Below are 55,055 nucleotides of genomic sequence, written 5' to 3' on the forward strand. Positions count from 1 at the left end.
GCACCCAACCGACGACTTCGGACAGTGATGAACGGAAACGACGCGACGGGAACGTTCGTCCCATACCGTTCAATTCGCGGCGTTGAGACCAACACGTACTATTATGAACGATAGGGCAGAACGCAGAGACATGGCAGGGTACGACCAGACGTTGAAGCCGTTCTTGTGGCGTGCGGAGAGACTGTATCCCGACCGAGAGGTCGTCTCGCGAACGCACGAGGGAATCGAACGCCGTACCTACAGCGAGTACGCCGACCGAACCCGCCAGTTAGCTAACGCGCTCGAGGAGGTCGGAATCGACAGCGACAACGGCGAGCGCGTCGGCACCTTCTGCTGGAACCACAGCAGGCACGCCGAACTCTACTTCGGCGCACCCAATATCGGGGGACAACTCCACACCATCAATCCCCTGTTGCCGCCCGAACACATTCAGCACATCGTCGAAAACGCCGAAGACGAAATCCTGTTCGTCGATCCGTCGCTGCTCGAACCGCTCGAGAAAGCTTACGACGAAACGGCCTTCTCGAGCGTCGAGCAGTACGTCGTCATCGGCTCCGAGGTTCCCGAAACGAGTCTCGAGCCGGTTACCGACTACGAGTCGTTCATTGGGAGCCACTCGACCGAGTACGACTGGCCCGAACTGGACGAAGAAACGCCAGCGGGGATGTGTTACACCTCCGGAACGACGGGCAAACCGAAGGGCGTGGAGTACACCCAGCGGATGCTCTGGTCGCACACGATGGCGACGCTCACCCCGCAGGGATTGGGCGTTCGCGACGAAGACGTGGTGATGCCCGTTGTCCCGATGTTCCACGTTAACGCCTGGGGACTGCCGTTTACGACCACCGCAGCCGGCGCGAAACACGTCTATCCGGGGCCCGCACCCGATTCCGCCGATCTCGTCTCGCTCATCGAAGACGAAGGCGTCACGCTCTCGGCCGGCGTTCCCACGGTGTGGCTCGGCATCCTCGAGTATCTCGAGGAGAACGAGGCCGATCTCTCCTCGCTCGAGCGGATCGTCATCGGCGGCAGCGCAGCTCCGAAGAGCCTGATCGAGCAGTACGACGACCTCGGCGTCGACGTCGTCCACGCCTGGGGGATGACCGAGATGTCCCCGATCGGAACCGTGGCTCACCTCAAGGAGGGACTCGGCAGACTTACCGACGACGAACAGTACGACAAACGCGGCAAACAAGGGCTGGTCGTTCCCGGTCTCGAGTTCAAGGTAGTCGATGACGACGGCGAGGAGATCCCGTGGAACGGAGACGATTTCGGCGAGCTCTACGTCCGTGGGCCGTGGGTAACGGATTCGTACTTCGAACGCCCCGACGCGAACGACGCCGACTTCGAGGGTTCGTGGCTCAAGACCGGCGATATCGTCACCGTCGACGAGGAGGGCTACATTCAGATCGTCGACCGCGCCAAGGACGTGATCAAGAGCGGCGGCGAGTGGATCTCCTCGGTCGAACTCGAGAACGCCATCATGGCCCACGACGCGGTCAGCGAGGCGACCGTCATCGGCGTTCCCCACGAACGCTGGCAGGAACGACCGGCCGCGTTCGTAGTCCCGGCCGACGGTGCCGACCTCGAGGAGGAAGAGTTCGAAACCGAACTCGAGGAATTCGTCGGCGCGGAGTACCCCGACTGGTGGACGCCCGACGCCGTCGTCTTCATCGACGAGGTGCCAAAGACTGCGACCGGAAAGTTCGACAAGAAGGTGTTGCGGGAGGAGTACGCGACCGAAACGTTGCTTACTGAGGAGTGAGGCTCCGGGTTCGCTGTTTTGCTGACTCGGCGGACGGTCGCAACGTGATTTATATCGCCAACTCCCCCCAGCACTCGATGAACGAATCTCGGAAGCGACGATCGAATCGCCGACGACCTCACGGCGAACCTCACCGTCAGTGTCGCACTGTTGGGATCGCTCTCGTCGCACTTCTCCTCGTACTGCTCGGAGAAAGTCGACTCGGCGGTGTGAGCGGGCTCGGGTGTCTCCTCTATTCGTTGCTGATCGACGCCGAGTAACCGCCGGTCTCAGGAGCTAGTTTTGGCAGCTGAGCGATTAGAGAAGCATCGAAAGGATCGCCAGTACCAGAAAAATGAGCACGAGCCACTTCGCGATCGTCATCGTGATACCAGCGATTCCCGACAAGCCGAGAACGGCGGCGATAATCGCGATGACGAAGAACATGAGTGCGAGTTCTAGCATGGTTCAAACAGTGCGATATACGTCAAAGTCAGTTGTGCCTGACTGTGCCTGCACGTCGGTAGCCAAACGGCGGTCGGAACACGGTCTCGAGTGATAGAACAAGTCCTGTAGTAGTCTAGAGGTCCTTTTACCCGTTAATTGGTGAGCAATAGGGCCAGCGTCTCGCTCATAGTACGGTGTTAGTCCAGATGGTTCCCTCCAGCACACATATGTGTTTCACCTATACAGTTATTTATTCTATAACCTAACTGATTAGTGTAAAGATTTATTATTGTACTACCAACATATAGAGTATGGTTGATAAAGATCATAGCCAGAACGAGAATCACACGATGAGTCGTCGTCGAATTCTACAGGCATCCACAGTGCTTGTGTCGTCGGGTGGAATACTCGGGCAGGTGTCTGCAGAAACTGATGACGCGTACATTGAAACACTGCCTGGATCTGAATTGAGTCCACTCTCGCCCGAAGAAATTGAAGATGCCCGCCGGTCCCAATTTAACGAGTTTGTTGAAGACGGAGGTTCACTCAAAAACTATCAGTTGAGAAATCTGGATAATCTCGAAGAGAACGCAAATATAACGGGATATAATCTCGTTGTTGACGCGGACGGAAATGTTTCGGAAGACTTCGTGGAAACCATCGAGACGGAAGAGACGGAAGATACTGAAATCACCACTCAGTCTACGGCCTCTTCAAGTCCGGAAGAAAAGATACAGGAAATGTTGGAAGAGAGCCTCTCTCGGTTGGAACAACGAAAAGAACGTCAACAGATCGTCACACCCCACTCGGGAGGAGATATCGACTGGAGCGAACTGTCGGGGGTTAATGACAGCGATGGAGACGTATCGGTCTGGTCCGAACAACCGCCGTACGGAAACGTAAAGCGGATCCACGAACTTCGGAGAGTTCCCGGTGAAGTTAACGTATACGCCGTGAAGGCAAAGGCTCGAATGAATTCGGCCAGGAACCTGTGCAATAGCGGACAGTCAGATTACTGTCAATCAGCCTATAACGACCGTCGAAATAAGCGATGCGAGATCGTTACAGACTGGGGCAGTGGCAGCAATGTCAGTTCCGAGGATATTGCGCCGAAAAACGATATCGATGACGGAACACGGGTGACTTTCGGCGGTGGTATCACCAACGATACAATCGGTGTTGATTATTCAATTAGCCAATCCGCTAATACCCTCGCAGACACGTCTGACACCTCAAGCGGCCGCGTCTCTCACCAGATCGAACTTAGACCTTCGACAACGGCCTCACGCACGACCATCGAGTACGAATCCTATAGTGTTGGCGAGTCTGTTGGATTCTGTGATACAATGGACGGAAAACACGTCGTTGACGTCACCGTGAATCCAGCGTGGGATCGACACTCAAGCCCATCACAATATTTCCCATACTGGGCACCAGCAGTATCCAGTGAAGGTGAAGAGGTCGTTGACTCACTCGGGTATTACTGTGGGCGTCCACAATAGACTATATTTCGTCATCCCTTGGGAGTCAAATAAGAGTGAAATAATATTTCAATCTGTATCCGAAACATATATTCATCAGTTATTGGTTGTTTAGTATATGATTGGGTTGAAACTCGTCCTACTCGGCATCAATTTCACACTACTATCGATTATGGTTGGGGATGGTGCGTGGGGGGCGGCGTACTTCGGTATCTTCCTCTCGATAGTCGGCGTCTTCGTCGGCTCCGTTGATACGTCGATCGCGTCGGAATAGGACACTCGTATCCAGTACGAAGGCCATCTGCGCCCGTCCACGCTGTGGAGCGTGCGAAATCTCGGTTGAGGAAAGTAGCGAAGCGAGGCCTCGAGTCGCCGAAACGCCGATCGTCTAAAACAGGTCCTGGGTCAGTTCTAAGGTCTCCTCGCGGTCGTCCCAGTCGACGATCAGCGCAACGCTGGTCGCGCTCGTGATGATGTCCTGGAGGTTGATTCGGGCTTCCGAAAGCGGATTGACGATGTCGCTGATGATCCCCGGCTGGTTGGGGAGTTCGCCGCCGGTGACGCGAACGACGGCCATCGGCGAGTCGACGGTCACGCTCGAGAACTCCTCGCGGGCGATGACCTCGCGGTGGAGGATGTTCTCGGCTCGCTCGGCCTCTTCTTCGTCGATGTAGAACGTCACCGTGTCCACGCCGCTGGCGACCGCTTCGATGTTGACGTCGCTCTCGCCGAGCGCCTCGGAGAGGTGCTGGAAGACGCCGGATTGGTTCCGAATCGCGCGACCGGCGACGGTCAGGCAAGCGATGGGGCGCTCTCGCAGGTCGACGAGGTTCTGGAACTCGCCTTCGATGCTCGTCCCGCCGCTCAGGAGGTGGCCGTGCTGGTAGTGGACGACGCGAACGTCGAGGGTGTTGTCCTTGTAAGAGAGCGCAGAGGGTGCGACGACCTCCGCGCCGCGGAACGAAAGGTTTCGAAGCTCGTCGACGGAAATCTCGCCGACGTTTCTGGCTCCTTCGACGACGCGCGGGTCGCCGGTCATGACGCCTTCGACGTCGGTTACGATAACGACCTCGTCCGCGTCCATGTACTTGCCGAGCATGACGGCCGTCGTATCGCTTCCGCCCCGACCGAGGGTGGTGATCGAGCCGTCCGTGCCCTCCGCGAGGAATCCCGTGATGACCGGAACCTCGTTCTCGAGCGACCCCGCGACTTCGGAGGCGCGACGCTGTGTTTCTTCGACGTCGACCTCGCCGTGTTCGTCGGTGATGATCGGCCAGCCCTCACTACCCGGCTCGAGGAATCTGGATTCGATCCCGCGAGCCGAAAGCGCTGCCTTGAGCATCCGAACGGACGTCCGTTCACCCATGCTGACGATCTGGGCTCTGTCTTCGTCGCCCGTTTCGAACGTAATATCATCCAGCAAATCGTCGGTCGTCGATCCCATCGCGCTGGCGACGACGGCGATTTCGTGGCCGTCTTCGACAGCTGCGGCGACCGAATCGGCGGCGCGATTGATTCGATCTCCCGAACCGAGACTCGTTCCCCCGAATTTGGTTACAACGCGCATAGAGACACCCCACAATCGATGTGAGTGGCCGTGATTCTGCTCATATGCGAGTCCATTACCAGAGCGGGCAAATAACTGTGTCCCATCGAGCGTATTTTTACCTCCGCTCTCGAGCGTGGCTGGCTTTCACGATAGGACTGTCTCCGAAAAAGAACGTCCCGATCACCGACTCGAGAGCGGCAGAAAACGGACGAAATTTATGTTACTGCGTATCATTACCACATACCAATGAACATACGCGACGCACTCGAGGCCGATGCCGACGCGCTTGCGTCCATCGCGGACTCACCGACTGACGTGATGCGAAACCTCGTACACGATCGGACGGTACGCGTCGCCGAAGACAGCGCCCACGATCCGAACGCCGACATCACGACCGACGACACGCAGTACAACGAATCAAATCCGGAAGACCTCTTGGGGTTCGTGAGTTTCGATGCGAAAGACGACACCGTTCACGTCACCCAGATTGGGGGAACGGACGACGCCTGCGTCGAACTGCTGGCCGAGCCGGTTCGGTTCGCCGAGTGTGAATCGATGACCGTCGAACTCTTAATCTCACCCGACGCCGATGGCGTAAAAGACGCCGCGGACGAACTCGGGTTTCGAAACTGCGGGTCAGGCCCTCGTTTCGAAAACGCTCGCACCCAGAAGTTTCGACTCGAGCCGTGAGTCGTGATGCATACCGCTCTGGGGACCTCCGGGATTCCGCGTTCCGAAACACGCCAGGTTAACTGAATTTCTGGACGGTCACGTCGAGCGTATCGAGATCGACGATCGGCGCGTATCCGGCGTCAGGATCGATATTGACGCTCTTTTGGAAATCCGTCTGGGACTGCCAGCAACCGGAGTTGATCGCGAGCACGTTGTGATACTTGCCGAAGCCGAGTTTGTGGACGTGGCCGGTGTGGAAAATGTCCGGCACGTCTTCGATGATCAGATAGTCCTCCTTTTCGGGAGCGAGTCTCGTGTGGCCGCCGAACTGCGGCGCGACGTGGCGTTTTTTGAGGAGCTGGTACATCGCTTTGTGGGGATTATCGTAATTGGCCTTCTCCTCGGGAAGTTCGGCGATCACTTCGTCGAGGCTGACGCCGTGATACATCAGGACCGAAACGCCCTCGAGGGTGACCGTCGAGGGGTTGCTGACGATTCGCGGGTCGTGAGCCGACATGATGCTCCGCAGGTTCTCGTCGAAACCTGGCTGTGGTTCCGCGAGTCGAACCGCGTCGTGATTCCCCGGAATCATGACGATATCAAGATCGCCGGGAACCTGTTTGAGGCATTCGTTGAAGGCTTCGTACTGGTCGTAGATATCGACGACGTCGAGTTCCTCGTCCTGATCGGGATAGACGCCGACACCCTCGACCATGTCGCCTGCAATCAAGAGGTATTCGACGTGTTGGGCTTCTTCCGTGTGAAGCCAGTCGGTGAATCGATTCCACGCGTCGTGCATGAACTCCTGGCTCCCCACGTGAACGTCGCTGATGAGCGCCGCCTGAACGTGACGATCCGCGGTGGATGGCTCGTACATACGCGGAACGTCTGGAAACGACATCGAATCGACGAACGCGATCCCCGAATCGTCAGCTAAGGTCCCCTCCATCGCTAACACCTCGTCGCAGAGTAACTCCTCGACGAGTTCGGCGTACTCCCTGTCTTTCATCACCAGCCACGGAAACGTCCCCGTGGCGTCCTCGAGTTCGACCAACCAGTGGCCGCTCGCGGTCGAACGAATGTCATTGACGAGTCCGACCATCGCCGCCTCGCTTCCGCCAGGCATGCTCTGGATAGCCGAGGCGGGCCGATGATTGAACCGGCCCCGAAGTTTCGATCCCAGTCGCTCGAGTCGATCTCGAAAAACGGCGACGAAGTCCTTGTACTCGCCCGTTCCCGTACTATCGCCGGTCATGTCGTTTGCGATCTCGAGCGAACGCTCCGAGAGATCGCCCGACCGTTCTATCCGGTCGGGAGACCCCCCTGTTTCGACTGGAGTTTCCTCGCCTCGGGGACGAGCATCCGGATCGGTGTCTCCAGTTGAAACGGAGGGGTCTTGCTGGCCGGATAGATTCGTGTCGGCGGTATCGGACGTAACGGGTTCCGACGTGGAATCGTTCGATACAGTTCCTGATGGTAAATCGGTCGAGGCGGAATCCGGTCTCGAACCGCTCGAAGAAGAGTGCGCGTCCTCGAGAACTCTCCGGACGTGATCCGAACGGACGACCAGCGTTCCCTCGGGGAGCGCGTCGACGACGCGCTCGAGGGTCGGCTGTGGGTGCTCCGTGGCCGCAATGAGCGTTACGGCTTCTCGCTCCGCGTTGTACCCGCGGGTAGTCAACTCGCTGACGATCCGAGCTGGTCCCTCGAGTGGCACACAATTCGCATTCGTGACTGGTGAGAAAAGGATGACGAATCGATCGTTCTTTGTCGAGTGATGTGGAGGGGAAAGTTGATGCACGGTCCTCGCAAAATGAAATTCAATGGGCGATGGTGACGGCAGCGATGCGTACGACGACCGAGACCGAACCGGTTCGTCGTCCGAGTCGGACGAGACTGATCAGCACCCGGACGAGGGTGGTGAACCGGGACCTACCGAAGACACTCGAGAAAATCCCGAGGACGATTCCGCGTCCGAGCGTGGAACGGCCGCCTCGGATGACGACACAGGGAGCCCTGACAAGCAAGAAGAATCCGCTCCCTCGTTTGAACCCCACGAGTCAGAGCGGCCTGAGCGATATCCAGATCGCGATTCGGCGCTGAGCTCGAACACCTCGTCGAATTCGGGCGGCCAATCCAGGGACGAGACGAGCGATGAACAGGTGACGATCGAGGACGATGGAATCGTCCGGTGGTTTCTCAAAACGGACGACGGAACCGTCCTGATCGTCAGGGACATTCTAACGAGTGTCGCGATCGTCGCCGTCATCGGACTCATTTTGTTCGGTATCAGCGGTATCTGGCCGCCCCTGGTCGCCGTCGAGAGCGGGAGCATGGATCCGAACATGAAGGAAGGAGATCTGGTCTTCGTCGTCGACGACGATCGGTTCGTGGGTGACGATCCGGTCGATGGAACCGGTGTCGTTACGCTCGAGAACGGTCAAGAGAGTGGCCACGACAAATTCGGAATGCACGGCGATGTCGTCGTGTTCCAACCGGGCGGAAGCACAACCGAAACACCGGTGATACACAGAGCTCACTTCTGGGTCGACGAGGGCGACGACTGGGTTGCACAGGCGGATCCGGAGATTATCGGCGAGGACGTGACCTGCGACGACGTACAGACGTGTCCGGCAGAACACGAGGGGTTCATCACGAAAGGTGACAACAACGCCGGTTACGACCAGCAAGCAAACGCCGGAACGAATGACGATAGCATCGTCCACCCCGAGTGGGTTACCGGAAAAGCCTCCTTCCGGATCCCGTGGCTCGGCAACGTCCGCTTGTTCTTCGACGACTACCTGCTCGGAATTGCAGGTGTCTCGTCGCCGATCACGCCGGAAGCGATCGGCGCAGTTTCGATCGGAGCAAGCGGTCTCGCAGGGACTGCCGCGGTCGCCGGGAAGCGGCGGTTCGGCCGGTAGTAAGCCGTTCATTTCGTGTGGAAGCATTCCCGGCTAGCGGAATCACTCTCGAGTCAAAATTTGGGTAGCCTTTTGGACTCGAGTTCAGTCGGCCTGCGACCGTAGTCTCGAGTCGAAGTCCTGTAATAGTAGGTCGAAGTCCGGTAATCGCGGAGACAAACCTTGAGCTAGCAGACCTCGAGCTAGATGTGTAAAGTCGTCCGACACACCAGTATGAGAGAGACTGCTCGACTTAGTTCTCGAACCTGGCCTGTACGAACGGTTGGATATCGTCGATATCACTCAGTCTCGAGTCCGAGAGCAGGACGGCCTCCGTCTCCTCGAGAGGGACGGAGAGGCTGATCTCTTTCGTCCGGCCGTATCGGCCCTTCGAGACGACGACGGCGTTGACGATACCGAGCATGTCTAACTCGCTGATGAGGTCGGTCACTCGGCGCTGCGTGAGGACATCGGCGTCGATCTCCTCACAGAGGCGCTTGTAGATATTAAAGACCTCTCCCGTATTGATGCTCTTGACGCCGTTTTTCTCGAGGGAAATGATCGAGAAGAGGACGAGTTTGCTCTGCGTTGGAAGGGTGCGAACGACTTCGACCACGCGATCGAGTTCGATCTTGTCCTGTGCCTGTCGAACGTGTTCCTCGACGATGGTCTCCGATTGCGATCGCTCGGCGAGCTCGCCCGCCGTTCGAAGGAGATCGAGTGCGCGACGAGCGTCCCCGTGTTCCTGTGCGGCGAAGGCCGCACAGAGCGGGATAACATCACCCGATAGCGCACCGCCCTTGAACGCGACCTCCGACCGGTGCTGGAGGATGTCGCGCAACTGATTCGCGTCGTATGGTGGAAACACGATCTCTTCTTCGCCCAAACTCGACTTCACGCGCGGGTCCAGAAAGTCGGTGAACTTCAGGTCGTTCGAGATTCCGATGATCGATACCCGCGAATTCTCGAGTTCGGAATTCATTCGCGAAAGATTATAGAGCGTGTCGTCGCCGCTTTTCTCCACGAGTTTGTCGATCTCGTCGAGCATAATCACGACGACCCGTTCGGAGTAATCGACCGCGTCGAAGAAGACGCTGTACACGCGGTCGGTCGGCCAGCCGGTCATCGGCACTTCCTCGAATGACTCTTTGTCCTCTTCGAGTTCTTCAATCCGATCCTCGATAGCCTCAATCGAGTCGAACGGCGTCGACTCAAGCGGGTGAGAAGACGGTTCGACTGCAGACGACGCTGCCCCCTCGCCCTCCGGTGACCCCTTCGTTTCGACTGGAGAACCGCCCGACGTAAGGTCAATGTCCGAATTAGTAGTGTCCGAACCCGAAGCCTCAGACGTAGCAGAACCGGATTCAGTCGTGGAATGCGGATCAGTTGCGTCGGGGTGGGAATCAGGGGAATTCGGGGCTGTGTCTCGCGCGCGTGTCCCCGTCTCGTCTGGTGGAGAGCCCTCGTCTGGTGAAGAGCCATCGGAATCCGAATCGGAACGGTCCACGGGAGTTATACTCGTCTGGTCGACAGCGGTGTCGGCTTCAGGGTTTTTCGAAGAGCTATTTTCTGGTGAGTCTCGACTCGCCGGTGACGACGATTCTGCCGTCGGCCCGTTGTCGTCGTTCGACTGACCCTCCGTGAGTTGCTTCCAGTCCGAGGACGCTGCGAAATCCTGCTCGCTATCGGAACTCGAGGAGCGCTCGTTCGTCGCGTCGAACTCCTCGACCGATTCCACGAGCGATCGAAGTTCCTCGAGTCGGCTGTCGATTCGACGTTCGTTCTCTTCGATGAACTTGTTCGCTAACTGTGCGAGTACGCGGTACTGCGTATCGGTTACTTCGCAGTTAATGTACTCGACATCACAGGGAACGCTGTATTTCGTCGACGTGCTCTCGAGTTCCTTACTAACGAACTTGGCACTCGCAGTTTTCCCCGTACCGGTTTTCCCGTAAATGAGAATATTCGAGGGCGTTTCACCGCGAAGCGCGGCGACGAGAATCGTCGCCATTTTGTTGATCTGATCGCTCCGATGGGGAAGTTCGTGGGGAGTGTACGACGGTCGAAGAACCTCCTTGTTTTCAAAGATGGGTTCACCGCTCAACAGGTCGTCGAACAGCCCTTGATTCTGCTCTTCGTCGCCGAGACCGGAGCCTTTCAGTTCCGTGGAGAACCCGTCTGGGCCGCCCAGTTCGACGTCACGATTCGAATCCGTCATATCCAATTCATCGTCAGACATTCGTCGTTCGTACACCCCCTCATTTCGAGTGGAAAGTAACCCGGGCGCGATCTATTATGCCTCGTACGGCCCTGAAAGAACTTATTCAAGCGTACGAGTTCGCGATCGGAGTCCAGTTGATGCAAACGAACCAGAGGAACACCTAGATATTAAATTCTTCCCTTCGGATTCCCATAACCATTATTATTGTTACCATTTCGGACATGAACGGAAGAGCCTCGGTGAGATCAGTGTGGTGGACTACGTTCCCAGAATCGGAGAGAGATGAGGAGAAATTATTTGCGAATGGTGGTTAGGGAAAGGGTAGTTGAGGAAAGGGTGGTTAAGGAAAGGTTGTTGGGGAAAGTGGTAGGAGAAGGGGTAATTGGAGACGAGTACTTGTCAAGTCGGCCGTATCAAGTCGGTTGTCTAAATAGGACTTCGACCACTTCAATTGAGGTCAATTGAGGGAATAATGAGTCGATTGATGACCATAATTGAGTGCGATCGCATCCACTGTAGTGATACCCGGAGATGATAACCAGAAAGGAGAGCAGAAAATGTGAAGAGAAAGAATGTGTATATATGAGTGAGTATGTGCTAGAGTACCAAAGCCCGCTTCTAACCCCCACCCCTTTGTTTCGACTGGAGAACGTTCCGAGAGGGGGTGGGGAGGGGGAGGTTTCTATTATGGGAAGATTTATATCAATAGTCGAGAAACAGTATCCGCAGAACTAGCAAAACCATTGTTTTACTAGAGTTAGATTAAGTAACCCTAGTCATTACTAGAATACCTGCTCTATAGCCGTTCACTTACTAGAATCCCTCAACTACTCCGTATACCCTCGAGACACCTTCTACCACTCTTTTAATCATATTTCTCGTCTTTGCTCTCCCAAAATCCCTCCAAATCGAAACTCACCACCCTCCTCTTTTCGCCATCTCCAGTCGAAACAAAGGGGTGGGGGAATGGACGCTTATACTAGTATGGTTCTAGTACACATAATCTATACCGACCCTCGAGATACTATGACTGCGCTCGGTTCACTCTCTATCCTGTGTTTTCGAGGTATCGTAAATGAACGTCATCGGAACCTTCCGTTTGATCGCGATCGACCTCGATCTCAATTACCCCTCTTTCGAGTGGGTACTCGTTGCCACCGTATCGTCTGCACATTGACTCCCAATTCACCATCTGTTTTGCTGCCATTCCACCCTGATTCAACTTTCCGTGCTGAGTAAGCACAAAGTCTCGCCGTTCACAGCGTTCACGAGAGCAAGCTCTCGTGCAGCCCATCAGAAGGTTTCTGAGGACGGGGATACGCGCCGTGGGAATCCTCGCGCTTCAGCGCGGGGAGGATGTCAATCCACTCCACACTATCCGATCCTTCTGCTTCCACCGCAATCATGCCACTCTCCCACTCTCTCATTCACACTATTGACCGTCTTTCTTGTTGAATAGTGAATACGTCTGACGTAGGCTTAAGTGAGTACAGTTCCGTAGTACGCGCAGATGCACCCATATGGTGCTGGAGGCCCCTAGGATGGGACTGTTAAAAGGACTTAAAGATAGTATCTCTCGCGCTACGGATCGGCTATTTTCCGAACAGGAGCCAAAGCGGATTGGAATCTACGGGCCGCCGAACGCCGGGAAAACGACGTTAGCGAATCGAATCGCTCGAGACTGGACAGGCGACGCGATCGGAACGGAAAGTCACATTCCACACGAAACGCGGCGCGCGCGTAGAAAAGAAGGCGTGGAAATCGAGCGCAATGGAAAGTCAGTCACTATCGATATCGTCGACACTCCTGGTGTCACGACCAAGGTGGACTACGAAGAGTTTACCGGCGAAATGGAAGAGGACGACGCGATCCGCCGCTCTCGAGAAGCGACGGAGGGTGTCGCCGAAGCCATGCACTGGCTTCGCGAGGACGTTGACGGCGTCATCTACGTGCTCGACAGCGCCGAAGACCCGATCACGCAGGTCAACACGATGTTGATCGGGATCATCGAATCGCGCGATCTCCCAGTCCTCATCTTCGCGAACAAGATCGATCTCGACGACGCGAGTGTCAAACGTATCGAGGATGCGTTCCCACAGCACAAGACCGTCCCGTTGTCGGCGAAAGAAGGCGACAACATGGACGAAGTGTACGAAAACATCGCGGAGTACTTCGGGTGACCTGAGATGCCGAAAGCAACGAACGCAGACGACGGAGATGGACCGGAGAGCCCCGACGGTGTACAGATCGATCTCATCAGCGGCGAACGAATGGAGGGGATGGCGAGCATGGAGAAGATCCGGATGATCCTCGACGGCGTCCACGACGGCAATATCGTGATCCTCGAGGAAGGCCTCTCGCCGGACGAGGAGAGTCGCCTCATCGAGGTGACGATGGCCGAAATCAGCCCCGACGAGTTCAACGGTATCGAGATCGAGACCTATCCCAAGTCGAGTACGGGTAATTCGTCGATCCTCGGTCGAATCATGGGTAACAACGAGTCGACGAAGAAACTCACCGTTATCGGCCCGGCGAACCAGATCGAGACACTTCACAAGGACGAAACGCTCATCAGCGCGCTCGTCAGCCGTAACTAATGCCACATCAGTGTACGAACTGCGGCCGCACGTTTCCCGACGGCTCGAAGGAGATGCTCTCTGGCTGTCCCGACTGTGGCGGCAACAAGTTCCAGTTTGCCCCGTCGTCAGCAACTCAAGCAGGCACAACGGCGCAAGCAGACGCACCCGGCGTCGAGTCGGGCGACTCGAGTACACCCCCCGATCCACCGTCGAACGGGTCAACCGATAGCGTCGCCGCTCGAGCGGCCGAAACGGTTCGGGATTTCGTGTCTACTGAGTCAGATTCCGTTGACACTGAGACAGGTTCCATTGACACTGAGACTGACTCTGTTGATAGATCTAACAGTACTGGCAAGGTCTCGAGTCAGTCGGAGACCGGTCCAGAGACGACGACTTCCACACGCAGTAGCGAGGAGCAACCTACACACAGCATCGACACACAGCAAACTACAGACGCTTCGCAATCGTCTACGCCTAACGCTGACTCGTCTACGCCTCACGCTGAAAACTCCCAGTCGTCTAATCCTCACGTTGAAAACTCGTCTGCAACGCGCGACGAAACCGACCGCGAGACCGACTCAGAAAAGCCAGTTCAGAATACGGTTTCTGAATGGACGACTGCGAGCGATAGCGAGGAGATTCCGTCCTCGAGCGGTGAATTTCCGGAGTGGCCGGACTCCGCACGACCGCCCGAAGACCGATCAACTGCAGACTCTGATCTCGAGGAGTCCTCCGATTCAGCGAGTACTACAGATCCGCAAGCGGGCCAACGGTCGGAACCGTCCGATATCCCATCCGAAGGATCGCCGTCCGCATCCGGAGCCACGAGTACTGATCGGAAAACCGATGGGACGGCTTCCGAGCGAACTGATCCCCGATCGGCCGATTCCGAACCGGTTGATTCCCAACGAACTGAACCCGAAGAAACAGGTACCGCCCGGGTCGAAACCGATCCTATCGAAAGTGAGGATACCGCACAGGCGAGTGCCAGAAGCGATGTCGTTCAATCGGACGAGCTTCCGGATTCGACAGCACCGATCGAAGACGCCACCGCACCGGACCACGGACGTGTCGTGAGCGAACCGACGGGAGAACAGCCATCGCTCGAGGATCTCCGAGCGGAACTCAACGAACAGTTCGAGAGTATCAAAATCCTCAAACCGGGCCAGTACGAGCTGAATTTGATGGAACTGTACAACCGTGAGGAGTACATCATCTCCCTTCAGGAGGACGGCCGATACGTCATCGATGTCCCGGATTCGTGGCGAGACGGAAGCGAAGAGTAGGATCCATTTCGACTGCCACTCCTGCTGTTTCGACTCTCACTCCAGCTGAAACGATGGGGGTTTGTTCGACTAGATCTTTCTCAAATCACCGCTCGATAAGCCTGTCCCTCTGATTACTTCCAGAAGGCACAATTTCAACTCGAGAGGTGGTGCGCTCTTGTCTCCAGTATTGGTTTGACTCGAGCGACCGTTGGCCTCGGCTCGAACGACCGTTGGCCTCGGCTCGAACGACCGTTGGCCCCGTCCAATTCGCTGGAGAAAGATGGATTTAAGCAACGTGACCGAGACGACTCCTGTATGAGTACTGCAACCAAGATCGTTCTCACCACGGTCACCGCGTCGGCCCTGCTGTCGATCCTGCTCGTCTTTCAGACCGTCTTCGTCTGATGTTCGAGGATCGTCCGCTCTCGAGGCCGGTCGAAGACGTTCGAGATGAATATGCACCAAACACCCTCGTTTTCGACTGCAACCAAGATTTCGAAACGCTTCCGCCAGCGCAAGCTGAGGATCTCGGACTCGTCGTCGATTCGCTCGAGCCGACGACGTATCCCGCATCGTGGCTTCCTGACGATGCACCCGAACTGTTGAATCGGTATGCGGGGAGTGATTTCACTATCGGAATGCCGGGTGACGGGAGCGTCGCCTGGACTCGACAGACCGATCCGCCGGTCGTCATCGTAAAGCCTCGAGTGGCGGGCTCTCCGGACGCGTTCATCGATTTCCTGCTCGCAGAGGCGCTCGTCGAACTCTCTCTGGAGATTCCAGAGCACTTTTTGGGATTCTTCGAGGACCAATATCCGGAACTATCAGCCGCGACGCCGCTCGATCCCAACTCGACGTACCAGATCGCAGCGGCACTCTTCGACGGTTGGACGGGTCTACAGACCCGCGACGAGTTCGCCGACTGGCACGACGATCACCCAGAACTCGCCGATGCCTGGCAGGATGCGGGCTCGAGTCTCGAGGAACGAGTAGGCAAACTCCCGCGGGCGGTTGCGCGCGGGGAAACCGATTTCGCCGATGCGACGGAGCTCGCGTGTGCCTCGATCAAACACGCGATCGAACTCCCGGCGCCGTTCGGCGCGCTCGAAACGGAGGCCTATCGAGACCACGGTCCCGAGTACGGGATTCAGTGGGTCAAAAAGACGTTCGACGCGCTCGAGGACGAACCCTAACAAACCCTCGAGGACGAACCCTAACAATGCGCTCGGGGACGAACCGCAGTTGACGCGATCGGTTTTGAGTATCCGAACCGATTCGGTACGCTCGAGTCAGAACTCCACGGCGACGGTACCGTCCTCGTCGAGGTCGATCACGCCGTCAAAGAGGTCGCGAAACGCGTCGACGATGTCGTCGTCGTGAACTTCTTCGGAGAGGTGAAAGAGTCCGATCGCATCGTGTTCCTCGAGCAGTCCGAGAATCTGTTCGACGGCCTCGAGGGCGGCTTCGTCGTCGGCGTAGTAGGCGAGTTCCGTGACGGAATCGAAGCTGATCCGAAGTTTTCCGTCGTGTGCGTCGAGAAAGCCGTCGATGTGCTCGAGGATACCGTCGATGTTGTCCGGTGCACTCACGTAATGGACGGTATCGCTCGAGCGCCGCGAGTAGCCCCGTTCGATGCTCAGCGTGTCGAGTATCTCGGCGGATTCCTCGTCGACGTCGTAGTACTCGAGTTTCTGTCTCGCTTCCCGGGCAGTGGTTCGAGTGGAGACGACGAGGAAGTGATCGGTATCCGTTTTGAAAAATTCCGTATCGATGCGGTCGGTTTCGCCTGTGCTCGGATGAAGTAGAAGGATGCCAGTCCCACCTGGAATTGTCTCCGGTGTCTCGTCGATTTCGAGCGAGTAATCCATATTGAGGATATCAACTTTCGGGATCGACTTAAGCGTGCGGATGTCTCGAGATACAGACCCTACGATGGACGGAGTGCTGGCATTTCCAGCACTGTTATTTCCAGTACCGCTTTCAGCACTGTTATTTTCAGTACTGCCATTTTCTGTACTGTGTGGCTTCCATTAGCCTTGACTGGACTCGTGACATCGTGCGACAAGTCTACAACCACGCGCTCCACGAATTCAACAAGATCCCAGAAGACGAAGGAACGCTTCGACAACGCGTCTGGCAAGTCCGTGACGACCTACCCAATCTCAAACAACAGTGGACTGATCTCAAACAGGTTTACTCCACTGTGTTGCAGAAAGCTGTCGAACGCATTCGAACCAACATCAACAACCTCGGCAAGCTGAAAGACAAGGGATATGATGTTGGTTCGTTGCACTGGAAGTCGCCGCGGGAGTATCGGAGTTTTACGTATCGACAATCGGGCTTCGAACTCGACAAGAAGAGTGGCCCGAGAGACCGAGCGATACTCCGACTCAAAAAAGTCCACGGCGAAACGCTGGAGATTCCAATCCGACTCCATCGTGACTTGCCCGAACACGACGCTATCAAAGAGGTCACGGTGAAGAAAGAACCTACAGGAGCGTGGTATGCCTCATTCTGTATCAGTACAGAAGAGCCCGATAAACCCGATGTAAAAGACATCGATGCTGAAGACACCGTGGGGCTCGACCTCGGCGTCCTCAACTTCGTTCACGACTCGGACGGACGTTCAATCGGGCGACTTGACTTGTCCGACGAGCGAGAGCGACTCGAACGCGAGCAACGCTCGCTCTCCCGCAAACAACACGAATCTCGAAACTGGGAGAAACAGCGTCGCCGCGTTGCTGAGGTTCACACTCGGATGTCGAACAAGAAGCGCGATTACAAGCACAAGCTCGCTCATTTCTACGCGATGGAGTACGACGCCGTGTTCGTCGAGAACCTCAATGTGAAGTCGATGCTGGAATCAGATGGCAACGCTCGGAACAAGGTTGAGGTTGGCTGGCGTGACTTCATCACGATTCTCAAACACCACGGTCGGAAAAACGGCTGTTACGTGGTTGAAGTCGAACCTCGTGGGACGACGAAAGAGTGTGCGTCGTGTGGTGTGGAGACCGAGAAGACGTTGTGGGTGCGCGAGCACTCGTGTCCGTCGTGTGAGTTCGAACTGGATAGAGACTGGAATGCGGCGTTGAACGTCAAGTCACGTGGCTTGTCGGAACTAGGAGTGGTTCACTCCGAAGAAACGCCTGTGGAGACTGCGACCGCTGTAGACTCGATTTCCGTGTCTGCAAGTCGCGTCGTCGAAGCAGGAAGCCCCTGCCTCAAGGAACGAGCCGCGTTAGCGGCGAGTGAGTAGGCAGGGGTAGTTCACTATTGTCTGTGAGAGCAACCGGTACGTTGTCTCGGTATCTTGTCGAGTCTCTACGGGACGGCGTTGTTTCTCGAGGGCGATGCGAGTTCTACGCCAGTATGATTTCAACTGATGTCTCCGCCTTCCTGCCGGAGCAAGATCACCATGGAGAGCCCCGAAATGAGGATCAAAAGCAGAGCTGGAACGGCCGCGTACCGATAGGCCAGCGCGTCCTGTGCGTCCCAGACGATAGAGACGAGCGTATCCATTCCGACGGGTTGGAGCATCAACGTTACCGGAAGCTCCTTCATCGTCGTTAGGAACACGAGGATGCCACCGGCGATCACACCCGGCATAATAAACGGCAACGTAACGCGTCGAAACGTCTCGAGTGGACCGGCGTTGAGCGTCCGAGCGGCCTCGATGGTTTTTTCGTCGACCTGCAGTACTGACGAGCGAACGGTCCCGACCGCTTGGGGCAGGAAACGGACGACGTACGCGAACACGAGTAACCAAACTCCTTGCCGATATATCGAAGGCAATGTTCTGGTTCCCAAAAACACCAGCGCGAGTCCGATAACGACACCTGGTACGGCAAATCCAATGTAGGTTGCTCGCTCGAGGATCCGCGAAACGAGTGAGTTAGTTCGCCCGGAGTAGTAGGCCACGGGAAGTGCGAACAGACACGCGACCAGCGCGGCCAACAGGGCGAGATAGACCGAGTTGACGGCGTATCCCCACTCGAACTCGAGTGACGGGATCGGATCGCCCTGACTGCGAATGAGCCAGTTCGTGAAAATGGCGACGGGGACGACGAGGGTGACGATTCCGATCGTCGAAACGAAGCCCATCGCCGGCCACTTCCAGTGGCCGAGTCGCATCTTACTACCCTGCCCCGGACCCCCGGCGGCGTCTTCGTCTTGTCCGATGCCAGCCTCAATGACCAGAACGATGGCAACGATCGCGACCAGTTGCAACGCGAGCAACGCGGCGTATTCGACGGCAAAATTACTGAACTCCCAGTAGATCGAACTCGTGAAGACGTTCGCTTGCATGAACGCCGGCGTCCCGAAGTCGGATATCGCGTAGAGACCGGCGAGCAATGCGCCGGCGGCGATTCCTGGTCGTATCTGGGGTAACGTAACGCGGCGGAACGCTTCGAACGGTCCGGCGTTGAGCGTCCGAGCGGCGTCGACGATCGAGCTATCCATCGACAATAGCGCGGCTCGAGTCGTCAGGAAAACGTAGGGGTACGTATACAGCGTGATGATAAATACCGCACCGGAAAGTCCGTCAACGGGTGGAAGCGTCATTCCGAACACCGAGTCGACTTCCCCGCCGGAGCCGAACATGCCGGTAAACGCGATTGCGCCGATATAGCTCGGAATAACGAGTGGCAGTGCGGCGACGATGGTCCAAAAGTGTGGGTACGGAAGGTCAGTCCGAGTCGTCAGAACGGCGAGCGGAACGCCGAGTAGAATCGAAAACAGGGTAACCAAGGCCATCAGCCCGACGCTGTTTGCCGTCACCCACGCCGTCTGTGAGGAGACGATGAGTCCATAGGCTCGTGAGGGCTCGACCGTCGTCGCCTGCCAGACCAGCCAGAACATCGGTGAAACGACGAGGAACGCAACGATGGCGCTCGCTGTTCCCAACGCGGCCATCGATCGGTCGGTTTCACCGAGACGCTCGAGAATCGACTCGAGTCGCCGTGAAGCATCCAGATAGTTCGTGAGTGATTTCATTATGGTCGTCTAACCTGTTTGCTGGACTCGCGAGTTTCACAGGTTCGTTTGGGCTAGGTTCACCTAAATCCCCCGAAGCCGCTCGAAGAGAAGTCGGGCAAGTGTTTCCAGAAGCGGCTCCGTTGTGTGTCGGAAAAAGCGACCACTGAGGGAACGAAAGAGCACTGAGAGAAAAGCCGTGAACAAAACGGAATAGAGAGGGGATGGAGAAAACGTCCCACTACTGACGATGAGCGGTGACTGCTGGAGCTGGGATTAGACCGTCATTCCCTCTTCCTCAAGAAGGTCTCCTGCTTCCTGGAGATCCATATCGAACTCGCTGAGGTCGAACTCCGGCGGGTTGATCTCCTCGAGATCGGGAAGGTCGCCGACGTAGTCGACACCTTCGACGACGGGATATTCGCCGTTTGCTTCCATCATGAATTCCTGACCCTCCGCGGCGATGAGGTGACGGATGAACTCTGCGACGAGTTCGGGGTCGCCGACGTTGTTCGTCGCGGCGACGCCCGCGACGCTGAACAGACAGCCGGCGTCTTCTTCGGTAAACGTCGCTCTGATCGGCGCGTCGGGATCTTCGTTGAGAATGCGTGCGGCGTAGTAGCTGTTTCCGAGGCCGACGATCGGATCGTCGTCACCGCCGGTGTTGACAGCCTCGGCTTGATCGGAGCCGCCCGAGAAGAGCTGGATGTCCTGGTCTTCGACCATTGCCCGAACCCACTCGCGGGTTTCGTCTTCGCCTTTGCGTTCGACCATCGCCTGGATGAACCCGCGGAAGGTCCCGGAGTTCGGTCGCGTCGAGATGATCCCTTCGAACCGGTCGTCGGTCGCAAACTCCGTGATGTCGGTCGGGAAGTCGTCTTCGTCGCCGTCCCAGCGTTCGCTGTTGTACTGAATCGAGCGCACGCGACCGGTCACGCCGGTCCAGTACCCGCTCGGGTCGCGGTAGCTTTCGGGAACGGCCTCGACGATATCCTCCGGAAGCTCTTGTACGGCACCTTCTCGTTCGAGTTCTCCGAGCGCGCCGGGGTCTTGGGAATACATCAGATCCGCCCCCGCGGCTTCACCTTCCTGGATGAGTTGGTTCACGTGCACGTCGTTATCGTCGTAATCGACGCTGACGGTGAGATCGTCGTACTCGTCCTCGAGAGCTTCGAAGACCGGATGAATCTGGTCGCGAGTCCGCCCGGAGTAGATGGTGATTTCGCCCTCGAGATCGCCGAGGTCGTCCCACTCGACGGCGGTCGAATCGACGGATTCCGATAGCGGTTCGGATTCCGCGATCGGCGCACCGTTGTCATCGTCTCCGAGACATCCTGCAAGCCCTGCGATGCCAGCCGCGGAGATACCCGTAACGGCGAGGAATCGTCGTCGTCCGGTCGTCGTTCGGTTCGGTAGGTTGCTGTCGCGTTGTTGCATATGTATTTTAGGCTAACCTAAAACACTAATACCTTCCGATTGCTTTTCGGAGAAATGGACGAGAGGTGGGACAGCTACCACTACTAGGCGGTCTCAACCCGATGCCCAGGGGTTTCGGCCAGCCTAAACCTCTCTGTCTCCATCTTTTTAGGCCACCCTAAAGAGTGTATCGGTCGTCTACTCGATCCGATCGATGTGTACGAGATCGATCAGCTTCGAACGCATGTGGTTCGGCCGATACGAACGTACCCAGTCGGGCGATGCGAACGCGTTTTGTCTCCTGCGACGCAATACGTCCCATATGAGTGTTCGCGAGGAATTCGACGAGTGGGCGACGGACGGTCGCGATAAAGGGATGGAGGACCGACATTGGCACACCGCGAAACACGCGCTCGCCAGAATGCCGGTTGAAGCCGGCGACACCGTTCTCGATCTCGGGTGTGGAAGCGGGTACGCGGGTCGTGCGATCCGAGACACCAACGACGCGGGCCGCGTTTACGGACTCGACGGGTCGCCGGAGATGGCACACAACGCCGCAGACTACACGGACGATTCACGGGTCAACTACGTCGTCGGTGATTTCGACTCGCTTCCGTTCGAGACCAACTCGATCAATCACGTCTGGTCGATGGAATCTTTTTACTACGCGGCGGACCCCCACGAGACCCTCGAGGAGATCGCTCGAGTCCTCACACCCGGCGGGACTTTCTACTGCGCCGTGAACTATTACGAGGAAAACGTCCACTCTCACGAGTGGCAGGAGTTCATCGCCGTCGAAATGACGCGATGGAACCGCGAACAGTACCGAAGCGCCTTCCGAAACGCGGGCCTTCACGTCGCCGAGCAGGACAACATTCCCGATCGCGAGACGACGATCCCACATGAAGCCGAGTTCCCGACGGACAATTGGGACACGCGCGAGGAGATGGTCGAACGCTATCGGGAGTACGGAACCTTACTTACCATCGGCGTCGCACCCTGATCGTCCCCGTCTGTCTCGGCGTCGCACCCTGATCGTCCCCGTCCGCCGTTCTCAGCTAGCGGCCAGCGAGAATGGTGGCCACTCTCGAACCCCCCAATTTCCACTCGAGACCCCTTTCAAACGCGTACACCCTCCAGTATCGGACTGTAACTCTCCTCGCGCACAAATCCGTCTCGAGTCGAAACGGTCCTCTCCTTGCGATAACCCTGCACGCCGCTCCCAAAACTTCTCCGTTCGAGCGCGTTACTTCTCGAATCGCTCGCCCGCAGGAACCGTCACCTCGAGCCAGTTCTCCTTGGGAGGGAGGGGACAATCGAACGTCTCGCTGTAGGCACAAAACGGCGTGTACGCGAGATTCAGATCCAGAACGATTTCGTCGCCGTCCTCGAGATCTCGATCGGGAGATAATTCCATGTATCGGCCACCTTGGTAGGTCTGCTGTCCCGTCGTCTTGTCTCGGAACGGGATAAACAGCGGCTCCTCTTCGGGCCGTTCCATCTGATACGCCGCCAGTTCGTACGTTCCGTCCGCCAGGTCCGGATCGTCGCGCTCGAGGTCGAACGAGAGCGTCACGACTCGGAGATATCTAACCTCTCGACCCGTCGTCGTATCCATCGTAACGGGTTCGGGATCGTCGTGAACGGCGGCACTCGCGTGCACGCGGTAGTCGGAATCCGGCTCGAAGTACTCGAGACCTGAGAACTCCTCGCGCTCTTCGGGCGGGATCGGGGACTGGGGGTGCTCGTCGAAGAACTCGTCTTTCTCGGCGCGTTTCTCCTCGAGCTCCGATCGCCACGTCTCGACGTCGAACGAATCGCTCATAGGGACGGTAGTGGCCGCGGACTCGAGTGGGTTGTGGTTCGAAGCCGCTACTCGAGAGTTCTGCATCCGTTTCTCGAGCTGAGGTAGCCGTTTACATGTCCGAAGACGCAACTGTGGATGAACGAGCGAAACGCGTCGTCGATGGAAGCGAAACCGGAATCCGTATCGTCGACGATGTCGAGAACGGAACGGCCTCCGTCGACCCGGATCCGGAGATTACCGGCGAACTGAAAACCAAACTCACCTGAGGAGCCGACGAGCGGAGCACCTACCCGCTCAGAACCGATGCGATCGATTCGATCACTGACGATGAAATCCGGTTACGCGAGGACTACTGATCGGGGAAAATAATTTGCGTTGACGCTCGGACAATCGCGCTACTCCGCAATCGTGAGGATACCGTTGTTCACGGTCACCTCGCTCGCGTCGGCTGGCAGTTCGAACTCGAACTGCTCGCCGTCCGTGACGACGATCGCCGTGTCGTTGACGACGTCAACTGCGATGTCGTTGGCAGCAGCGCCGAAGTCGACCACGATAACGCCGCTGTCGTCGTAGTTGTACGTCCGAACGGTGGCTCCGTGTCGGTCGACGTCTCGTAGTTGTTTTGGGACTCTCATATCTCCCCTAGGTGTCCAACACGTGTAAGCCCCACGCTGGCAGTATCAACGGAGGATTCTTCATGAGAATTTATGTTGAACGGCCGAGTTCGGACTGAATTCTTCGAGGACGAATAGCGATCGAATACGATGCAAGACTGTCGGCGAAAGAACACTCTACCACCGGACCTCCTGACGGCCAATCGGGGTACAAGAGTTTATCCCGGAAGGCGGACCAATCGAGGTCCGTCAAGGATATGGCTGACCGACGATGAATACGCACAGCATGACGAACTGGCGCTCGGTGTTCGGACACCCAACCCCCTACGACGAGCAAGTCGACGGTATCGAGTCAGCCATCGAAACCGCACGTGATGGCGGCTATACCGTGATCGAAGGGGCGTGTGGCACCGGCAAGACGATGATCGCGCTCACCGCAGGGATCGACCTCGTTCGCGATCCCGACAGCGAGTACGAGCGCGTGTTCGTCCTCACGAGCGTCAAACAGCAACTCCATCAGTTCGAAGAGGATTTGGAGACGATCAACGCGAATCTCCCGTCCGATTGGGACCCCGTCTCCGGGCTCACGCTCGTCGGAAAGGCGGACGTCTGCCCGTACAACCGCGAAGGAAAGGCGGGAATCGACGACAGCAACGTCTACGATCGGTGTGAGACCCTTCGCGACCGTACGCGAGCACTCACGGGCGAAGGCGGCTCGACGACGGCAGGTAATCTCGCCTCTCGCGCGCGAAGTCAACAGATTGGGCTCGCCGACAGCGGCTCTCGAGGCGGTTCGGCCAACTTTCTCGAGACTGCAGGCGAGGCGACTCCCTACCCCTCCGATCTCCCCGAGTACGACGACGGCGGACCGGCCGGGAGCGAGGTCGAGTACTGTCCGTTCTACGCGCAGTACCTCGAGGACCTTCCGGACGAGGGGAGCGACGGCGACGCCGCCGAAGCGGTCCCGTTCGATTTCACCGAGACGGGACTCGTTTCGCCCGAAGACCTTGTCGGGCTCTCAGCCAGTCACGGAACCTGTCCGCACTCGGTGATGGGAGCCGTGCTCGGTCACGTCGAGGTCGTCATCGGGAACTACTACCACGCGTTCGACCCGACGACGACCTCGTCGTTTACCGGCGCGCTGCTCGACGACTCCACGTTCGTCGTCTGCGACGAAGCCCACATGCTCGAGCCGCGGGTTCGAAACCTCGTGAGCGACGGCGTCGCCGACAGAACGCTCCGGGACGCGGAGACGGAACTCTCGCGCGTGATCCAGCCGGTTCGACACGAACGGCAGGGAAGACAAACCGAGGGCGGGTCCAAGACCGCAGACGCTGACCTCATCCGGGGAGAACTCGCCGATAGCGACGTCTCTTACGACGAACTCGAGAAGACCCTCGAGTTCGTTCAGGATCTTCGGGGCGAACTCGACCGCCGTGTAGAGGCTCACCTCGAGACGGAGTACGGGAGTTGGAAGGCGGATCTGACCCAACTCGAGGACGACGAGATCCCGCTTCGAGACCCCGCGGACCCCGCCAAGGACGAAATCAGCGAATGGGCGTCTCGAGCGGGATATGCCGACTCGGTCTGGGTCCGTGCGGAGGCGGTCGGCGCGATCGTCGAGCGGATCCTGAACTCCGCCGAAGATGAAGAACGGACTCGGTCGATGCCCGCCGCCGGCCGTCTTCTCGGCGAGTGGTATCGCCGCGGCCACACCGACTACTTCAGGGAGATCGAACTCGAGCGAACGTGGAACGAGATGGAGCCCGACGATTCGTGGCGGCGAGCGTACACCGCTCAACTCGCCTTACACAACTGCGTTCCGAGCGATGCGATCGGCTCGCAGCTCTCGAAGTTCGGCGGCGGCGTGCTCATGAGCGCGACCCTCGAGCCGATGGACGCGTTTACCGAGGTGACAGGCCTCGAGTACCTCGAACGCGAGGAGGACCGTCCGGTCGCCAAACGACAGTACGGGTTACACTTCCCGGCCGAAAACCGTGAGAGCTTCGCGGTCGCCGCGCCGAAATTTACCTACGAGAACCGAGGCCGCGCCGGCGAAGAAAACCCGACCCGTAGGAGCTACGTCGACGCGCTCGAGCAGGTCGCCGACCTTCCGGGGAACGTCCTCGTTGGGATGCCCAGTTACGCCGAAGCGGAGTGGGCGGCGGGGGCGCTCGAGGATCGGATCGCCAAACCCGTCCTCATGGACGCCTCCAGCAGCGACGAGACGACCCAGTCGCTGAAAGACGAGTTCTTCTCGGGCGACGGGAAGGTCTTGGTCACGAGTTTGCGGGGAACGCTCACCGAGGGTGTCGACTACCGCGGCGACCGGCTTTCGGCGGCGGTCGTCTGTGGGGTTCCCATCGTCAACACCTCGAGCCCGCGAACGAAGGCCGTTCGCCGCGCCTACGACGACGAGTTCGGGAACGGATTCGAGTACGCGCTGACCGTTCCCGCGGTCAGAAAGGCGCGACAGGCGATCGGTCGGGTGGTTCGCAGTCCCGAAGATGTCGGCGTTCGCGTCCTGCTCGACGAACGGTACGCGCGGGACAGTTGGGATTCGGTTCGCCCGTATCTCGCCGCAGACGAGGAATTCCAGCCGGTGAGCCTCGACATGCTCGAACTCGGACTCGAGCGGTTTCGAAGCCGACTCGAGTCGTAGCGTTCTCGAGCCGAAGCCAGTTGAGCCGGAGCCAACTCGAGTCGGGGTCAGTTCGAGCGAGTCGACGCTGGTACGCGCGGTTCAGTAGTTCGATCGTCGAGTTCGACTTATCGGATGATCGTCGTCGAGCCGGACGCCGAGTCGCTCATTTCGGCGTACAGCGAGTACAGGAGGATCGCGAAGCCAAAGGCCGTAAACGAGCTCTGGACGGCGACGCCCAGCGCCACGTCACCCTCGAGATAGTGGGCGAGCCCGCCGAGAACCGAGCCGACGATAATACAGCAAAACCCGATCGTGACGGCTCGGAGTGCCGGGGCGTTCGTTCGTCTGTACGCGCGGAACGCGAGCATCGCGACTGCACCGCCGGTGAGGAAGGTTGCAGTGTTTGCGATCATAATAACCGCCGTGTATCCGTTCATGTGCTTGAATCGTGGGTTTGGAGAGCGCTCGTCGACCTCGGTGAGTTCGACGATTTCGCCGGGTTGGTCGGTGTGTGCTGGATGGGCATTCGGAAGCAAATGATCCGGTGGCCAACTAGTACAACGACCGAGCCAACTGTGTTGGAACGTTAAGCCAGCAGTTTCGAAACGTCGATTTATCGTATCGGAACGTCGAGCCAGCCGTGTTGGAACGCCGATCCCGCTTGAAAGCCTCGATGAGGCAGCGATATCGATGCGCTCGAAACCCGGTTTATCGGTACGGGTTCAGTGTCACGGAGTATCCGTGAACTCGGTCGTGTTACCAGTCGGCTTTGGAAAGTACTGTAGCGGTCAATTCCTTCAGTAACCGTTCCGGTTCTCAACCCTGAAGAACAGTCCCGAATATGTTCGCACGAGGTGGTCTACAATCGTCGACCGGCGATTCGTCTTCTTCGCCCGGACGAACGGCGTCCCCTCCGCATCGTCGGTTCGTGGCCATTACGTCTCGAGAATGATGGCGTCTTGCGGAGCGAAGCCGACTGTGAGGTTGCCATCAGGAACCTCTTCGAGGCGGAGAACAACCGACATCTCGTTCCATTTCCCGTGGACGCGAACGGTGGTTCCGAGAAATTCGCTCGTTTCGACGTTCACGGGGAATCTGTTGGTTTCTGCGGTTCGCGAGAGGTGCTCCGGGCGGACGCAGATCGTTAGTTGGCCGCTCTGTTCGGCTTTTCCGTACTGCGTCGGATTGTCGTCTCCCCCCTCGAGCGAAGGGAGTCGAAATGTCCGTTCGTTAACGCCAATCAGTGTCGATTCGGCCCCTTTCTCGAGGATTTGCCCTTCGAAGAGGTTGTTGTCGCCGATGAACTCCGCGACGAACCGACTTTTCGGCGTTCGATAGATCGTTTCGGGCGTTCCGACCTGCTCGACCCCCCCTTCGTTCATAACGGCGACGCGGTCCGAGACGGCAAGCGCTTCTTCCTGGTCGTGAGTCACGTAGACAGTTGTGATATTCAGCGTTTCCTGGATCCGGTTTAGCTGTCTGCGAAGCGACTCCCGGAGCTGTGCGTCGAGCGCGCTCATGGGTTCGTCGAGCAGGAGGATACTCGGTTCGGGTGCGAGTGCGCGAGCGAGCGCGACGCGCTGTTGTTGTCCGCCCGAGAGCTGCGTCGGGTCTCTCCCGCCCATTCCCTCGAGGTCGACCAACTCGAGCAGTTCCTCGATGCGTCGTTCGCTCGAGGTACCGGCGGGCGGTTCGCGAAACCGCAGCCCGTAACCGACGTTTTCGGCGACGGACATGTGCGGAAAGAGCGCGTAACTCTGGAAGACGACGCCGACGTCGCGGTTCTCGGGAGCGGTTCCGGTCATCGGTTCGCCGTCGAATGTGATCGTTCCCGTCGTCGGTTCCTCGAAGCCGGCGATCGTCCGGAGCGTCGTCGTCTTGCCACAGCCCGACGGCCCGACGAGCGTGAAGAACTCGCCGTCTCGAACCTCGAGATCGACTCCCTCGAGGGCCGTCGTTGCACCGCTTCCCGCTCCGTACCGCTTGGAGACGGATTCGAGGGTGAGTTCGGTCACTGCTCGAACCTCCCGCCGACGCGGTCGATGACGACGAAACTCGAGGCGGTAACGGCCAATAGAATCGTCCCCATGGCGATCGCTGGTCCGGATCGACGACCCAGATAGCGCTCGAGTGCGACGGGCATCGTGTAGGTATCGCTGCCGCCGGCCAAAATCACCGTCGAAGAGAACTCCCCGATCGAGATGGCGAAGGCGAACGCCGCCCCGGCGACGATTCCGCTGGCGATCAACGGGAGTTCGATGTCCAGCAGGGCGCGGGTTCGGGAGGCACCGAGTGCGCGAGCGGATTCGACCATCGCTGGATCGAGATTCGACAGGAGCGGCGAGACGTTTCGCGTCACGAACGGATAGGCGGCGACGGCGTGTGCGACGACGATGGCGACCGCGCCGGTCACCTGGAACTGCCAGCCGAACGGAAGGGAGAGACCGAAAACGAGCCCCTGTAAGAGGCCGATACCGAAGACGACACCGCTGACGGCGAGGGGAACCATCGCGAGGGTGTCGATGATCGCCCCGCTTCGCCCGGCCCGAGCCGTCACTACGCTCACGACGACGCCCATCGGAACGGCGATCAGCAGCGTTCCCAGACCGAACAGTAGCGAGTTTCGAATCGCCGGATACGGCTGGGTCTGGAAATCCGCGCCGTCGACCTGCCGCTCGAGCAGGAACGAGTAGTGCCGGAGGGTAAAACCGCCGCTATCGGTTATCCCTCCGATCACGAGACTCGCCATCGGGCCGACGAAGACGATCAGCGCGACGACGCCGTAGCCGACGATGGCGAGCCGTTTGGGGGATAGGGCTGTTCGAAGGTCCGGAAAGAGCTTTTCTCTGCCGGGTGGCGACGCGGCCCGTGAAAGCCCGGACTGGGCGGATTCGTACCGGAGGTAGGCGTAGGTGAGCCCGAGCGAGAGAATCGTCTCGAGGATCGCAAGGGTCGCAGCTTCGGCGTAATCCAGGCGGCGCATTCGATCGTAGATCCAGACCTCGACGGTCGCCAGCTCGAGGCCGCCCAGCGCGAGGACGATCGGGAAGGTCATGAACGTAAAGATGAACGTCAACAGCGCGCCGGTGAACACCGCAGGGAGCAACTGGGGAACGACCACGTCGAGGAACGCACGGCGGCGATTCGCACCCAGACTGCGGGCCGTTTCGACGGTTCGCGTATCGACGGACTCCCAGGCGGCGACGGTGATTCTGGCGATCAGCGGCGCGTTGTAGAACGCGTGGGCGACGATGACGATCGCGAGGGGACTGTACTGCATGAACGAGTAGGGCCCGAGCCCGACGGTTCCGAGCACGGAGTTGAGCGTGCCCGCCTGCCCGAACATGGCGTAGAACCCGACGGCGACCATGATTCCAGGGAGGACGAACGGCAGGATCGTCAGCGATCGAATCGTCTGGCGGCCCCGAAACTCGTAGTTCGCGAGCACGTACGCTGCCGGCAATCCCAGCGCCAAACTGGCGATCGTCGACAACACCGCCTGATAGGCCGTAAAGCCGAACAGTCCGCCCTGTACGCCTGGAGTCCGGATGGAAACCCAGGGAAACGGAACGTCGAGTCCCGGAAGCGGCGTCTCGAGCGACAGCGAGATCGAAACCGCGCCGATCCAGCCGACGATCGCGCTGAGGTGGCTCCCGATCGCGAGCGGGTTTTCGAAGAACGACGCCAGCGAACCGAAGTAGAACGGGTCGGCGAGGATCTCCTGAAAATGGCGGAGCGTCGGAACGCCGTCGACGAAGACCGCGTTCGAAAACACGATCCCGACGGGAACGTAAAGCATCACTGCGAGCACCCCCGCGGTCAGGAGCGCCGTCAGTGTCAGCGCGTGGCGCTCGATCCAGTCAGCAAGCGTGCTATCCTCCAGAAAGCGACGAACGGGCCGTTGGGCGATCCGGTTCCGGGCCCCATCGTGTTCGTCGCTCGGTGCCACGGTGGGTTACTGGACGATCGTCTGTTCCCAGTCGTCGACCCAGCCGTTCAGATTGCCGTCGAGTTCGTCGTAGGTGAACGTAACCGACTCCTCGGGTTCGTAGGCGTAGTCGTAGAAGCTTTCCTCGAGGTCGACGAACTCGTCCGCGACCGCGGGGAACTGGACGTTCTTTTCCGCGATGGCGGCCTGGGCCTCGCTCGTGAGGACGAAATCCATGAAGTTGTGTGCGAGTTCGGTCTTGGTGCTGTCGGCGAAGACGGCCATCCCCTCGTGATTCTCGTAGCCCTGGTCGTCGGGGAACGCGATCTGGTTTCGCGTGAGATCGGGATCGTCGCCGCCCGCGTGAAAGACCTGATCGGTCGAGTAGGAGACGATAACAGACCGTTCTTCGTTCTCGTACGGTCCGAAGTAGGTGTCCGTCCAGCTATCGCCGACCATGACGCCGTTGTCCTGTAGATCCTGCCAGTAGTCGAGGTAGTCGTCCTCGCCGTACCGGTCGATCGTCCAGAGCAAGAACGCCTGTCCCGGATCGGAATCTTGCGCGTTCTGGACGACGAACTCGTTTTCGTACTCGTCCTCGAGCAGGTCGTCGAACGTTTCGGGCGTCTCGACCGCGCTCTCGTCGTAGACGAGGCTGATGTATCCCGTATCGTAGGGTAGTACCCGGTCGTCCGGGTCGCCGAAGTCGATATCATCTCGAATCCGATTCGCGTTCTCGAGTTCGTCTCGGCCGATCGGTTCGAACAACTGCTCGTCGAGATTGTCGTCGATATGGACCAGATCGTCGACGTTGAGGCCGAGAAAGAGATCCGCATCGACGTCGCTCTCCTGTTGGGCCTGCTGGATGTAGAGGTTGAGTCCTTCTTCGGGGACCGTCCAGTTGATTTCCGTGTCCGGGTACTCCGCTTCGAACGCCTCTTTGAGCCACTCGGCCGGCGAGTCCCCGTCCTCGAGTTCCCCCTCGACGAACGACGAGTACGTCGCGACCTTGAGTTCCCCTTCGTCCTCCTCTCCGTTTTCTCCGTCCTCTCCGTTTTCTCGGGTGAGACAGCCGGCAAGTCCCGCGGTTGCTGCGCCCCCGCCGACGGCACGGACGAACGTACGTCGTTGCATTACTCGGTTGTGACACCGGGTAGTCTTAAACGCCGTGATCGGCGCTTCTGCGGTCCGAACGACTTTAGGCATCGACTGTGAGGTGTATCTGTGCCATCGAATCGCCGACTCGTTATCGCCGGAATCGTCTCCGTACTCGGCGTGCTCACCGGAGCGATTTTACTCGACGTGCTCGGGACGATTTTGTTCGCGCTGACTGTCGCATACGTTCTTATCCCGGTCCACGGCTGGCTCGTTAGACGAGGGCTCACCGAGCGGATGGCGGCCATCGCTTCGACGACGCTCGGCTTTGTAACCGTCCTCGCCGTCTTCTCGCCGATTTTTGTGACGCTCTATCTCCGTCTCGAGGAACTCGAGGCGCTCGTTCGAAGCCTTCCAGCCGAACTCGTGATCGACGTATACGACCAGACGTACACGCTCGAAGCGGGCGAAGTGCAGTCGTTCGCTCTCTCCTGGCTGAGCGACGTCGCGATCGCCTTCGCTTCCGATTTGCCGGTCCTCGCGATCAAGTTCGCGCTGTTTGTCATCCTGTTGTTCGCCTTGCTCAGGAAGGGTGATGCGGCTGGAAGAGCGGCCATCGCACCGGTCCCACACGAGTACCGCGACATCGTTTACGCGCTCGCCAAGCGCGCGCGGGAAACGCTGTACGCCATCTACGTCTTGCAACTCGCGACCTCCGTTGCAACGCTGATCATCGGCTATCCGCTGTTTTTAGCTCTCGGATACGATATGGCGTTTACCCTGGCGATGATCGCCGCGATCCTCCAGTTCGTGCCGATCATCGGGCCGAGTCTGCTCATCGCCCCGATTGCGATCTACCACATCGCGGTCGGCGAACTCGTCGCCGGAATCCTCGTGGGAGTACTCGGCGTCGGGTTGATCGCGTGGTTCCCCGACGTGGGCGTCCGACCGTACTTTTCCCGTCGATCCGCGAATCTGCCGGGAAGCCTCTACTTCGTCGGGTTTACCGGCGGCCTGTTCACGCTCGGTCCGATCGGTATCGTCGTCGGCCCGCTGATCGTCGCCGTCTTCGTCGAAGCCGTCGACCTGCTCGGAGACGAAGTCAACGGTGGCCGAACGTTCACCGAAATCGTCGAGGAGAGCGTCGACCTCGAGGGTTCGGGCTTCGAACCGAAAGAACCAGACGACCCGAACGGCCCGAGCGAGGACTCGGGGTCTCGGCCCGCCGGTAACGATTGATATATAGTGCGAGTGCACACCTGCGCCTTCAGGCGCGGGAGGAGGGTGATTTCCAGCGGTCGTGTTTTCCGGCTGTCCCGCTCACTTGAGCCCCTGTCTCGCTGTCTGTTTTATCCCCTGTCTTTTTCTCGGTGCTTGCCCTTTAGAGGCCTAAGTATGGTTTCCGGACGGACACTCGTGAACGCGGTTATCGGTGCGCTCGTCGCAGTCGTTTTCTCGTTCATCCCGTTTTCGACGATTCTCGGCGGTGCTGCGGCCGGGTTCCTCGAGGGGACGGACGGTCGTGACGGTGCGATTTCCGGCGCGCTCTCGGGGTTGATCATGTTCCTGCCGATGGCCGGTATCGCGATGGTCGGCGTCGTGCTATTCGGCTTTGGTTTCGGAGTGGTCGGGATGCCCGCGAGCGGAGCTGCCGTCGGCTTGCTCGTTCTCGGCGTCCTCGCCGGCGGCTTTTTCGTCTACGTCGTGGGACTCTCCGTGTTCGGCGGTCTCATCGGTGCGTATCTGGCGCGCGAGTACCCCGAAAAACACGCTTCCGCTCGGGAAACGCTGGGGTACGAGAAAGCGGCTCGCGATCCGAGTCGTTCGTCCGCGGACGAGTATTCCGAACCCACCGCTCGTTCGAATCCGGACGTGGGCCCGCTCGAGGACGACGAATTCGGCCCGTCCGATGGCGACCGGATCGACGACCACGAGTCGGACTCCTACTGGGATCGGGACCGGCCTCCAGTTAACAGGGACACCAACGGCGATCGAGCCGGGGCACAAAAGGACGGCGACAACCCTGCCGACGAAGTCGATCCTCGGGACGACAGCCGATTCGACTCTTGATCGGAGCCGAGCGATAGGCGCTCACTCGTAGCGCAACGCGTCGATCGGATCCGTCCGCGCCGCTCGCCAGGCGGGGTACAGTCCCGAGACGATACCGACGAGAATCCCGACGACGACGGCGAGTGCGACGTACTCGAGCGGGTAGACCAGCGGGAGCCCGATGTACCACGCGCCGAGATAGCCCGTGGCGAACCCGAGTGCGGTTCCCAGTATCGCCCCCACTAACCCGAGGATCACCGATTCCATCAGGAAGAGCCCGAGGACGTCCCGGTTCTGTGCGCCGACGGCTTTCATGATCCCGATCTCTCGCGTTCGCTCGGTGACCGACACCAGCATGATGTTCGCGATGCCGATCGAGCCGACCAGCAACGAAATCGCCGCGATGCCGACGATGAAGTTCTGGAGCAGGCTCAGAATGTCCTGTAGCTGCTGGAGCAGTTCCGTGCTCGTCTCGAGCGACACGACGAGATCGTCTCCGAGGAACTCGCTCGCGTCCGATTCGTCGCTCTCGAGGTAGGTCGTCGCGGCGTCTCGAGCGCCCTCGATCGCCTCCTCGTCGGTTGACTCCGCTTCGACGATGATGGCGGTAAACCAGGCGTCGTCGGCCGCTTCGTCTTGTTGCGCTTCTCCGTCTTGTTGTCCCGCTTCGTTTTGCGCTCCTCCTTCAGCTTGTTGCCCGTTTTCGTCCTGCTGTCCGCCGCCCATCTCAGCCGCCTGCTCAGTGTAGTACGGCTCGGTCGGGACGTAGACCCGCGGCGAGTTCTCGAATCCCTCGAAGGGACTCAACCCTTCGGAGGTATCCGTGATGCCGACGACCTCCGTCTCGATTTGCTGGCCGGTCAACAGCGTGATCGTGAGCTCGTCGCCGACCTCGACGTCCTCCTCGAACTGGCCGGCCGCCGCGGGATTGAGCACCGCTTGCTCCTCACCCGGCTCGAACTGCTCGCCCGCCTCGAGCGTGTCCGCCCGGATGTACGACGAGCCCGAGGCGACGACGCCATCGCCTTGTGGCACCGTCTCATTCCCGTCGCTGATGGTCTGAGTCTGTAACGGCGCGTAGCCGTAGGCCGCCTCGACGTCCTCGAGTTCGCCGACGGCGTCGAGATCGTCCTGGCTGAAGACCGGCTGTGCGCCGGCACCCGGACCGGCCTCCACGTCGGGATCCGCCGCCCAGCCGTAGAGGTTGCGCTGGTCGTCGGGACTGATGTCGCCGATGACGCCGGCCTGCAGGCTCGCGCCGAGCGTGACGAACGCGATCACCGCCGCAATGCCGATGATGACCCCCAGCATCGTCAGTCCGGACCGAAGCTTGTGACCCGCGATCGAGCGCCAGGAGAGGCGAAGACTCTCGAGCGGCCGCATTATTTCCCTCCCTCGAGTTCTTCGACCCGTTCTATCTCGCCGTCGAGCAAGTGGACGATCCGCTCGGCGCGCTCGGCGACGTGGCGCTCGTGGGTCACGACGATCATCGTCGTCCCGCCGCCGTGGAACTCGGCGAAGAGGTCGAGCACCTGTGACTCCGTCTCGGTGTCGAGGTTCCCCGACGGCTCGTCCGCGAGCACGATCGCCGGGTCGTTCACCAGCGCTCGAGCGAGCGCGACCCGCTGGCGCTGGCCGCCCGAAAGCTCGTTCGGGAGATGATCCGTTCGGTCGCCCAGCCCGACGCGCTCTAAGAGTTCGCGCGCTCGGTCGCGTCGACCGCTTCGGGAAACGCCCTGGAACAACTGGGGGAGCGCAACGTTCTCGAGGGCGTTTAGCCGCGGCATGAGATTGAACGTCTGGAAGACGAAGCCGACCTCTGTGCCGCGGAGGCTGGTTCGTTCGCGCCCCGACAACCCGCTCACGTCTCGGCCGTCGACGACGACCGACCCGTCAGTGGGCGTATCGAGACAGCCGACGAGGTTCATTAGCGTCGACTTTCCGGAGCCGCTCGGTCCCATGATCGCGGTGTAGGATCCTCGAGGCACGTCGAGAGAGACGCCGTCGAGCGCGTGGACCGGCTCCCCGAGCTGGTAGGTCTTGCGAACGTTCTCGAGAGAGACCGCAGTGCCTGCGTTCGGGTGTGTGCCGCTGGTCGGGTCTGTCTCCGGATTCGAGTCCGCCCCCGTATTCGACATAGTGATCCCCTCAACACCTCCGGCGAAAAACCTTCGCGGGTTTTTTCCGAGGGCCGCGATGTTTCGTGTTCCCCGTCGTCCGGCCCTGCTCGACCGGAGGTGCAACGTTTTTGCCGACTCCCCACAGTGCTCGAGACATGAAGCGCACTGGCGGCTCCGACGAGGCGAAACGCCGGGCGGGCGAACGCGCCGCCGAGGAGGTCGAAGACGGGTTCGTCGTCGGGCTCGGAACCGGTTCCACGACAGCCCACGCGATCAGGGCGATCGGCGAGAGGGTCGCGGACGGACTCGAGGTTCGGGCCATTCCCACGTCCTTTCAATCTCGTCAACTTGCACTCGAGGTCGAGATTCCGCTTACCTCGCTGGACGCCGTCTCGGGCGTCGACCTCGCCATCGACGGCGCGGATCAGGTGGTCGAAACCGGCGACGGCACCGAACAGGTACTCGACAGGTCCGACGCGGGCGACGGCGACCTGATCAAGGGCGGCGGGGGTGCCCACACGCGGGAAAAACTCGTCGACACCGCGGCGGATCGGTTCGTCGTCGTCGCCGACCCCTCGAAACTCGTCGACCGGCTCGAGGGACCGGTTCCGCTCGAGGTAGTGCCCGACGCCCACTCGGTCGTCGCCGACACCGTTCGGGAACTGGACGGCGAACCGACCCTTCGGGAGGCCGAGTGCAAGGACGGCCCTGTCGTGACTGACAACGGGAATCTCGTGCTCGATTGCTCGTTCGGCCGGATCGAGGAACCCGAGCGCCTCGCGAGCCGACTCGCGTCGATCCCGGGTGTCCTCGAGCACGGACTGTTCGTCGGGCAGACGGACGCGACCTACATCGGCACCGAGGCGGGCGTCGAGGTTCAGGAGTACTGAGCGATCGGTGTGGCCGTTGGTACCCGGCCACCCCGACCGTTTCCTCCCGGTCGGACGTGTCGACGACCTGTACGCTTATTCTTCCCTCCGTCGTACTAGTGAGCGAATGGCACGTCGAACGATCGAGGACGACCGAGACGCCGAGATCGAAGCGTCGGACAGCGTCAACGACACGGCTCGAGAGCCGCCCGTCGGGACCGTCGATGAATCGGTCAAACAGCAACTCGAGGAGGCCTACCGCAACGACATGGAAGACGAGTTGATCGTCGTCGACGTCTCCTCGCCCGAGGGCAGTTCCTCGATCGCCGTCGAGATGGAGACGCCCCACGGAGACACCGACTTCACGAAGTACTTCGACGGCCCGAAACACGGCTCGCTCGAGGAGTGCGAGGAATTCCTCCGGTTTCTCGAGGTGGCCGGCGCTTCGCCGCTCGACCTCGAGGAGCTGATCGGCTCGCGGATTCCGGCGTCGTTCGACGCCGAATCGGGGTGGACCGTCGCGAGCGAGTACGCGCCCGAACGGTACGAGGAGACCGACGCCGCGGCGGATGCGGAGGAGTCCGCTCGAGCGCGTTTCGGCGGCTGGCTCGACCGAAACATGGAGTGGATCGTTCTGGCGATCCTCGTCGGCGGGGAACTCCTCATCGTCGCGATCCTCATCGTTCTTTTCGCCTGATTCGTCTGGTCCCCATCCGTTTCACTCGGCCTCGAGTTCGGTCGTGAGCCGAGACAGTGCTTCCCAAACGACTCGCGTCGGATTTCTCGAAGAGAACGTGTGAGATTCGTACGTGTAGGCCGTTTCGGAGTCACTCCGCTCCTGGAAGTGTCCCCACCCTTCGACGTGTTCTTGCGGATGATGGTGCCAACCGAAGTCTCCCGTGTCGTCGCTGTAGTGAAAGGAAAACTCCGGCCGGTCGGAGTCGGTCTCGCCGGCGAACCAGCGGACGGTGAGCGTTGCCGAATCCGCGTCGAACTCGACACGGTCTATCGCGATGTCCGCCACGACTTTCGTGTACTCTCCCGACGGAAACCCGCGTACCGCGGCGACGGCCGGGTGTCGATCGAGTTCGCGCTGAATACCTCGAAGCGCCCGGTGTGACGCCTGTGTTGAATCGTACGAACGGTCGTTACCGACCATCCTATGCGGATGCGCGAGTGTCTCGAGTGTAGGTCGTGTAGTTCTCAATGGCGTCTTCGACGGCCTCGAGGCGATATCGGACGAGTTCCCAGTCGTTCGCGGTCTGTAGGACGGCCCGCGTTTCTTCGGATTCGTCCGTTTCGGCGGCGCGTCCGCGGAGCTCGTCCGGCGAATCGACCGAATACCCCTCGCGCCACGTTTCGATCTCCGTTTGCAGATCGGCTTTCAACCGAATGAGTTCGTCGCGGTCGTGCGAATCGAGTAGATCGCGAAGCAATTGCATCCGCGTGTGGAGCGGGTCCGGCGCGTACAACGTCGTGCCGTCGCGGTCAGTTTTTAGAAGTACGTTCATCTCCGCGAGCCGCTCGAGATGATTCCTCGCGGTATTTTCGGCGACGTGGGCTTCCTCCGCGATGTCTGGCGCTGGACGGGGCTGGGCGATGGTTTCCGCGACCGATCTGACCCTATCGAACGCGCTCGTTTGGGCTTTCCAGGCGTCGATTCCGGGAGCGTCTTCGGTCATACTCATCCCTTCCTGCCCTAGTGCAATAAGTCTATCTCGAGATAAAATAATTGAGTAGCGTGGAGAGACTCACTACGATGGTTCGGAACCACTCACTTCTGGAAGTCGGATATCGCACCTCGGCGACCAATATGGGTTATCTAGTAGCACGTCTGTCGGAGTCCATCACATCAATAGCCTACGACGTCGACGACGTTTCGGGTTTCGTCGTGAGTGAGGTCGCCGTCGTCGCTGACTAATGGCGCGTCGAGCTCGCGACCGACTGCCCATCGAATCGAGTTCAGAAGACGACTCGGTGCGCTCGCCCTGTCCACGCTGTGGCGACCCTGTACTGGTCGTCACTAGCGCCGGGCCGGTGGCACACCGCGCCCAGCCCTGTGGCTCTCGCGTGACCGATCCGTCCCTCGAGTAGTCTCGTCGAATTCACCCTTTCCACTCCGTCGAACCCCCTCGTTTCCACTCGACCCCGTCTCGAACCCCTTCGTTTCGCCTCGAGAATTGCCTCTTTCCTTCTTTCGAGTCTTTCTCGCGTTCTGAGAGGTTACCTCACTCTACACTCGAGGAGGCTTTCGCTCGCCCCGAAAACAACGCGATTGCGACGTAACACACGCCGAGTGCTCGCGTCGCGGGGACGACCCACGGTTTCAACTCGAGGTCGTCGGGATTCTCGTAGGCCGTCCCCAGCGCGAGCGTGACGAACCGTCGGGGGAAGAGAAACGCCGGCATGCCGATGATACCGATAGTCCGACTCACCGCGGGCGCTTTCGCCTTCCCAGTGAGGACGAGCCAACAAAAGACCAGTCCCTCGAGTCGGGCCATCGGAACAGTCCACGGCTGAAGTTGACCCTCGTCGGGATTTTCGAACGCGAGGGGTTCCGCGGTGGCGATGATTCGATTCGGGACGGCCATCTGGATGAGACCGACGGCGACGAGCAGGAGTCGTCTCATAATTGCTGTATGGTGCCACTCACCAAAAGCGTCTCCGGCAGCTGGACACGCCCCAATCCCGTAGGTGAGGTTCCCTGACAGAACCCCCACCCCGAACAGACACCTTTTCAATCCCGTGTTGTAACTGCCGTAGTAGAGACGAACCGATGCCCGAGACTTCCGACCGGAAAGACGACCACATTCGCATCATTCACGAGGAAGACGTCGAGACGTCGGGGACGGGATTCGCCGATATCGATCTGGTCCACGACGCGCTTCCCGAGATTCATCGCGACGAAATCGACACGACGACGACGCTGTTCGGGCACGAACTGGCCGCTCCGATCGTCATCGAGAGCATGACCGGCGGCCACCCGAACACGACGAAGCTCAACCGAGCGCTCGCCGAGGCCGCCCAAGAGACGGGGATCGCCATGGGCGTCGGCAGCCAACGCGCCGGCCTCGAGCTCACCGACGAGGACCTGCTCGAGTCCTACACGGTCGTCCGAGACGTCGCACCTGACGCCTTCCTCTACGGTAACGTCGGGGCCGCACAGTTGCTCGAGTACGACGTCGCGGACGTCGAACGCGCCGTCGACATGATCGAGGCGGACGCGATGGCAATCCACCTCAACTTCCTGCAGGAAGCCGTCCAGCCCGAGGGCGACATCGACGCTCGCGGCTGTCTCGAGGAGATCGAGCGCGTCGCCGACGAACTGAGCGTCCCCGTGGTGGTCAAGGAGACGGGCAACGGGATCTCAAGAGACGTTGCCCGGCGACTCACTGAGGCGGGGGTCGACGCCATCGACGTCGCCGGGAAGGGCGGCACGACGTGGTCCGGGATCGAATCCTATCGCGCCGCCGCGGTCGGTGCCGATCGACAGGAGGAAATCGGCCAGCTGTTCCGTGCATGGGGTGTGCCGACCGCGGTGAGCACGCTCGAGGCCGCCGAATCCCACGACTGCGTCGTCGCCAGCGGCGGCGTTCGATCGGGGCTCGACATCGCGAAAGCGATCGCGCTGGGCGCTCGAGCCGGCGGACTGGCGAAGCCGTTTCTCGCCCCCGCCGGACAGGGCACCGACGCGGTCGTCGACCTGATCGAAACGCTCTCGCTCGAGCTTCGGACGGCGATGTTCGTCACGGGTTCGGCGTCGATCGCGGAGCTTCAGGAAACCGATTACGTCGTCCTCGGGCGGACCAAGGAGTACCTCGAGGAACGACGCCAGCGCTGAGGCGTTTTTTCCCAAACCACCGGGACTGAACTGCCCACAGTCGTTTTTCTGTCTCCTTGCTTTCGCTCGAGTCGGTTGTCGATACGAGCAACGTAGTTGCGACGGAACGACGAACGGTAGTGCCGTCGCTCTCGGCTGTAGCGTCAATAAAAAGTTTTAGCGGGCGATCCTTACAGGTCGCGGGGCTGGACCGTCTTCCGGTCGTTTGCTTCGGCACGTCGTGCGGCGTCTTCGAGAAGCTCGTCGACTTCCTCGTCGAGTGCTTCGTAGAAGTCCGAGGCGACGTTCTTATCATCGAGCGCTTCTTTGACGGCGGCTTTGACGATCAGATCTGCCATACGGAATGTTCGTTTCCGTTTACCTCTTATAACTGTTTCGGTTACTACCGCCAATACCGGGTCTGCAGGGGCCAATTCGTCGGTTCCGACGCCTGATCTCACCGGAAAATATATGTCCGATGAATTTTCGATCGGTCTTTGATCGGCTATATACCCCGAAGACCTGCTCGCGCGCGGTCCTCGGGTCGTTTCACGGCGAGTGTCGACGGATTCGAGTAGGTGCGCCGATGAGAACGAATATGCGCGAACTTCTCGAGGCCGTTGCGGAGGGCTCGCTCTCTCCGGTCGAGGCCGAAGCCGAACTCGCTGGGTACGTCACCGACGATGCTGGGCGGTTCGATGCGACCCGACGACAACGACGCGGCATTCCCGAAGCTATTTTCGCCGAGGGAAAATCGCCCGAATCGGTCGCGTCGCTTGCGGCGACTGCACTCGAAACGACGGGACGCTCGCTCGTTACGCGAATCTCGGACGAGCAGTTCGAGGTGCTCGAGTCCGTCGTCGACGATGCCGAACCCGACGCGACCATCGAACGCTGGAGTACGTCGGTCCTCATCCAGACATCGGGGTACGAACGGCCGTCGCTCGAGGCGAGAGTCGCGATCGTTACCGCGGGGACGGTCGACGGACCGGTCGCGGACGAAGCACAAGTCGTCTGCGAAGGCGCGGGAGCGACCGTCGACCGGATCGACGACGTCGGCGTCGCCGCACTCGATCGCGTCCTTGACCAGGTCGATCGATTGCGGACCGCGGACATCGTAATCGTCGCCGCCGGTCGCGAAGGTGCGCTACCGACGGTCGTCGCCGGACTGATCGACGCTCCCGTAATCGGGGTTCCCGTCTCGAGCGGCTACGGGCACGGCGGTGACGGCGGGGCAGCGCTGGCTGGAATGCTTCAGTCCTGTACCGTCCTCTCGGTCGTTAACATCGACGCCGGCTTCGTCGCCGGGGCGCAGGCGACGCTGATCGCACAGGCTGTTGATAGAGCCGTCACTCGGTCAAGTGACGCGTGAGGGGCTCCACAGAGCGTACCGAATAATGGATACTGGAATAATATCTTTCTCTTTTCGAAACTCGAGACTGTGTTAGGGGAAGCTTATTTAGCGTATCGACGACTATTTCGTTCTACCGGCAAACGCCGGAGAACTATGCCAGAGTGTAACCACTGCAGCGCGCACGTGTCGGAACGCTTCGTTCGCGTGTTTGCAGACGAACACGGCGATGTCCACGCGTGTACGAGCTGCTCGGCGAACGCAGGAATCGCAGAAGCTGCGCGAGAACGTGCTCGGCGCGTCTGAATCTGCTCCAGCGAGCGCAAACACGACCGGTGCTCGAGCACCGAACTATCCCGAGTCACCCATCCGGGGTCCGGACGCTTTTTGGTCCCCTCGCCAAATCCATACTCGATGAGCGATCACGTCGTTTACGTCCTCGAGTGTGCTGACGGGAGTCTCTATACGGGCTATACGACGGATCTCGAGCGCCGCGTTGCCGAACACGACGCGGGTGAGGGTGCGAAGTACACGAAACCACGGACGCCCGTCGAGCTCGTTTATCACGAGGAATACGACTCGAAGTCGGCCGCGATGTCGCGCGAGTACGAGATAAAACAGTGCTCGCGGACCGAAAAGGAACGACTCGTCGGCCTCGAGTAATCGGATCTCGAAGCGTTACAGAGAGCGGGATCGTCAGTCGTCCGTGTTCGCCGTCCGCGGCGAACTTACGTCGGGTTCGATGAACGCGTACTCGGTGAGCATCCGTCCGAGTTTCTCTACGCGATTTTGGAGGCTCGGGTCGATGAACGCTCTTCCGTCGATCGCGTCGGGGTCGGCCTCGAACTTCCCCGACGCGCTCCGGAGTCCGACCTGATGGGGGAGGACCCAGCCGTGAACGCCTCGGACGGTAATGCGGAGGTGGTCAAGTGTCGAGCCGTAGCTGCCGCCGCCGGCGGTCGCGAGGAGTCCGACGGTGGTGTCTTCGTACTCGTCGAACCCGCAGTAATCGTGAAAGTTCTTCAGGACGCCGGAGTACGAGCCGTGATAGACTGGCGTTCCGAGCGCGACGGCATCCGCCTCGCGGACGAGTCGCTTGACTTCCACGCCGTCTCCCTGCCCATCGATATCCGGGTCGTAGAGCGGGAGGTCGTACTCCTGTAGGTCGAGAAGACGCGTCTGTGCACCCGCTTCCTCGGCGGCCCGGAGGGCGTACTTGAGCGCCGTCCGGGTGTAACTCTCGTCCCGAAGGCTGCCGGAGACGGCGAGGACGGAGGGACCACCAGTCATAGGGAGGGTTACCAGCCCGGGTGTGAAAACGCCATCGCCGCTCGGGCGGAATTTGCGAGTCGAAGTCCCGTCGGCCCGAGACCCCCTTGAGCCGACCGAGAGAGTATTCGAGGTGACTCGGCGACCGTTCGAATATTCAGTGTTACGTTTCCAACCGCCGATTCTTCGAAACGGATGCGCGTCGTCGCTTTTTTCGCACCGGCCGCTGATACTCGCGCTATGGAGACGATTTCGTTCGGAACCGACGGTTGGCGGGCGACGCTCGAGGAGTTCACCGCACCCCGTGTGCGGATGGTCGGACAGGCAGTTGCGACGTACCTCAGCGACGAAGGGCTCGAGGCTCCCGTCGCGATCGGGTACGACGCTCGCGAAACCTCGCGCGGGTTCGCGGAAGAACTCGCCCGCGTGCTCTGTGCGAACGGGTACGACGTTCTGCTCAGCGAGCGTGACCGACCGACGCCGCTGATCGCCCACGCCATCGTCGACCGCGACCTCGCTGGCGCACTCGTCGTCACCGCCTCGCATAATCCGCCGGAGTACAACGGCGTCAAGTTCATTCCCGAAGACGGCGCACCCGCGCTCCCGGACGTGATGGACGCCGTCGCCGACCGACTCGCCGAACCGGAACCGCTTCCTGAAGCCGAGCACGGTTCCGTCCGCGAGGTCGATTTCGTCGACTCGCACGCCGAGGCTGCGACGGACGTTCTCGAGCAGACGACCGGTGCATCCGCCGACCTCTCCGAGCGTACCGTCGCCTACGATGCGATGCACGGAAGCGGTCGGGGAACGACGGATTCCCTCCTCGAGCGCGCCGGTGCGTCCGTCGAACGACTGCGCTGCGAGCTCGACCCCGAGTTCGGCGGAACCGGCCCCGAACCGGCACCCGAGAACCTCGAGGAGTTGATCGAGATCGTTTCGGGCGACCCCGATGACAACCATTCCGACGTCGATCTCGGCGTCGCGAACGACGGCGACGCGGATCGTCTCGCGATCGTCACGCCCGAGCGAGGGTACCTCGACGAAAACCTGTTTTTCGCCGCACTCTACGACTTCTTGCTCGAGTCGAACGACGGTGCTGCGGTCAGAACCGTGTCGACGACCTACCTGATCGACCGGGTCGCCGACGCACACGGCGAATCCGTCCACGAAGTTCCGGTCGGCTTCAAGTGGGTCGCTCAGGCGATGGCCGACCACGACGCCCTCGTCGGCGGCGAGGAGTCCGGCGGGTTCACCGTTCGCGACCACGTCCGCGAGAAAGACGGCGTCCTGATGGCCCTCCTCGCAGCGGCGATGCACGCCGAGGAACCGCTGGACGACCGCGTCGACCGGTTGCTCGAGGACCACGGCACCGTCGCGCAGGACAAGGTCAGCGTCGACTGCCCGGAATCAGAAAAAGCGCGCGTTCTGCTCGATCTCGAGGAGGAAATCCCCGAGACGGTCGCCGGGACGGCGGTCGAGGACGTAAACACCGCGGACGGCTTCAAGCTCCTGCTCGAGGACGGCTCGTGGCTTCTCGTGCGGCCGAGCGGAACCGAACCCGTGCTTCGAGTGTACGCCGAAGCGAGCGACGAGGAGCGGATCGAGGAGTTGCTCGATGCGGGCGAAGACCTGCTCGAGCCGTTGGTCTGAAACTTCGATTTTCGATCCCCCTCTACCGCCACCGGGTGGTCGACCCTCGAGCGGGTTGCATTCGCCGGGTTCGTATTTACCCGTCTCACCGTCCTATCAGTCTCCATGAGCGATCAGTCGGGTGTCGCCCGGATGGAACTCGAGCCGGACGCCTGGCACCAGAACGACGACGGGAACTACTACATCGACTGTCCGGAGTGTGGCTCGGCGGCGACGCTGATGAACGTCGTCGAGCACAACCGCTGCAACGCGTACCTCGATCAACACGAAGAAGAGACCGAACTCGACGAGGGGCGCATGGACTGTACGGCGAAGCTCACATTAGAACTCGCGTACACCTCCGATACGGAAACGACCGACGACGCCGTCAATGAAAGAACGGATGCTGACGACAGCGGTTCCGACGCCGCCGGCGACTACGCCGACGAGACAGACGTCGATCTCGAGGAAGACGACGGCGTGACGGGCGAAGGGACGCCGCCGGGATCGGAGGGGACGGTGGACAACGACCAAGAGTGATCATCGGCCTCCACCCTTCTCGAGTATCGATTTCGACGCTCCTCTCTCGTCGCGTACTCGATCAGTCGACGGGCTCGGCGGGAACACCGACGACGGTCGTCTCCGGGTCCACGTCGCCCGTCACGACCGACCCGGCGCCGACCGCCGCGTTCTTCCCGATCGTAATGTCGCCCAACAGCGTCGCGTTCGCGCCGACCTGGACCCCGTCCTCGAGGGTTGGATGTCGTTTGACGGGTTCGTTCGTGTCCCCGCCGAGGGTGACGCCGTGATACATGTGCACGTCGTCGCCGATTTCGGCCGTTTCGCCGATGACGACGCCCATTCCGTGATCGATCGTTACGCGCCGTCCGATCGATGCGCCAGGGTGGATTTCGACGCCCGTCAGGAACCGGACGAACTGCGAGATTACTCGAGCGAGAAGCTCGAAACCTAGATTCCAGAGCCGGTGATTGATCCGGTGCGCCCAGACGGCGTGCAATCCGGAGTAACAGAGCACGACCTCGAGACAGCCGGTTGCGGCGGGGTCGCGATTACACATCGTGAGCGCGTCCTCGCGTATTCGACCGATCATCTGCCCTCGTTCGACGCCCGATTCGGTCGTACGCGAGCAAACCGCTCCCTCCGTCCGAGTCGACCCCCGCGATCGGATCGACCACAACACCGTGCCACAGTCGCTCGCCGTCGATTCCTGTCGATACGGCCGGTGTGGCAGGTGCTTACCATATCACCACCTCACGAACGGCTTCGTGAAAACCCCTTCGAGGTCGCCCTGGTCGAGCGTTCCACCGCTTCGAGGCTCGTTACATCACTTCCCTCGAGCGAGCCGCGTTCCGATACGCTCGGGGAGCCCGGCCGCGTCGACGGCTTCCTGCACGCTCTCGACGTCGTACTCGATGCGATGGGTTTCGACGGTCATTGCATCGAGATCCGCGACGGCGTACCCCGCCCGCCGGTCGCCGTCTCGAGGCTGTCCGACGCTGCCCGGGTTGACGACGATTCCTTCCGAATACGTCTCGACGTGCTGGACGTGGGTGTGGCCGAGCACGAGAATATCTTCGTCCTCGAGCAGTCGCGGCGAGAAGTCCTCCGGGCGGGTGTACCGATCCGGATCGTCGGGGTGGCCGTGGATCAGCTTTACTCGCCCGTCGAATTCGACGCGTTCCTCGGGCAGGGACCCGAGCCAGTCGCGCTGGTCGTCCGTCAGTTCCGATTGTGCGTGTTCGACGCCGGCGCGCGCCATGCCGTTGAATCGAAACGATGTCCCTTCGACGACGGCGGCGTCGTGGTTTCCGAGCACCGTCGGTACGTCGCGATCCCGCGGCTCTCCCGTCCGCGTTCCGACGGCGCTCAACATCGCACCCTCTCGGAGGGCTTCGACGCACTCGGCCGGCCACGGATTGTAGCCGACAATGTCACCGGCACACACCAGTTCGTCGACCGGCGGCATGTCCTCGAGGACGGCCTTGAGGGCGATTCGGTTGCCGTGGATGTCGGAAATGAGGCCGACGTTCATGGGGGACACAACTCGCTCGAGGCGTTTGTAGCTTCCTGCGGTTCGGTGGTGGTTCGACGTACCCGCCGAAAAATAGCGTCGGCGATCAGTCGCCGTTCTCGATCGCCGTTTCGAATCCGTTTTCGGTTCGGGCGACGCCCGCCGCACAGACGGCGTGTTCGAACTCGAGATCGTAGGCCTCGCTTGCGGCCTCCTCGGCGTTTGCGGCTTCGAACTCGAACGCTCCGGGAGTGTCCGTCTCGTAGGTCGCCACGAGCGTCGGCTCCTCGACGGTTTTGACGATGAGCGAATCCTTTCGAACGGTGGCAATCAGCGCCTCGCCGTCCACGCCGATCGTCGCGGCGATCCGCGGCGTATCGTAGTCGTCCTTTTCGTAGTCGAGCGCGAGCAAACTCGTCGCGAGCGCGTCCCGCGTGGGATAGCCCCGCTCGAGTTTCTCCGCGATCGGATCGACGTGCGAGCCGTTTCCGAAGGCGGCGGTCTCTCCGGACGGCGTTTCGACGACGCGGAGACAGTTGTACGCGACGTAGGGATTGTCCGTCTCCGGCGCGTCTTCGGTCGGTCCGACGGTCAAGGCGTCCTCTCGAGCGGTGATCTTTCGGTTCGGGAACGACCGCGAGGAGACGCGGTAGGCTCCCACATCGGGGCCGACGACGACGAAGCGTCCAACGTACATACTCGGGGATAGATAGAGAGCGGAAAAGGGGTATCGGTTCGGCCTCGATTACGTTCCTGTCCCAACTACATTCTCTCGAGTGATAGTCGAATCTCGAACCCGATCGAGCGAGTACCGCTCCAAGCGTCGACTGATGAGTGAACCAGTCGACCGCTATCGGATTCACTCATTGGTACCTGTTTGGGTTTCCCCGGGACTTCTCGAGTGACAACCGGGCCCGATCGTTTATGTATGATAACGGGACCAAACCGTCCGTGACGACTGTCGAGGACTGTCTCACGGCGTTGCGACGGGCTTCGGAGGAACTCGGGGAATCGCCCTCGAAAGCCCAGTACGAGAAGTTAGGCTGGACGCCAGCCTCTGCCACCATTATCCGGACGCTCGGAAGTTGGAACGAGGCAAAAGCGGCTGCCGGGCTCGAGACGTACCCTTCGGGTGGTTCTCGAGTCGAGCCGAAACCAGACGAACTCGAGTTACCCGACGGGATGGTGTGGGAGGAGCTTACGGTTGATCAGCGCTGGCACTATCGAAACGTCGAACGCAATTCTCAACGGACGCTTGAACGCCGCAAAGGAATTCGAGTCTGGGTGTACGAGTATAAACGCGAATCAAATGGCTGTCAGCAGTGTTCGGAAACCGATCCGGCGTGTCTCGATTTTCACCATCTCGATGGGGATGAAAAAGAGATGACGATTTCACATATGATTACGTACGGATATAGCAAGAACCGAGTAAAAGAGGAGATCGGGAAGTGCATACTTCTCTGTGCTAACTGTCACCGTAAGGAACACTACAAACGGCCTGTGGCCGACAAAAAGCGATAAGGTTTTGTGATCGACCACCTTTTGTCCGGATGAAGTCCCGTAGGGTAGTGGCCAATCCTTCTGCCTTCTGGGGGCCGAGACGAAGGTTCGAATCCTTCCGGGACTACTTTTCCACATTTCACCTCGAGCAGTCGTCCGATCCAGTCTCCCATTCTCCAGTCGAAACGAGGGGGTCTGTGCCGGGTTACGATCCACCGGAAGAACTATTTAAATTCATTTCGTACGAATCGATATGAACAGACGGTCGCTTCTCGCTGTCGTCGGGAGCGGATCCCTCGCACTCACCGCAGGCTGTGTCGACGACCTCGGCACCGGCGGCGAGACGGACAACGACGACGAATCCGAGTACGAAACCGACAGCTTCGAAGGAGAGACGATCCCGCTCGCCCCCGCTGAGGACGTCCACGAGTGGTTCGAAAACGACGAGGCGAGATTCGTCGACACGCGCGGCGCGAGGCAGTACGATGCCGGACACATCCCCGGAGCCGTCTTGAGTCCGGGAATCGATACCGAAGGGAACGACCCGACCGACGACTGGTCGACCGACACGCGGGTCGTGACCTACTGTGACTGTCCGCACTCGCTTGCCGTCCAACGCGGAGCCCAACTCAAGGCTGACGGATTCGAGGACGTCTACGCCATCGATGAAGGCTACGTTGGGTGGGAACAAGCGGGGTATCCGACCGAACACAACGAGGCTGATGCCGACGTCGAAACCCACGAAATCGAAGGCGAGTCCGATCCGGTTTACGAGGGGGCCTACGTCCACATTTCCACCCCCAACGGAGGTAACTACGAGGTCGCCGCCATCGACGGTGACGGGACGTACAAGACCGAAATCAGGTTCCCAGGCCTGTCCGAAGAGTCGGAACTGATCGTCGAGGCACCCGACTACACCGTCGAGGGCACCCTCGAGGAGTTCACGGACGAACCGGTTACGGCCGACAGCTAATTTTTCTTCCCTCGGTCGTACGCGCCGGCGCGCTCGAGTTCGCCGCGTTCGCTGAGCACGGCGGGCGTTCGACAGATGCCTGGTGCGCCGGTCACTTGGGGTACCGTACAGTTGTTACAACTCTCACATAGCACCCGCGTCTCCGTCGATTCGGGCTCGAGCAGTCGCGCACCCAGTTTCGGTTCGGCGTAGAACGGGCGGGCCATGCCGACCATGTCAGCCGCCCGCGTCGGGGCGGTCTTTTCGGCTGCAGTCCGCGCGCTCGAGTCGCCGAGCAGCCGATCCATCTCGCCGCGTTCCCGTATCCCGCCCTCGGCGAGTACCGGGATCGAAATCTCGTCGCGAACCCGTCGACAGAATCCTTCGTTCCAGGCCGATTCGAAATCGTACTGTAGCGATTGTATCCAGTTCGCCGCGGCGACGAGCCGTCGGCGATTCGGTCCGCCGAAAGCCGCGTCGTACCCCTCGACCATCGCTTCGTTCGCCCACGCTCGGTCGGGATACTCGCCTCGAACGATGCTCATGTCCCAGACGACCGACCCGTTAACGGGAACGACGGCGTCGTAGCCGATTTTCTCGAGTCGACGGCAGGTTTCGATACCGTCCTCGAGCGAGAGGGTCCGACGGACGACCGGCCACGGCGGCGCCGCCGTTTCGGCGGGCACTTTGGTGATCAGCGGAACGTCCCCCGCCCGGTCGCGAATTTCGTCGTGAACCAACGCGAGAAACTCGAGGCGAGCCTCGGGGCTTCCGCCGAACTCGTCCTCTCGCCGGTTGTAGAACGGCGAGAGAAACTGCTGGATAATCCCCATGTTGGCTCCCGCGAGGTGGATGCCGTCGTAGCCCGTTTCGATACAGTAGTTCGCAGACCTGCCGAAGTCCGCGGCCAGTTCGTACACTTCCTCGGTCGTCAGCACGTGAGGGTCACACGAGAGAAACCCGAGCCGATCGAGCACTCGCAACTGCCACGGCGGCTTCGATACGGCGAGTTGCTCGAGATCCGGATTTTCCGCGCGGTACTCGGCGTGCCAGGTCTCCATACTCCGGAGGCCGCCGTGCTCGAGTTGGACGAAGATCCGACTTCCGTGGTCGTGAATCCGCTCGGTGAGTCGCGATAATCGAGACACGAAATCGGGATCGTGGACGCGAGTCATCCCCGGCGCGGCACAGCCGCCCTCGCCGCGAACGATGGTCGCCCCCTGGCAGATGAGCCCGACTCCCGATTCCGCTGCGGGTTCGAGATCCTCGATCAGGGTGTCGACGGCGTCGGAACCGTTTCCGGCACACTCGAGTAACGGAGCGCGATAGAGCCGGTTCGGAACGGTGACGTCTCCGATTTCGATCGGATCCTCGAGGGTGGCCATGGGCTGAATTCAGGCGGTATAACCAAGAACGTAGTGCTCGTTCGCACCTGAGTTGGAGCTTGTGGTCCGTGTTATTTCTCGACCTCGAGTAACGCGACTCGCTCGCAGACGAGGTCTTCGAGGCTCGCGTCGGTTGCCTCGCGTTCGGCCGACGTAACGTCGAAGTACGAGTGGAGCGTCTCTTCGTCCGCGCTCTCGAGGGTCGGCTCGGGATCGAACTGCTCTGTTTCGATTACCGCTTCGCGGGTCCGCGTTTCGCCGCCGTCTCCGCCGGCCTCGCCGTTGTCGCCGGCATCAAAGAGTACGACAACGCGGTTCTCTCCCTCGCTTACACCCATCTCGAGCGCTCGATCGATCTGCCTGCGTCCGGCGGCGTACAGCAGGATTTCGACGGCTCGATCGCGGGCGACGTTCTCGCCGCGCACGATCGCGCGGTCGGCCAATTCGACGGCTCGCTCGAGGTGGCGTTCGCCCGCGATATAGTTCGCGTCGAACGCCTGAATCGTGACTCCGTGTCGATCGCCCAACTCGCCAACCCGAGCGACGAACGCGTCCAGATCCTCGAGTTCGAGTCGCCCCTCGAGTAGCTCCATTAGAAATCACCCAGGCTGGCCTGATCGTCGTCGGTTTCGTCCGCTCCGCCGTTTTCGTCCGCCGTCCCGGCTCGGGTGCTCCCCGCGCTCGTCGTCACCTCGACGCCTTCGAGATCCGTTCGCGGCTCGACGCCGTCCATCGACGGGTCCTCGCGACCAGCGTTCTCGAGGATGTTTTCGGCCGTCTTCTCCCCTTTTAACACCGCGAGGACGACTCCCTTGTCGGCGTTTCGGAGGTCCGCGGGGCCTTCGATGCCGACGTCGTGGAGCTGTCGAGCGCGTTTTCGACCGACACCCCGAACCGAAACTAACTCGAGGAGCTCCTCGCCGACCCCGTGTTCGACGCGGGCGCGTGCCTCTCGAACTGCAACGGTCCACTCGCTCCCGATTTCGTTCGCGAGCGATTCGGCCGCACCCAGGAGCCATTCGGCGGTATCGACCTTCCCGCGGAGGTCGCCCGGCCCGATCTTGTACTCGTCGGTGAGCCACTCCTCGTCGCGTTCCTCGGCCCAGTCCTCGAGCAGTTTGCCCGTCTTCAGCGAGGCGAGCCAGTCCTCGAATCGGCCGTCCTCGTACTCGCTCGGCGCGTCGCCGAGCAGTTCGGTTTCGCGCTTGTAGAAGAGTTCACCGAAGGTCTCGTTCTCGCCGGAACGGAGGTACAGTTCGTACATGTCCGGCGTTCTCGAGATCAGCTGGTAGAGCCCGAGCGCCGTCGGCCGGTCGTCGGCCGACTCGAGCCCGTAGACGATTTCGGCGGCGGTCATCGGATCGAGATAGAGCCTCGAGACGGTGTGGCCGAGGCTGGTGGCGGTGAGTTCGACCTCGTTGCCGGAACCCTCTCCGGTAGCGGTTTCGGAACCCGAATCGTCGTCCGTGAGCTCCGCGGCGGAAACGAACGCGTCGGCACCGGGTTCTGCTTGCTGGTCGGTCGTCGTTGCCCCCGTTCCTGCCGTCGTCGCTCCGCCCTCGCGTTCGATGAAGTCGTTCGACTCGAGATACTCGAGCACGTCGTCCGTGACCGACTCGAGTCGACTCCCTTCGCTCGATTGGCTCGCGTAGAGGGTCGCCTGCATGAACTCGAGCAGCCCGTTACGGGTTCGAGCGAATCCGGAGGCGATAGTCGCAAGGACGTGCGTTCGGAGCGCGGGTTCGGCGGCGAGCTTGGATCGAACGGGCTCGGGATCGCCCCAGACGTATCGGTCGAACAGCTCCTGGCGCTCGTCGTGGCTGTTCGCGAGCAGGACGGCTTCGCCGTAGGGATCGAGTCCCGGTCGTCCGGCTCGCCCCATCATCTGGTGGACCTCGAGGACGTCGAGCGGCGACATACCGCCTGCGGTCGGGTCGAACCGTCGCCAGTCGCGGACGATCACGCGCCGGGCTGGCGTGTTGACGCCGGCGGCGAGCGTCGGCGTCGCGGAGATCATCTTGAGCAGGCGGTCGCGAAAGGCGTCCTCGACGATCGTTCGGTGTTCGCTTGCGAGTCCCGCGTGATGAAACGCGGCCCCGCGCTCGACGCAGTCTGCGAGGTCTTTGCTCGTCTCGGTGTCGCTAACGTCCCGGATGTTGTCGGCGAGTTCCGAAAGTTCGGCGCGTTCTTCCTCGGTGAGTTCCGGTTTCGAGACCTGCGAGAGTCGCCGTGCGGCGGCTTCGGCGTTTCGACGCGAGCTAACGAAGACGAGCGAAGAGCCGCCTTCCTGTAGAATGTCCCGGACGAGGGCGGCCTCCTGCTTTTCGGATCCTTCGACGGGAACCTCCCGCGTCGAGCCGTCGTCGAACTCGAGTGCGTTGCCGTAGTGGACGCCCATCTGGAGGTCGATCGGTCGCCAGTCGGTGTCGACGAGGTCGGCCTCGAGCCAGTCTGCGATCTCGTCCGCGTTGCCGACCGTCGCCGAGAGCGCGACCGTCTGCAATCCGGGGTTGAGCTCCCGGAGCTTCGCGAGGGTCACCTCAAGGGTGGGTCCGCGATTCCGATCGTCGATCAGGTGGACTTCGTCGCTGACGACGCAGGTGAGATCCGAGAGCCAATCCGCGCCGTTTCGGACGAGCGAGTCGACCTTCTCGCTGGTCGCGACGATCAGGTCCTTCGAGGCGAGCCACTCGTCGGTCGACTCGTAGTTTCCCGTCGTGACGCCGGTCGTCACGCCGAACTTCTCGTAGGCGTCGAACTCCGCCTTCTTCTCGCTGGCCAGGGCGCGGAGCGGGACGATGTAGAGCGCCTTTCCCCCGCGCTGGACCGCAGAGAGCATCGAGAGGGCGGCGATCATCGTCTTTCCGCTCGCGGTCGGCACGGCGGCGACGAGGCTCTCCCCCTCGAGAATTCCCGCGTCGACGGACTCGGCCTGGGGCGGGTACAGCTCCTCGATTCCTTCGTCCCGAAAGTGCTCGAGTGCCCCCGGCGGGAGCCCCGACAGCTCCTCGACGTTCATTACTCGCTCTTGTGCCGTCTCGCGGTTTAAAGTATCGTCTCGGTGTGAGCGCCGGCGGAACTACTCGGTGATCTCCTCAAGCGCTTCGGCGACGCCGTCGGCCACCGACGCCCACTCTTCCTGTCTGACGTCGGTCGGTTGCTCGAGCTGGATCGTCTGTCCGACCGGCGCGAGTTGATTGAGCACGTTATTGGGGTTCGCCCCGGTGTACTCCGTGGCGTCGCGTTCGACTACGCTAACCGTTCGATCGGGGACCTGTTCGGAGATCGCGTCGGTCACGATCTCCTTTTGGTCGTCGTCTGCGGTACCGCCGACGAGGATCCCGTCGTTCGAGTACCCGTGGAACGCGACCCCCCAATCGAAACTTCGCTCGAGAAGCGACTCGAGTTCGGGAAACGACTCCGGGTGAATTTCCGTCGAGTAGCTGTGCCAGCGAGTAAACGCGCCGCCACCCTCGTTGAATCCCGAACAGACCCAGCCCGTCGCACCGAATTCCTCGACGACTCGATCGGCCTGAAAGTCCGTCCCGTATTCGATGTAGCCGCCGTGGGGAGCGATCACGATGACGTCGTCGCTACCATTATTCTGGTCCGCTTCGAGGACGTACTCGATGTACTCGTCGTTCAGTTCTCCACCTTGTCGGGTATCGTAACTCGGGTGGACCGCCTGGGAACCGACCGTCGCCGTCGCCGAGTCGCTCGTTCCGATTCGATCGAGACCGCTCGGCGTTAACCGAAGCGTGTCGTCTTCGTGCTCCGACGCGACGGTGTAGACCGCGTTTTCGAACTCGTCGGCGTCGTCGCCGCTTCCGACACGGACCTGTTGTCCGATGGCCAGTTCGTCGTTTTCGGTGAGCGTGCACGGAACCGAACAGTATCTATTCGGACTCGAACGCGCACTCCAGCTCTCGTCTGCCTCCTCGAGGTCGAGTTCCCAGTGGTCGACGTCGTCGCAGCCGTCCGCGTAGACGTCTTGTCCCGTTCCGCTCGGTGGTTCGTCCTGCGAGCGAGCGGTCTGGATCTGAAATCCGGCCGCCAGAACGCCGGTACCAGCGAGTCCCGCACCCGCCACGACGATTCGTCGACGCGAGTGGCCCCGTTCTGTGCTACCGCCTTTCTGCGATGTTTCCTTCTTGGACATTATAATACTAATCCTGTATCGAATTCATTTTAATCTGATGGGCAAGTGTGTAACAATCATCACTCTGTCTGCCGCCCACGGAATTCGGTCCGGAAGCGGTTTGTCGGAGACTCTCGAATCGTCGAGTATGAAAGTCGAGTTCGACGAGGACACGTGTATCGGGATGTACCAGTGTGTCGCCGAATGGGACGAGTTTTCGAAAGACAAGTCCGCGGGAAAAGCGGTTCTCGAGGGAAGCGAGGAGGAGACGGACGGAATGTTCGTCCGCGACGTTCCCGAAGGCTCGGAACTCGATGCCAAATTCGCCGCTCGAACCTGTCCCGTCGACGCGATCGCGATCTACGACGACGACGGCGAGCAGTTGATTCCCTGATCGACCCGACGCTCCGTCTCCTCGTACGCTATCGTCGCAACGCCGCATCCACCAGCTTCGACTCGACCGTCCGCAGGAGCGTCGACGCCGCGCTTTCGGAACACTCGAGCGCCGCCGCGACCTCGGCCAGCGATCCGTTCCGAGGAACGTCGTAGTAGCCCGACTCTCGAGCTCTCTTCATCGCCTCGAACTGCCGTGCGGTCAG

The 55,055-nt window shown here is 60.3% G+C and carries 55 protein-coding genes and 1 tRNA gene (1 of these 56 running past the window's edge); 28 read left to right on the top strand and 28 right to left on the bottom strand.

Going from position 1 to position 55,055, the window contains the following annotated elements; all coding sequences use genetic code 11:
• Positions 1-130: 130 nt before the first annotated feature.
• Complete coding sequence (locus tag ACZ5C7_RS07620) at positions 131-1,765, top strand: long-chain fatty acid--CoA ligase (RefSeq protein ID WP_464375740.1); 1,635 nt, start codon at positions 131-133, stop codon at positions 1,763-1,765.
• Positions 1,766-1,842: 77 nt separating this feature from the next.
• Complete coding sequence (locus tag ACZ5C7_RS07625) at positions 1,843-2,025, top strand: hypothetical protein (protein WP_464375741.1); 183 nt, start codon at positions 1,843-1,845, stop codon at positions 2,023-2,025.
• Positions 2,026-2,062: 37 nt separating this feature from the next.
• Here ACZ5C7_RS07625 and ACZ5C7_RS07630 read toward each other — a convergent pair whose 3' ends face one another.
• A complete protein-coding gene (locus ACZ5C7_RS07630) occupies positions 2,063-2,209 on the bottom strand; it encodes a DUF1328 domain-containing protein (protein ID WP_459887663.1) in 147 nt (48 codons plus the stop codon).
• A 293-nt stretch (positions 2,210-2,502) separates the two neighbouring features.
• Here ACZ5C7_RS07630 and ACZ5C7_RS07635 point away from each other — a divergent pair, with 293 nt between their 5' ends.
• Both ACZ5C7_RS07635 and ACZ5C7_RS07640 read left to right on the top strand, forming a co-directional pair.
• Entirely contained in the window at positions 2,503-3,693 is a 1,191-nt protein-coding gene (locus ACZ5C7_RS07635) for a hypothetical protein (RefSeq protein WP_464375742.1), read from the top strand.
• A gap of 97 nt (positions 3,694-3,790) precedes the next feature.
• Entirely contained in the window at positions 3,791-3,946 is a 156-nt protein-coding gene (locus ACZ5C7_RS07640; RefSeq protein WP_464375743.1) for a hypothetical protein, read from the top strand.
• Between the two features lie 114 nt (positions 3,947-4,060).
• Here ACZ5C7_RS07640 and ACZ5C7_RS07645 read toward each other — a convergent pair whose 3' ends face one another.
• Positions 4,061-5,239 (bottom strand): aspartate kinase, encoded by a 1,179-nt coding sequence (locus ACZ5C7_RS07645; RefSeq protein ID WP_464375744.1) that lies wholly within the window; start codon positions 5,237-5,239, stop codon positions 4,061-4,063.
• 228 nt (positions 5,240-5,467) lie between these two features.
• Between ACZ5C7_RS07645 and ACZ5C7_RS07650 the strand changes: the two genes are divergently transcribed.
• Entirely contained in the window at positions 5,468-5,911 is a 444-nt protein-coding gene (locus tag ACZ5C7_RS07650; protein WP_464375745.1) for a hypothetical protein, read from the top strand.
• 58 nt (positions 5,912-5,969) lie between these two features.
• Here the strand turns inward: ACZ5C7_RS07650 and ACZ5C7_RS07655 are convergent, their stop codons facing one another.
• On the bottom strand, positions 5,970-7,610 hold the full coding sequence (locus ACZ5C7_RS07655; protein ID WP_464375746.1) for a DNA-directed DNA polymerase II small subunit: 1,641 nt from the start codon (positions 7,608-7,610) through the stop codon (positions 5,970-5,972).
• 106 nt (positions 7,611-7,716) lie between these two features.
• Between ACZ5C7_RS07655 and ACZ5C7_RS07660 the strand changes: the two genes are divergently transcribed.
• Positions 7,717-8,817 carry a S24/S26 family peptidase gene (locus tag ACZ5C7_RS07660; protein WP_464375747.1) on the top strand — a complete coding sequence of 367 codons (1,101 nt, stop codon included), beginning with the start codon at positions 7,717-7,719 and terminating at the stop codon, positions 8,815-8,817.
• Between the two features lie 232 nt (positions 8,818-9,049).
• Here the strand turns inward: ACZ5C7_RS07660 and ACZ5C7_RS07665 are convergent, their stop codons facing one another.
• Complete coding sequence (locus ACZ5C7_RS07665) at positions 9,050-11,035, bottom strand: Cdc6/Cdc18 family protein (RefSeq protein ID WP_464375748.1); 1,986 nt, start codon at positions 11,033-11,035, stop codon at positions 9,050-9,052.
• A 1,523-nt stretch (positions 11,036-12,558) separates the two neighbouring features.
• Here ACZ5C7_RS07665 and ACZ5C7_RS07670 point away from each other — a divergent pair.
• The 4 genes from ACZ5C7_RS07670 to ACZ5C7_RS07685 all read left to right on the top strand — a co-directional run bounded on the left by ACZ5C7_RS07670 (position 12,559) and on the right by ACZ5C7_RS07685 (position 16,057).
• Positions 12,559-13,197, top strand: a complete 639-nt coding sequence (locus ACZ5C7_RS07670; RefSeq protein WP_283836589.1) for an Era-like GTP-binding protein — start codon at positions 12,559-12,561, stop codon at positions 13,195-13,197.
• A gap of 6 nt (positions 13,198-13,203) precedes the next feature.
• The gene (locus ACZ5C7_RS07675) at positions 13,204-13,614 is read left to right on the top strand and encodes a DUF2073 domain-containing protein (protein WP_283836590.1); all 411 of its coding nucleotides are present in this window, start codon (positions 13,204-13,206) and stop codon (positions 13,612-13,614) included.
• Positions 13,614-14,882 carry a Zn-ribbon domain-containing protein gene (locus ACZ5C7_RS07680; RefSeq protein ID WP_464375749.1) on the top strand — a complete coding sequence of 423 codons (1,269 nt, stop codon included), beginning with the start codon at positions 13,614-13,616 and terminating at the stop codon, positions 14,880-14,882. The genes ACZ5C7_RS07675 and ACZ5C7_RS07680 overlap by 1 nt, the downstream gene beginning before the upstream one ends.
• Before the next feature lie 386 nt (positions 14,883-15,268).
• Positions 15,269-16,057 carry a DUF7089 family protein gene (locus ACZ5C7_RS07685; protein WP_464375750.1) on the top strand — a complete coding sequence of 263 codons (789 nt, stop codon included), beginning with the start codon at positions 15,269-15,271 and terminating at the stop codon, positions 16,055-16,057.
• A 96-nt stretch (positions 16,058-16,153) separates the two neighbouring features.
• Here the strand turns inward: ACZ5C7_RS07685 and ACZ5C7_RS07690 are convergent, their stop codons facing one another.
• A complete protein-coding gene (locus tag ACZ5C7_RS07690; protein ID WP_464375751.1) occupies positions 16,154-16,732 on the bottom strand; it encodes a DUF7090 family protein in 579 nt (192 codons plus the stop codon).
• A 152-nt stretch (positions 16,733-16,884) separates the two neighbouring features.
• Between ACZ5C7_RS07690 and ACZ5C7_RS07695 the strand changes: the two genes are divergently transcribed.
• The gene (locus tag ACZ5C7_RS07695) at positions 16,885-18,120 is read left to right on the top strand and encodes an RNA-guided endonuclease InsQ/TnpB family protein (RefSeq protein ID WP_464375752.1); all 1,236 of its coding nucleotides are present in this window, start codon (positions 16,885-16,887) and stop codon (positions 18,118-18,120) included.
• 119 nt (positions 18,121-18,239) lie between these two features.
• Here the strand turns inward: ACZ5C7_RS07695 and ACZ5C7_RS07700 are convergent, their stop codons facing one another.
• Entirely contained in the window at positions 18,240-19,859 is a 1,620-nt protein-coding gene (locus ACZ5C7_RS07700) for an ABC transporter permease (protein ID WP_464375753.1), read from the bottom strand.
• 255 nt (positions 19,860-20,114) lie between these two features.
• Positions 20,115-21,275, bottom strand: coding sequence for an ABC transporter substrate-binding protein (locus ACZ5C7_RS07705; protein WP_464375754.1), 1,161 nt, complete (start codon positions 21,273-21,275; stop codon positions 20,115-20,117).
• A 301-nt stretch (positions 21,276-21,576) separates the two neighbouring features.
• Between ACZ5C7_RS07705 and ACZ5C7_RS07710 the strand changes: the two genes are divergently transcribed.
• Positions 21,577-22,257, top strand: a complete 681-nt coding sequence (locus tag ACZ5C7_RS07710) for a class I SAM-dependent methyltransferase (protein WP_464375755.1) — start codon at positions 21,577-21,579, stop codon at positions 22,255-22,257.
• A gap of 243 nt (positions 22,258-22,500) precedes the next feature.
• Here ACZ5C7_RS07710 and ACZ5C7_RS07715 read toward each other — a convergent pair whose 3' ends face one another.
• Positions 22,501-23,079 (bottom strand): DUF1684 domain-containing protein, encoded by a 579-nt coding sequence (locus tag ACZ5C7_RS07715; RefSeq protein WP_464375756.1) that lies wholly within the window; start codon positions 23,077-23,079, stop codon positions 22,501-22,503.
• Positions 23,080-23,174: 95 nt separating this feature from the next.
• On the opposite strand from ACZ5C7_RS07715, the gene ACZ5C7_RS07720 reads away from it, so the two are divergent.
• Complete coding sequence (locus tag ACZ5C7_RS07720) at positions 23,175-23,327, top strand: hypothetical protein (RefSeq protein WP_464375757.1); 153 nt, start codon at positions 23,175-23,177, stop codon at positions 23,325-23,327.
• A gap of 129 nt (positions 23,328-23,456) precedes the next feature.
• On the opposite strand, the gene ACZ5C7_RS07725 is transcribed toward ACZ5C7_RS07720, so the two are convergent.
• Positions 23,457-23,696: a DUF7127 family protein gene (locus ACZ5C7_RS07725; RefSeq protein WP_464375758.1), complete on the bottom strand. Its 240-nt coding sequence runs from the start codon at positions 23,694-23,696 to the stop codon at positions 23,457-23,459.
• 265 nt (positions 23,697-23,961) lie between these two features.
• Between ACZ5C7_RS07725 and ACZ5C7_RS07730 the strand changes: the two genes are divergently transcribed.
• Positions 23,962-26,337, top strand: a complete 2,376-nt coding sequence (locus ACZ5C7_RS07730; RefSeq protein WP_464378410.1) for an ATP-dependent DNA helicase — start codon at positions 23,962-23,964, stop codon at positions 26,335-26,337.
• 107 nt (positions 26,338-26,444) lie between these two features.
• Here the strand turns inward: ACZ5C7_RS07730 and ACZ5C7_RS07735 are convergent, their stop codons facing one another.
• The 4 genes from ACZ5C7_RS07735 to ACZ5C7_RS07750 form a co-directional block, all read right to left on the bottom strand.
• Positions 26,445-26,756, bottom strand: a complete 312-nt coding sequence (locus tag ACZ5C7_RS07735) for a DUF7521 family protein (protein WP_464375759.1) — start codon at positions 26,754-26,756, stop codon at positions 26,445-26,447.
• A 498-nt stretch (positions 26,757-27,254) separates the two neighbouring features.
• Positions 27,255-28,334 carry an ABC transporter ATP-binding protein gene (locus ACZ5C7_RS07740; RefSeq protein WP_464375760.1) on the bottom strand — a complete coding sequence of 360 codons (1,080 nt, stop codon included), beginning with the start codon at positions 28,332-28,334 and terminating at the stop codon, positions 27,255-27,257.
• On the bottom strand, positions 28,331-30,229 hold the full coding sequence (locus ACZ5C7_RS07745) for an ABC transporter permease (protein ID WP_464378411.1): 1,899 nt from the start codon (positions 30,227-30,229) through the stop codon (positions 28,331-28,333). Before ACZ5C7_RS07745 ends, ACZ5C7_RS07740 begins: the two co-directional genes overlap by 4 nt.
• A 45-nt stretch (positions 30,230-30,274) precedes the next feature.
• Positions 30,275-31,381 carry a thiamine ABC transporter substrate-binding protein gene (locus ACZ5C7_RS07750; protein ID WP_464375761.1) on the bottom strand — a complete coding sequence of 369 codons (1,107 nt, stop codon included), beginning with the start codon at positions 31,379-31,381 and terminating at the stop codon, positions 30,275-30,277.
• Between the two features lie 90 nt (positions 31,382-31,471).
• Here ACZ5C7_RS07750 and ACZ5C7_RS07755 point away from each other — a divergent pair, with 90 nt between their 5' ends.
• Entirely contained in the window at positions 31,472-32,581 is a 1,110-nt protein-coding gene (locus ACZ5C7_RS07755) for an AI-2E family transporter (protein WP_464375762.1), read from the top strand.
• A gap of 156 nt (positions 32,582-32,737) precedes the next feature.
• Complete coding sequence (locus ACZ5C7_RS07760; RefSeq protein WP_464375763.1) at positions 32,738-33,412, top strand: DUF5518 domain-containing protein; 675 nt, start codon at positions 32,738-32,740, stop codon at positions 33,410-33,412.
• 21 nt (positions 33,413-33,433) lie between these two features.
• Here ACZ5C7_RS07760 and ACZ5C7_RS07765 read toward each other — a convergent pair whose 3' ends face one another.
• The gene (locus ACZ5C7_RS07765) at positions 33,434-34,774 is read right to left on the bottom strand and encodes an ABC transporter permease (RefSeq protein ID WP_464375764.1); all 1,341 of its coding nucleotides are present in this window, start codon (positions 34,772-34,774) and stop codon (positions 33,434-33,436) included.
• Positions 34,774-35,529 carry an ABC transporter ATP-binding protein gene (locus ACZ5C7_RS07770; RefSeq protein ID WP_464375765.1) on the bottom strand — a complete coding sequence of 252 codons (756 nt, stop codon included), beginning with the start codon at positions 35,527-35,529 and terminating at the stop codon, positions 34,774-34,776. The genes ACZ5C7_RS07765 and ACZ5C7_RS07770 overlap by 1 nt, the downstream gene beginning before the upstream one ends.
• A gap of 137 nt (positions 35,530-35,666) precedes the next feature.
• Here ACZ5C7_RS07770 and rpiA point away from each other — a divergent pair, with 137 nt between their 5' ends.
• Together rpiA and ACZ5C7_RS07780 are read left to right on the top strand one after the other, a co-directional pair.
• Positions 35,667-36,401 carry a ribose-5-phosphate isomerase RpiA gene (gene rpiA / locus ACZ5C7_RS07775; RefSeq protein WP_464375766.1) on the top strand — a complete coding sequence of 245 codons (735 nt, stop codon included), beginning with the start codon at positions 35,667-35,669 and terminating at the stop codon, positions 36,399-36,401.
• Positions 36,402-36,507: 106 nt separating this feature from the next.
• On the top strand, positions 36,508-37,077 hold the full coding sequence (locus ACZ5C7_RS07780) for a hypothetical protein (protein ID WP_464375767.1): 570 nt from the start codon (positions 36,508-36,510) through the stop codon (positions 37,075-37,077).
• A gap of 21 nt (positions 37,078-37,098) precedes the next feature.
• On the opposite strand, the gene ACZ5C7_RS07785 is transcribed toward ACZ5C7_RS07780, so the two are convergent.
• The 3 genes from ACZ5C7_RS07785 to ACZ5C7_RS07795 all read right to left on the bottom strand — a co-directional run bounded on the left by ACZ5C7_RS07785 (position 37,099) and on the right by ACZ5C7_RS07795 (position 39,010).
• Entirely contained in the window at positions 37,099-37,539 is a 441-nt protein-coding gene (locus ACZ5C7_RS07785; protein WP_464375768.1) for a hypothetical protein, read from the bottom strand.
• A 1-nt stretch (position 37,540) separates the two neighbouring features.
• On the bottom strand, positions 37,541-38,062 hold the full coding sequence (locus tag ACZ5C7_RS07790; RefSeq protein WP_464375769.1) for a DUF7342 family protein: 522 nt from the start codon (positions 38,060-38,062) through the stop codon (positions 37,541-37,543).
• 546 nt (positions 38,063-38,608) lie between these two features.
• Entirely contained in the window at positions 38,609-39,010 is a 402-nt protein-coding gene (locus ACZ5C7_RS07795) for a hypothetical protein (protein ID WP_464375770.1), read from the bottom strand.
• A 146-nt stretch (positions 39,011-39,156) separates the two neighbouring features.
• Here ACZ5C7_RS07795 and fni point away from each other — a divergent pair, with 146 nt between their 5' ends.
• Positions 39,157-40,221 carry a type 2 isopentenyl-diphosphate Delta-isomerase gene (fni, locus tag ACZ5C7_RS07800; protein ID WP_464375771.1) on the top strand — a complete coding sequence of 355 codons (1,065 nt, stop codon included), beginning with the start codon at positions 39,157-39,159 and terminating at the stop codon, positions 40,219-40,221.
• A gap of 170 nt (positions 40,222-40,391) precedes the next feature.
• Here fni and ACZ5C7_RS07805 read toward each other — a convergent pair whose 3' ends face one another.
• The gene (locus tag ACZ5C7_RS07805) at positions 40,392-40,559 is read right to left on the bottom strand and encodes a DUF1931 family protein (RefSeq protein WP_005578700.1); all 168 of its coding nucleotides are present in this window, start codon (positions 40,557-40,559) and stop codon (positions 40,392-40,394) included.
• A gap of 239 nt (positions 40,560-40,798) precedes the next feature.
• On the opposite strand from ACZ5C7_RS07805, the gene larB reads away from it, so the two are divergent.
• From larB to ACZ5C7_RS07820, 3 genes are all read left to right on the top strand, one after another.
• Positions 40,799-41,572 carry a nickel pincer cofactor biosynthesis protein LarB gene (larB, locus tag ACZ5C7_RS07810; protein WP_464378412.1) on the top strand — a complete coding sequence of 258 codons (774 nt, stop codon included), beginning with the start codon at positions 40,799-40,801 and terminating at the stop codon, positions 41,570-41,572.
• A 135-nt stretch (positions 41,573-41,707) separates the two neighbouring features.
• Complete coding sequence (locus ACZ5C7_RS07815) at positions 41,708-41,857, top strand: DUF7563 family protein (protein WP_283836627.1); 150 nt, start codon at positions 41,708-41,710, stop codon at positions 41,855-41,857.
• Between the two features lie 108 nt (positions 41,858-41,965).
• Entirely contained in the window at positions 41,966-42,214 is a 249-nt protein-coding gene (locus ACZ5C7_RS07820) for a GIY-YIG nuclease family protein (RefSeq protein ID WP_464375772.1), read from the top strand.
• A 33-nt stretch (positions 42,215-42,247) separates the two neighbouring features.
• Here ACZ5C7_RS07820 and ACZ5C7_RS07825 read toward each other — a convergent pair whose 3' ends face one another.
• Positions 42,248-42,841, bottom strand: coding sequence for an NADPH-dependent FMN reductase (locus tag ACZ5C7_RS07825; RefSeq protein ID WP_464375773.1), 594 nt, complete (start codon positions 42,839-42,841; stop codon positions 42,248-42,250).
• Positions 42,842-43,060: 219 nt separating this feature from the next.
• On the opposite strand from ACZ5C7_RS07825, the gene ACZ5C7_RS07830 reads away from it, so the two are divergent.
• Both ACZ5C7_RS07830 and ACZ5C7_RS07835 read left to right on the top strand, forming a co-directional pair.
• The gene (locus ACZ5C7_RS07830; protein ID WP_464375774.1) at positions 43,061-44,470 is read left to right on the top strand and encodes a phosphohexomutase domain-containing protein; all 1,410 of its coding nucleotides are present in this window, start codon (positions 43,061-43,063) and stop codon (positions 44,468-44,470) included.
• 105 nt (positions 44,471-44,575) lie between these two features.
• Positions 44,576-44,989: a hypothetical protein gene (locus tag ACZ5C7_RS07835; protein ID WP_464375775.1), complete on the top strand. Its 414-nt coding sequence runs from the start codon at positions 44,576-44,578 to the stop codon at positions 44,987-44,989.
• A gap of 61 nt (positions 44,990-45,050) precedes the next feature.
• Here the strand turns inward: ACZ5C7_RS07835 and cysE are convergent, their stop codons facing one another.
• From cysE to ACZ5C7_RS07850, 3 genes are all read right to left on the bottom strand, one after another.
• A complete protein-coding gene (gene cysE / locus ACZ5C7_RS07840) occupies positions 45,051-45,560 on the bottom strand; it encodes a serine O-acetyltransferase (protein ID WP_464375776.1) in 510 nt (169 codons plus the stop codon).
• Positions 45,561-45,794: 234 nt separating this feature from the next.
• On the bottom strand, positions 45,795-46,502 hold the full coding sequence (locus ACZ5C7_RS07845) for a metallophosphoesterase family protein (RefSeq protein ID WP_464375777.1): 708 nt from the start codon (positions 46,500-46,502) through the stop codon (positions 45,795-45,797).
• A gap of 85 nt (positions 46,503-46,587) precedes the next feature.
• Positions 46,588-47,178 (bottom strand): IMP cyclohydrolase, encoded by a 591-nt coding sequence (locus tag ACZ5C7_RS07850; RefSeq protein WP_464375778.1) that lies wholly within the window; start codon positions 47,176-47,178, stop codon positions 46,588-46,590.
• A gap of 254 nt (positions 47,179-47,432) precedes the next feature.
• On the opposite strand from ACZ5C7_RS07850, the gene ACZ5C7_RS07855 reads away from it, so the two are divergent.
• From ACZ5C7_RS07855 to ACZ5C7_RS07865, 3 genes are all read left to right on the top strand, one after another.
• Positions 47,433-48,002: a homing endonuclease associated repeat-containing protein gene (locus ACZ5C7_RS07855; protein ID WP_464375779.1), complete on the top strand. Its 570-nt coding sequence runs from the start codon at positions 47,433-47,435 to the stop codon at positions 48,000-48,002.
• Positions 48,003-48,035: 33 nt separating this feature from the next.
• Positions 48,036-48,108 (top strand) — tRNA-Gln (locus ACZ5C7_RS07860).
• Positions 48,109-48,234: 126 nt separating this feature from the next.
• On the top strand, positions 48,235-48,954 hold the full coding sequence (locus ACZ5C7_RS07865) for a rhodanese-like domain-containing protein (RefSeq protein WP_464375780.1): 720 nt from the start codon (positions 48,235-48,237) through the stop codon (positions 48,952-48,954).
• Here ACZ5C7_RS07865 and ACZ5C7_RS07870 read toward each other — a convergent pair.
• From ACZ5C7_RS07870 to ACZ5C7_RS07885, 4 genes are all read right to left on the bottom strand, one after another.
• The gene (locus ACZ5C7_RS07870) at positions 48,951-50,318 is read right to left on the bottom strand and encodes an oxidoreductase (protein WP_464375781.1); all 1,368 of its coding nucleotides are present in this window, start codon (positions 50,316-50,318) and stop codon (positions 48,951-48,953) included. The two genes, ACZ5C7_RS07865 and ACZ5C7_RS07870, sit on opposite strands and share 4 nt — an antisense overlap.
• 71 nt (positions 50,319-50,389) lie before the next feature.
• Positions 50,390-50,911 (bottom strand): KEOPS complex subunit Cgi121, encoded by a 522-nt coding sequence (gene cgi121 / locus ACZ5C7_RS07875; RefSeq protein ID WP_464375782.1) that lies wholly within the window; start codon positions 50,909-50,911, stop codon positions 50,390-50,392.
• Positions 50,911-53,337, bottom strand: a complete 2,427-nt coding sequence (locus ACZ5C7_RS07880; RefSeq protein ID WP_464375783.1) for an ATP-dependent DNA helicase — start codon at positions 53,335-53,337, stop codon at positions 50,911-50,913. The genes cgi121 and ACZ5C7_RS07880 overlap by 1 nt, the downstream gene beginning before the upstream one ends.
• A 60-nt stretch (positions 53,338-53,397) precedes the next feature.
• Complete coding sequence (locus ACZ5C7_RS07885; RefSeq protein ID WP_464375784.1) at positions 53,398-54,477, bottom strand: poly-gamma-glutamate hydrolase family protein; 1,080 nt, start codon at positions 54,475-54,477, stop codon at positions 53,398-53,400.
• 127 nt (positions 54,478-54,604) lie between these two features.
• Here ACZ5C7_RS07885 and ACZ5C7_RS07890 point away from each other — a divergent pair, with 127 nt between their 5' ends.
• Entirely contained in the window at positions 54,605-54,850 is a 246-nt protein-coding gene (locus ACZ5C7_RS07890; RefSeq protein WP_464375785.1) for a ferredoxin, read from the top strand.
• Positions 54,851-54,878: 28 nt separating this feature from the next.
• On the opposite strand, the gene ACZ5C7_RS07895 is transcribed toward ACZ5C7_RS07890, so the two are convergent.
• Positions 54,879-55,055, bottom strand: partial view of a helix-turn-helix domain-containing protein gene (locus ACZ5C7_RS07895; RefSeq protein ID WP_464375786.1) — the 3' end only. The gene runs 480 nt beyond the window's last position; 177 of the gene's 657 nt are visible here — the last part of the coding sequence; the start codon falls outside the window, past its right edge; it ends in the stop codon at positions 54,879-54,881.

The sequence above is a fragment of the Halostagnicola alkaliphila genome (genome assembly GCF_055379965.1).

What these genes read in the sequence shown, in the direction of transcription:
- ACZ5C7_RS07620 (WP_464375740.1), top strand. Translation starts at nt 131, where the DNA reads ATGGCAGGGTACGACCAGACGTTGAAGCCGTTCTTGTGGCGTGCGGAG.
- ACZ5C7_RS07625 (WP_464375741.1), top strand. Translation starts at nt 1,843, where the DNA reads ATGAACGAATCTCGGAAGCGACGATCGAATCGCCGACGACCTCACGGC.
- ACZ5C7_RS07630 (WP_459887663.1), bottom strand. Translation starts at nt 2,209, where the DNA reads ATGCTAGAACTCGCACTCATGTTCTTCGTCATCGCGATTATCGCCGCC.
- ACZ5C7_RS07635 (WP_464375742.1), top strand. Translation starts at nt 2,503, where the DNA reads ATGGTTGATAAAGATCATAGCCAGAACGAGAATCACACGATGAGTCGT.
- ACZ5C7_RS07640 (WP_464375743.1), top strand. Translation starts at nt 3,791, where the DNA reads ATGATTGGGTTGAAACTCGTCCTACTCGGCATCAATTTCACACTACTA.
- ACZ5C7_RS07645 (WP_464375744.1), bottom strand. Translation starts at nt 5,239, where the DNA reads ATGCGCGTTGTAACCAAATTCGGGGGAACGAGTCTCGGTTCGGGAGAT.
- ACZ5C7_RS07650 (WP_464375745.1), top strand. Translation starts at nt 5,468, where the DNA reads ATGAACATACGCGACGCACTCGAGGCCGATGCCGACGCGCTTGCGTCC.
- ACZ5C7_RS07660 (WP_464375747.1), top strand. Translation starts at nt 7,717, where the DNA reads ATGGGCGATGGTGACGGCAGCGATGCGTACGACGACCGAGACCGAACC.
- ACZ5C7_RS07665 (WP_464375748.1), bottom strand. Translation starts at nt 11,035, where the DNA reads ATGTCTGACGATGAATTGGATATGACGGATTCGAATCGTGACGTCGAA.
- ACZ5C7_RS07670 (WP_283836589.1), top strand. Translation starts at nt 12,559, where the DNA reads ATGGGACTGTTAAAAGGACTTAAAGATAGTATCTCTCGCGCTACGGAT.
- ACZ5C7_RS07675 (WP_283836590.1), top strand. Translation starts at nt 13,204, where the DNA reads ATGCCGAAAGCAACGAACGCAGACGACGGAGATGGACCGGAGAGCCCC.
- ACZ5C7_RS07680 (WP_464375749.1), top strand. Translation starts at nt 13,614, where the DNA reads ATGCCACATCAGTGTACGAACTGCGGCCGCACGTTTCCCGACGGCTCG.
- ACZ5C7_RS07685 (WP_464375750.1), top strand. Translation starts at nt 15,269, where the DNA reads ATGTTCGAGGATCGTCCGCTCTCGAGGCCGGTCGAAGACGTTCGAGAT.
- ACZ5C7_RS07690 (WP_464375751.1), bottom strand. Translation starts at nt 16,732, where the DNA reads ATGGATTACTCGCTCGAAATCGACGAGACACCGGAGACAATTCCAGGT.
- ACZ5C7_RS07700 (WP_464375753.1), bottom strand. Translation starts at nt 19,859, where the DNA reads ATGAAATCACTCACGAACTATCTGGATGCTTCACGGCGACTCGAGTCG.
- ACZ5C7_RS07705 (WP_464375754.1), bottom strand. Translation starts at nt 21,275, where the DNA reads ATGCAACAACGCGACAGCAACCTACCGAACCGAACGACGACCGGACGA.
- ACZ5C7_RS07710 (WP_464375755.1), top strand. Translation starts at nt 21,577, where the DNA reads ATGAGTGTTCGCGAGGAATTCGACGAGTGGGCGACGGACGGTCGCGAT.
- ACZ5C7_RS07715 (WP_464375756.1), bottom strand. Translation starts at nt 23,079, where the DNA reads ATGAGCGATTCGTTCGACGTCGAGACGTGGCGATCGGAGCTCGAGGAG.
- ACZ5C7_RS07720 (WP_464375757.1), top strand. Translation starts at nt 23,175, where the DNA reads ATGTCCGAAGACGCAACTGTGGATGAACGAGCGAAACGCGTCGTCGAT.
- ACZ5C7_RS07725 (WP_464375758.1), bottom strand. Translation starts at nt 23,696, where the DNA reads ATGAGAGTCCCAAAACAACTACGAGACGTCGACCGACACGGAGCCACC.
- ACZ5C7_RS07730 (WP_464378410.1), top strand. Translation starts at nt 23,962, where the DNA reads ATGACGAACTGGCGCTCGGTGTTCGGACACCCAACCCCCTACGACGAG.
- ACZ5C7_RS07735 (WP_464375759.1), bottom strand. Translation starts at nt 26,756, where the DNA reads ATGAACGGATACACGGCGGTTATTATGATCGCAAACACTGCAACCTTC.
- ACZ5C7_RS07750 (WP_464375761.1), bottom strand. Translation starts at nt 31,381, where the DNA reads ATGCAACGACGTACGTTCGTCCGTGCCGTCGGCGGGGGCGCAGCAACC.
- ACZ5C7_RS07760 (WP_464375763.1), top strand. Translation starts at nt 32,738, where the DNA reads ATGGTTTCCGGACGGACACTCGTGAACGCGGTTATCGGTGCGCTCGTC.
- ACZ5C7_RS07765 (WP_464375764.1), bottom strand. Translation starts at nt 34,774, where the DNA reads ATGCGGCCGCTCGAGAGTCTTCGCCTCTCCTGGCGCTCGATCGCGGGT.
- ACZ5C7_RS07770 (WP_464375765.1), bottom strand. Translation starts at nt 35,529, where the DNA reads ATGTCGAATACGGGGGCGGACTCGAATCCGGAGACAGACCCGACCAGC.
- rpiA (WP_464375766.1), top strand. Translation starts at nt 35,667, where the DNA reads ATGAAGCGCACTGGCGGCTCCGACGAGGCGAAACGCCGGGCGGGCGAA.
- ACZ5C7_RS07780 (WP_464375767.1), top strand. Translation starts at nt 36,508, where the DNA reads ATGGCACGTCGAACGATCGAGGACGACCGAGACGCCGAGATCGAAGCG.
- ACZ5C7_RS07785 (WP_464375768.1), bottom strand. Translation starts at nt 37,539, where the DNA reads ATGGTCGGTAACGACCGTTCGTACGATTCAACACAGGCGTCACACCGG.
- ACZ5C7_RS07790 (WP_464375769.1), bottom strand. Translation starts at nt 38,062, where the DNA reads ATGACCGAAGACGCTCCCGGAATCGACGCCTGGAAAGCCCAAACGAGC.
- ACZ5C7_RS07795 (WP_464375770.1), bottom strand. Translation starts at nt 39,010, where the DNA reads ATGAGACGACTCCTGCTCGTCGCCGTCGGTCTCATCCAGATGGCCGTC.
- fni (WP_464375771.1), top strand. Translation starts at nt 39,157, where the DNA reads ATGCCCGAGACTTCCGACCGGAAAGACGACCACATTCGCATCATTCAC.
- ACZ5C7_RS07805 (WP_005578700.1), bottom strand. Translation starts at nt 40,559, where the DNA reads ATGGCAGATCTGATCGTCAAAGCCGCCGTCAAAGAAGCGCTCGATGAT.
- larB (WP_464378412.1), top strand. Translation starts at nt 40,799, where the DNA reads ATGCGCGAACTTCTCGAGGCCGTTGCGGAGGGCTCGCTCTCTCCGGTC.
- ACZ5C7_RS07815 (WP_283836627.1), top strand. Translation starts at nt 41,708, where the DNA reads ATGCCAGAGTGTAACCACTGCAGCGCGCACGTGTCGGAACGCTTCGTT.
- ACZ5C7_RS07820 (WP_464375772.1), top strand. Translation starts at nt 41,966, where the DNA reads ATGAGCGATCACGTCGTTTACGTCCTCGAGTGTGCTGACGGGAGTCTC.
- ACZ5C7_RS07825 (WP_464375773.1), bottom strand. Translation starts at nt 42,841, where the DNA reads ATGACTGGTGGTCCCTCCGTCCTCGCCGTCTCCGGCAGCCTTCGGGAC.
- ACZ5C7_RS07830 (WP_464375774.1), top strand. Translation starts at nt 43,061, where the DNA reads ATGGAGACGATTTCGTTCGGAACCGACGGTTGGCGGGCGACGCTCGAG.
- ACZ5C7_RS07835 (WP_464375775.1), top strand. Translation starts at nt 44,576, where the DNA reads ATGAGCGATCAGTCGGGTGTCGCCCGGATGGAACTCGAGCCGGACGCC.
- cysE (WP_464375776.1), bottom strand. Translation starts at nt 45,560, where the DNA reads ATGATCGGTCGAATACGCGAGGACGCGCTCACGATGTGTAATCGCGAC.
- ACZ5C7_RS07845 (WP_464375777.1), bottom strand. Translation starts at nt 46,502, where the DNA reads ATGAACGTCGGCCTCATTTCCGACATCCACGGCAACCGAATCGCCCTC.
- ACZ5C7_RS07850 (WP_464375778.1), bottom strand. Translation starts at nt 47,178, where the DNA reads ATGTACGTTGGACGCTTCGTCGTCGTCGGCCCCGATGTGGGAGCCTAC.
- ACZ5C7_RS07865 (WP_464375780.1), top strand. Translation starts at nt 48,235, where the DNA reads ATGAACAGACGGTCGCTTCTCGCTGTCGTCGGGAGCGGATCCCTCGCA.
- ACZ5C7_RS07870 (WP_464375781.1), bottom strand. Translation starts at nt 50,318, where the DNA reads ATGGCCACCCTCGAGGATCCGATCGAAATCGGAGACGTCACCGTTCCG.
- cgi121 (WP_464375782.1), bottom strand. Translation starts at nt 50,911, where the DNA reads ATGGAGCTACTCGAGGGGCGACTCGAACTCGAGGATCTGGACGCGTTC.
- ACZ5C7_RS07880 (WP_464375783.1), bottom strand. Translation starts at nt 53,337, where the DNA reads ATGAACGTCGAGGAGCTGTCGGGGCTCCCGCCGGGGGCACTCGAGCAC.
- ACZ5C7_RS07885 (WP_464375784.1), bottom strand. Translation starts at nt 54,477, where the DNA reads ATGTCCAAGAAGGAAACATCGCAGAAAGGCGGTAGCACAGAACGGGGC.
- ACZ5C7_RS07890 (WP_464375785.1), top strand. Translation starts at nt 54,605, where the DNA reads ATGAAAGTCGAGTTCGACGAGGACACGTGTATCGGGATGTACCAGTGT.